Genomic DNA, 56,726 nt, shown 5'->3' with positions numbered 1-56,726 from the left:
TTGACGAGCTCCGCGCCGATCTTCTCGTACGGATCCTCGAGCTCGATTTCCTTGGCGATGGAGACACCATCGTTGGTGATGGTGGGGGCGCCCCACTTCTTCTCCAGCACGACGTTGCGGCCCTTCGGGCCCAGCGTCACCTTGACAGCGTCGGCCAGGGCGTTCAGACCCCGCTCGAGACCGCGGCGAGCCTCTTCGTCGTACGCAATTGTCTTGGCCATTGCGTTGAGATCCTCCAGATCAGGGGATTGACACGATCTGGCCAGGCGCGGTGCCCGCGACGGACGACCACATGGGGCCTCACCGTCCCGACCTAGCACTCACAGGTCAGGAGTGCCAAAGCCATTTCTAGCACTCACACCCCGGGAGTGCAAGGTTGAGGGAGGCGCTGACGTCAGGTCTCGGGGCTTCGCCCCCGAACCCCCAGCCGCAGCTAACGCACCAATCGGTCGTCTACCCGGAGGAGCAGAGCTATCAGCGCGTCTGTGCGGCGCTCTTCGGGGGTGCGGGGTTCGCCTTGTTCTTCTGTGACCAATTCCGCGTCGTTCAGGAGGAGCTCGGCCTCGATGCGCATGATGGCGCGGACGAAGGCCGGAGCGACGTCGGGGGGCAGGTCACCGTTGACGATGGTGCCGCCGTCCGGAGCGTCCTCCGTGGAGACATAGGAGAGGGCGCGCACCAGATCGATGCGCTTTTCCCCTGCAACCAGGTCGGAACCTTCGTCGTCCGCCATACCCACATGGTATCGGGCGTGGCCACTGGGACGGGTGAGGCGGGGTTTATTGCGCGTCTTCGGCCGCTGCGGGGAGCGAGGCAAGCAGCTGCGCGATATCGGCGGAGACCGTTTCCTTGTCCAGGCCCAGGCCGGACAACACGCCGCTACCGGACTCGACCTCCAGCAGCGCGAGCAGCAGGTGCTCGGTGCCGACGTAGTTGTGGCCCAGGCGAAGTGCCTCGCGGAAGGTCAGTTCCAGGACCTTCTTGGCCTGAGAATCGAAGGGGATCAAGGCCGGAAGCTTTTCGGCGGGCGCGGGCAGGGCGGCGGTGGCGACGCGGCGGACGGCGTCGGCGTTCACGCCCTTGGCCAGGACGATCTGCATCGCAAGGGAATTCGGCTCGTGCAGCAGGCCCAGGATGAGGTGTTCGGGGGTGATTTCGGCATTGCTCGCGTCGCGCGCCTCCTCCTGTGCGCCGACCACCGCGGTGCGGGCCCGCGAAGTGAATCGGGCGAAACCGGCACTCGGGTCGAGCGTCCCGGCGTCCGCAGCGTCGCCCGGATTCTTCGGGACGAAACGCTTCTGCGCGGCCTGTTTGGTGACGCCCATACTGCCGCCGATATCGGTCCAGGAGGCGCCGGAGCGGCGGGCCTGGTCGACGAAGTGGCCGATGAGGTGATCGGCCAGGTCACCGAGGTGATTCGCCAGCACCACGGCATCGGAGAGCTGGTCGAGGGCATTGTCGGGGCGGGCTTTCTTGATGCCGTCGATGAGATCGTCGAGGCGGAAAGGATTCGTCATGCGTCAACTGTAGGTTGACCATCATGCGATGGTCAACCCTTAGTTGACGAAATTTCCCGGCGATTCAGGGCCGCGCCGCCCAGCCCGCGCCACGCACGATCCGCTCCTTCACCCAGGCGGCGGTACGGCCGGTGAGTACGGTCCCCGCGAGCGAATCATCGGCGTGCACCCGCTGGAAGACCCCGTCGTGACGCCCGAGGCTGATGCACTGCGCGATATAGCGGGCATTGTTCGGCGCGGGCTCCTTACCCGCCAGGCGCGCGGTGAGAGCGGCCGCGGCGTACTTACCCGAGGGCTGAGCGGTGGCACAGGCCATCCGCATTTCCCGGCCGCCGGGACCCGGCATGACGGCACTGTCGCCCGCGACATAGATCTCCGGATGCGACCGCGAGCGCAGCTCGGCGTCGACCAGTATCCGGCCGCGCGCGTCCACCGCCAGACCGGAGCGGGCCGCGACCGCCGGAACCGCGAATCCCGTTGCCCAGAGCACTGTTTCGGCGGGCAGGTGGGTGCCGTCGACCAGCTCGAGACCGGTGGCGGTGACTGCGGCGACCTTCTCGCCGGCGTGCACGCGCACGCCCAGCCGGTCCAGGGTCTTGCGAATGTGGTTGTGCGCCTTGGGCGACAGCCAGGCACCCGGGTCCTCGGAGCTCACCAGGTGGATATCGAGATCAGGTCGGGCCTCGGCCAGTTCGGCGGCCGTCTCGATACCGGTGGAGCCGCCACCGACCACCGCCACCCGGCCGGAGAGCGCGGGCACCCGCGCCACATCCTCCGGCGTGGCGACCGGGTAGGCGTGCTCGGTGGCACCGGGAACAGCGCCGGTATCGGCCTTGCTGCCGAGGGCGTAGACGAGTGAGTCGTAGGACAGCGACCAGTCACCTTCGAGGTGCACCAGGCGCGCCGCGGGATCGATCTCGACCACACGTCCCCGGATGAATTCGATGCCCTTACGCTCCAGCAGCTCTCCCAGCTGCCAGCTCGGAATCCGCTGCCCGGTCAGGGCCTGATGCAGTCGGACACGCTCGACCAACTCGGCGCGCGTATCGATCACCGTGACGCGCGCGCCGCGGGCCCGCGCCGCCTTGCCCGCGGCGGACAGACCCGCGTATCCCGCACCCAGCACCACGATTCGATGTTCTCCGGTCATGAGAGCGACTCCTTTTCGCTTGGACGACACCCTCTAGACCGGACAGCCTCCGAATCCCTGACAATTCCGGGACGTGTGCCGCGTCACTCGCTCACGCGGTGCGCGGAGCCGCCTGGTCGGCCCGCATGAAATAGGCCAGTTTGTCCGGGTTCACGATCAGGCGGAGGGCGGCCAGCCGGTCTCCGACGATATCGGCGTCCGCGACCATGACGGTCGCGCCCTGCGCGCGGGCGACCCACGCCGGCGCGCCATTGACATCCTCGACGCCCACGGACAGGCCCGGAATATCGGTGGCGAACAGACTCACCAGGTAGCGGGCCACCTTCGCCGCACCGACCACCGGGCGGCGCGCGGCATTGATCTTGCCGCCGCCATCGGCCACCGAGACGATATCGGCGGTGAACATGGCCTCCAGCGAGGCCACATCGCCGGATCCGGCTGCCGCCAGGAACTTTTCGTAGAGCTCGTAGGCGTGTGCGGGCGCGGGGTCGAAACGCGGGCGATCATCGCGCACCCGCTGGGTGGCGCGGCGGTAGAGCTGCTGGGAATTGGCCTCGGTGAGATCGAGCATGTCGGCGATCTCGCGGTGCGCGTAACCGAACGCCTCCCGCAGCACGAAAACGGCTCGCTCGGCGGGGGTGAGACGTTCGAGCAGGGTGAGGAAGGCCAGCGAGACCAGTTCGCGCTGCTCCACCGATTCCAGCGGACCCAGTTCGGCCGCGCCGGTGGCGACCGGTTCGGGTAGCCACGGGCCGACATAGGTTTCGCGACGGGCGCGGGCCGAATCCAGCCAGCTGCGGCAGAGGTTCACCAGAATGGTGGTCAACCACGCTTCGGGGGAGCGGATTTCGGCGTGCGCGCTGCCGGCCCAGCGCAGATAGGTCTCCTGTACCGCGTCCTCGGCCTCGCTCGCCGAACCGAGCATGCGGTACGCGAGCGCGAACAGTCGCGGTCGATGCCGCTCGAATTCCACCAGTTCGCCGGCGTCCATCGGTTCACCCGTCCTCGCGTCATGCGGTCGATCGGGGACATTACGCCTGCCCGGGGACAGAACTGCGGTGAGTATCCACCCGCCGCTCGTCATCATCGAATACGGCTGCGCCACAAAGACTGATCGGTCCGGCAGCGCGTGCGGTTACTTGGCCGCGCCGATCGCGTTGGCCACCGGAGTACCGGCGTAGGTCTGGGCCAGGCACACCAGTTTGGCGGTACCCAGGGCGACATTGGGGCTGCCGTCGAATTTGGAGCCGGGGTTGGCGGACAGCACCTGCTGGATGACCTGCTTCTCGGTATCGCCGTCCAGGTCCTTGAATTCGCCGCAGGTGGTCTGCGCGCCATTGGGGGCGGTGGTCTTCTTGGCGGCGGCCGCGGTGGTGGTCGCCGGGGCACCGGCCGGGGGTTCCACGGGCGCGGCGGCCGTCGTGGCGACGGGGACGCCGGATTTGGCGGCGGCAGAGGTGGTGGTTTCCTTGCGCAGGCCGCTGGATTCGGTGGATTTGTCCGATCCGCAAGCGGTGAGGCCCAGTACCAGCGCACCCGCGGCGAGGGCGACGATCGCAGTCTGTTTCATAACCCTTTTCCGAGACCCTTTTCCGAGCCGAACACAGCATGTGAGGGGCTTGCTCACACCGGGTCCGGCCCGGCGCTCGCAGCAGAGTACCTGGGCACGGCGCGGCGGCGCACCGGGGTGCGGGACATTCCGCCCGTACGGGTAACACCGGTCCCGTATCGTCACAAACAGGCGAAATGAGACGAATCACCTGCAATCGGAGGAGATCTCATGCCCGCACCGAAAACCCCCATCGTCTTCGTGCACGGCCTGTGGATGCACAGCGACAGCTGGACCCCGTGGCTCGAATACTTCGACCGCGCGGGATTCGCGCCCATCGCCCCCGGCTGGCCCGGCGACGGACCCGATCCGGCGAGCACCCGCGCCCATCCGCAGGCATTGCGCAATCGCGGAATAGCCGAGGTCACCGACCACTACGCGAAGTACATCGCCGATCTACCCGCACCGCCGATCGTCATCGGGCACTCGTTCGGCGGGCTGATCGCGCAGCGACTGCTCGCCGAGGGTAGCGCCATCGGCTGTGTCGCCATCGCACCCGCGCAATTCAAGGGCGTCTATATTCTGCCGCCCGCCCAATTACGCAGTGCCGGACCGATTCTCGCGCAACCGTGGCTGCGGTCCAAGACCTGGTCGCACACCGCGGACAGCTATCATCGCTTCTTCGCCAATGCCGTCCCGCGCGCGGAGTCCGATCAACTGTTCGCGCAGTATGTGATTCCCGCGCCGGTGAAGCCGCTGTTCCAGGCCGCGCTGGCGAATGTGAGCCCGAAAACCGAAGCGGCCGTGGACGTGCGCGCGCCGCGCGGGCCGCTGTTGCTGATCGCGGGCACCGCCGACCGAACCGTGCCCGCTGCCATCGTGCAGTCGGAATACAAACTGCAGCAGCGGAATTCGGGTGTCACCGAACTGCGGGTGCTGGAGGGCCGAGGCCATTCCATGGCCGCCGATCACGGCTGGCACACCGTCGCCGATCTGGCGCTGGAATTCCTCACGGCACAGAAACTCGCACCGCTGGAATGAGAAGAACCCCCGGGGGATGCTGTCTCCCAGGGGTTTTCACTGAACTGCCCGTTCAGTTCAGGTGACTCTGCCAGTCCGCGGGCACCCGCTCACGGGGACCGGGCACCGTCTGACCGAGCGGATGATGGTGCGGCGCGGTCAATTCCGGGCCATCGCCGTACATATCCTCGGTCCGATAGTTGTAGAACCAGCTCTCGCCGGGCTCATAACTCTGCGCGAACGGATGTCCGCTGCTCGCGGCATGTTTGGAGGCGTGCTGCGACGGCGAACTGTCACAGCAGCCGACGTGCCCACACTGTGCGCACCGGCGCAGGTGCAGCCACCAGCCCTGGCTCGCATCGCATTCCACGCATCCGGGACCGCTCGGGGCCACGGTGGTATCGATTCCCTCGATCTGCGCCTTGTCCGACATCACTCGCCTCCTGTATCAGGGTGCCGTGCTTGCTGTTTCGATATTCTCGGGAGCCACGGCCGCCGCTGAGCCTTCCAGAGGCAGTCGCACGATGAACCGGGTATCGCCGGGTTCGGACTCCACCCGGATATCGCCGTGATGCTTGTTCACCACAATGCGGAACGAAATGTCCAAGCCCAGACCGGTGCCCTCGCCGACCGGTTTGGTGGTGAAGAACGGTTCGAAGATCCGAGTTCGGATCTCCAGTGGCACACCCGGCCCGGTATCGCCGATTTCGACTGCGGCACAGTCCCCGTCGCGATAGGTGCGAATGGTGAGCGTGCCGCGACCGGACATGGCCGAGATGGCATTGTCGATCAGATTGGTCCACACCTGGTTCAGCTCGGCGGCGAAGCATGGCACCGGCGCCAGCGCCGGGTCGTACTCCTTGACCACCCGGATGTCGTCACCGATCTTGCGACCCAACATGACCAGCGTGCTGTCCAGCAGCTCCCGGATATCGACCACCTGGAAGGGTGCGCGATCCATCTGCGAATACTGCTTGGCCGCGTTGACCAGCGTGGAGATGCGGGTGGTGGAGTCGGAGATCTCGTTCATCAGCAACTCGGTCTCGACCGTGTAGTTGAGCCAGCGGATCGCGCCCTCGAAAACCGCTCCCTCACAACCGGTGAGCGTGCCGTGCACCTTCTCCAGCCAGTCGATATCGAATCCGGCCTGGACGAAAGTGGGCGCGATATCCCAGCCGTTCGAGATGTCGTGCGCCTCCAGCCAATCGCCGAGTTCGTCCTCGCGGTCGGCGGCCTCGAGCGGGGTCAGGGTGGGCGCCTTCGCGACCTGGGCGGCGGCCTCCTCCTGCAATTGCGCCAGCGCCTCCATGGTCGCGGAGTCGAACTTGCCGCGCGCCATCATCTTCAGCTTGTGCCGCATGCCCGCGACGCGTTCACGCAGCGAGGAAGTGGCGCGCACGGCCGCGGCCGCCGGATTGTTCAGCTCGTGTGTCAAACCCGCCGAGAGCGAGCCGAGTGCCAGCAGTCGCTCGCGCTGTCCGATGCGCTCATTGGTATTGCGATTGCCGAAGAAGACGCCCTCCAGCAGATGCACCGCCATCGGGAACCATTCCTGCATCATCTTGGCGAACGTTCCGGCGTCCAGCACAAAGAATTTGGACGGTTTGGTGACATAGAAGGATCCGGTGTAGTGCTGATCCGCCTTGTCGCCCATATACGCCATCCACGCGCCCGAATAAGAGCCGTGATGATCGGTGCGGACGAGTTCGATCTCCTCACCGCCCGACATCTTGGTCAGCCGGACCTCGCCTTCCATCAGCACATAGAAGCAGGTGCCCGGCTCGCCCTCACGGAACACCAGACCGGGTTCGAAGTGTTCGACCCGGCCGTCCTTGCACAGCCAGGCCAGCTGTTCGTCGTTCAGCTTCTCGAACAGGAACAGGTCCCGCAGTTCATCGGGATCGCAGATATATGTGTGTCCCACAGCTCAACTCCTACTGTTTCGCGATCCAGCGGTGCACGAGCATGACGGCCATGGCGCCTTCGCCGACCGCCGACGCCACGCGCTTCGCCGACTCCGACCGTACGTCGCCGGCCACGAAGACGCCGGGAACACTGGTCTCCAGATGTTGCGGCGGGCGGGCAAGTTCCCAACCGACCGGCTTGTTGCCGTCCACCATCAGATCCGGACCGGCGAGCACATAACCCTTGTCGTCCCGATGCACGATGCCTTCGAGCCAATCGGTCTCCGGGGCGGCGCCGATGAAAAGGAACAACCGCTCGGCATCCACCTTTTCTTCCGCACCGGTGGTGTTGTCGCGCAATACGATCCGCTCCAGGTGATCGTCACCGTCGGCCGAGACCACCTCGGTGCGGGGATGCACCTTGATATTGGGGATCTGCTCGATCTGCTGAATCAGATAGTGCGACATGGAATCCACCAGCGACGTGGCCCGCACCAGAATGTGCACGGTGCGCGCGTGCCGGGACAGGTACACCGCCGCCTGACCCGCCGAATTCGCGCCGCCGACAATGTAGATATCGCGATCCGAACAGTCCGACGCCTCGGTCATGGCGGACCCGTAGTACACACCGCGGCCGGTGAAATCATCCACACCGGGGGCAGGGTGATGCCGGTAATTGACGCCGGTCGCGATCACCACGCTGTGCGCGGCGATCTTGGAGCCGTCGGCGAATTTCACCACGCGGGCCGAACCACACGGTTCCAGGCCGACCACCTCGCGGGTGGTGATCAGCTCGGCCCCGAATTTCACGGCCTGGCGGCGCGCGCGATCGGCCAGCTGCGCGCCGGAGAGGCCGTCCGGGAAGCCGAGATAGTTCTCGATACGTGAACTCTGGCCCGCCTGACCGCCCGTCGCCGTGCGCTCGACCAGCACCGTGCGCAAGCCCTCGGATGCGCCGTATACCGCCGCGCCCAATCCGGCCGGGCCGCCGCCGACCACGATGAGGTCGTAGAACTCGTCCGCCGGAACGGTATTCAGGCCGACCGCGCTGGCCAATTCCGAATCGGTGGGCATGATCAGCACTTCACCGGTGGGATTGATGATCACCGGGCACTGATCCTCGGTGGCATCGGCCGCGGTGAGCAGGCGCGCGCCCTCGGGTTCGTCGAATTGGTACCAGCGATAAGGCAATTGATTGCGCGCCAGGAACTCCCGCACCTCCGAGCAGCGGGCCGACCAGCGGTGCCCGACCACCTTGGTCTCGGTCACCGGCTTGTGATCGTCACCGCGCCAGGCGTCGAGCAGGGCGTCGATCACCGGATACAGCTTCTCCTCCGGCGGATCCCACGGCTTGAGCAGATAGTGGTCCAGATCGACCACATTGATCGCCTCGATGGCTGCATCGGTATCGGCGTACGCGGTCAACAGCACACGGCGCGCGTACGGGTGCAGGTCCATGGCCTGCTCCAGGAATTCGACGCCGTTCATGCTCGGCATGCGATAGTCGGCGATCAATACCGCGACCGGCTGGCCGCGCAATTTCAATTCCCGCAGTACCTCGAGCGCGTCCGTACCCGACTCCGCCCGCAGAATCCGGTAGTCCGCGCCGTACCGGCGGCGCAGATCACGAACCACGGCACGTGAGACGCCCGGGTCGTCGTCCACGCTGAGGATGGCCGGCTTGGCGGCAGCTGGTGAAGTCACCTATGAAGTATGAGCCGCGGGGGCAAGTCGAATGGGGTGCGAGTGTCCGCCTTGCGCGAACGGCTGGGCTCCGCCGCCGGGAACTCCGAGTCGTTCACCTGGTCAAATCCGATGGTGCTCAACCAGATCCAGCTCGTTCGGCGTGAGCAGCCGTTCCAATCGCTCCTCGAGTTGACCGTTGGGTCTGGATCTTTTGGGTCTGAGGGGGACCTGGGAGGTATCGCGGATCTCGTCCGACGGCAGTAGCGGAACCTCTTCGGCTGTACCGGTCTCGGCGATATCACCATCGGAGACGTTGGTCTTGCGATGCAGGAGCGAACGCAGTTTCACGGCCGATCACCTCACGTTTCGCATCGAAAGCTGGTGGCCTTGTCTGTTACTTCGTCTATCCGACATTGTGCGCCGCTCATTACATTCGGCCATACGACAACACAAGAATGTGATCTAGTTGATTTTCAGTGTTCGGTTCGATGCCCGATGTTCGATTGACCCCATATGTCCGCGCCCAACTAGGATGCCGGTACCGATCGTCACATCTCCCGGAGGCTGCGTTGCCGAACACTCTCGAAGCCAGCATCGACATCGCCGCGGCGCCCGAGCAGGTCTGGAGCGTCATCTCCGACCTCAAGCGCATGCCCGAATTCAGCCCGGCCACCGTCCGCATGCAGCCGCTCGGTAAGACCCGGACCGGCACCTGGACCGTCAATCTCAATCGCGACGGCGCGAAGTTCTACCCGACCACCTCCCGGGTGGTGCGCTTCGAACCGAATCACGCCATCGCCTTCCGGATGAACGAGAACCGCACCATCTGGAGCTTCACCCTCGAGCCCACCGAGAGCGGCACCCGGGTCATCCAGCGCCGCGATATCCCCAACGGCGTCAACCCGGTCATTCGCAAGCTCATCGACACCGTGCTGGGCGGCGAGCAGATCTTCGAGGCGAACCTCGTCACCGGCATGAACGAAACCCTCGACCGGATCAAGCGCACCGTCGAGAAGTGATGTGCGTGTTTACCCGGTGGTCCGCGCAGCTGATGCGTAGGTTCGCGTTATGCGACGACCTATAGGGATCTGCGCCGCGGCCACCGGACTCGCGCTGCTGCTGCTCACCGGCTGCGGCAGCGACAGCGACCGCTCGGTGACCGTGGTCGGCACCGGCAAGGTTTCGGGCGTACCCGATGTACTCAATGCCGATCTGGGCGCCGAGGTCACCGCGGCCGATGTCTCCACCGCGGTCGACGGGGTGAACGACAAGGCCAAGGCCATGACCGATGCCATGGTCACCGCCGGGGTCAAACGCGAGGACGTGAAGACCAGCCAGCTCTCCGTACAGCCCACCTATGGGCCGGAGGGGCGCACCGTAATCGGTTACAAGGCAAGTAATTCCGTGCATATCGCGGTGCGCGACCTGCCCAAGGCGTCGGCCATTCTGGATTCGGCGGTCAAGGCCGGTGGCAATGACACCCGTATCTCCTCGGTGTCCTTCGGGCTCGAGGACAATGCCAAACTGCTCTCGGACGCGCGGGCACGCGCCTTCGACGATGCCAAGGCGCGGGCGCAGCAGTACGCGGATCTGTCCGGGCTGAAGTTGAAGAGCGTCAAGACAATCAACGAGGGCAGCAGCGGCGGACCCACCCCGATGCTGCGCCAGGCCGCGCCCAGCGACAGCGGCTTCGCGCTGGAACCGGGCCAGCAGACGGTGACCTTCGATGTCACCGTCGTCTGGGAACTCGGCTAGCCCTACGGGTTTTCGGGGTCAGCTCTTCCAATTCGGCAGTGTCACAACCTGTGCCGCGTAGGACAGGCCCGCACCGAAGGCGATGAGCAGGGCGGTGCCGCCGGGTTTGGCATCACCCTGGCGCAGTAGCGCTTCCATGGCCAAGGGGATCGAGGCGGCCGAGGTATTGCCGGTCTCCTCGATGTCATTGGCCAGGGCGCAGTGCTCGGGCAGGTGCAGCACCCGGGCCATGATCTCGATGATCCGGCCATTGGCCTGATGCGGGACCATGGCGTCCAGCTCATCCGGGGTGAGACCGGCGCGTTCGATGGCGTCGCGGCAGACCCTCTCCAAAGAGTGTGCGGCCCAGCGGAATACGGCCGTGCCCTCCATGGCGAGGTACGGGCGGACGGCGTCGAGGCCCTTCGCGTCGATCTCGCGGAAGAACTCCATCCAGTCCTTGTCCTGGCGGATGGCGTGATGCTGGGTGCCGTCCGAACCCCATACCGTCGGGCCGATGGCGGGCTCGTCCGAGGCCCCGACCACCACCGCGCCCGCACCATCCGCGAAGAGGAAGGCGGTGCCGCGGTCGGTCGGATTGACGGTATCGGTGAGCCGCTCCACGCCGATGACCAGGACATTGCGGGCGGTACCGCCCTTGACCAGGTCCGAGGCCACCGCCAGCGCATGACAGAAGCCGGCGCAACCGGCCGAGATGTCGAAGGCGGCGACACCATTGAGGCCCAGTTCGGTGGCGATCTGTGGCGCGGCGGCCGGTGTGAGCAGCAGCCAGGTCGAGGTCGCGACAATGACGCAATCGATGGTGTTCGCATCGATCTCGGCGGCCGCGATGGCGTCGCGGGCGGCCGCGGCGCTCATGCTGATGATGGTCTCGTCCGGCCCGGCGAAACGGCGGGTGCGGATGCCGGAGCGGGTACGAATCCACTCGTCCGTGGAGTCGATCGGCCCGGCGACCTCTTCGTTCGTGACGACCCGGGCGGGGCGGTACACGCCGAGCCCGAGCATTGCGGTGTGCTCTACCCCGCTGATCGAGGCGATTCGAGCAGCCATGGTGCATCTCCTATGTACTGCGCGTCGAACATGACCTTCATCGGGTTCCCCACCCTCGCGGGACGCGAATGCCGCAGACATGAGGCCCCCTCATATTAATCGGACCAGCCTCTCATGGATGTGCGTTCACTCACAATTCGCCCTGGCGTTGGGCTACATCACCCCCGGAGGTTCGCGGCCCGTCCCGGTTCTGGACCGAGTGGAGCGGGGGAGTGGAGCGGGGGAGCGCAGCGGAGGAGCAGAGGGAGGGAAGGTTCGGGGCTCTCAGGGCCGTGAACCGGCCGGAGCGAAGCGGAGGCAAATTAAACACAGTATCGTGTGATCGCGGTCCCTGACCGCCCCCATCCGCGCATGAAAGAGGAGCTTGTGGCCCGCCGTCCCACCCCGCCCGGCACTCCCGAAACCACCGGACTCGGCCATGTCGCCGATCTGGTCCGCTCCGCCATCCCGCCGCTGCACCCGGCCGGACTGCCCTTCGTGGCCGCCCCGCTCGCGGTAGCTGTGCTGGGTTTCCGGCGCAAGTGGGTGCGGCGGACGGGATTGTTCGCGGCCGCGGCGACCGCCACCTTCTTCCGGCATCCGCATCGGGTGCCGCCGAACCGGCCCGGTGTGGTCGTCGCACCCGCCGATGGTGAAGTGGCGCTGGTCGATACGGCCGTACCGCCCGCCGAGCTGAATATGGGCGATCGGCCGCTGCCGCGCGTGAGCATCTTCCTGTCCGTGCTGGATGTGCACGTGCAGCGCATGCCGATCTCCGGCAGCATCGACGAAATCGTCTACAAGAAGGGCGAATTCCGCTCCGCGGATCTGCCCGAGGCGAGCGATGCCAATGAGCGCAACTCCATGGTGGTGCTGACCGAGAACGGGCAGCGCCTGGTTGTCGTGCAGATCGCCGGCCTGCTGGCGCGGCGCATCGTGTGCGAGCCGAAGGTGGGCGACAAGCTCTCCATCGGCGAGACCTACGGGCTCATCCGGTTCGGCTCCCGCGTGGACACCTACTTCCCGGCCGGTACCAAACTGCTGGTCGTGCCTGGGCAGCGGACCATCGGCGCGGAAACGGTGCTGGCCGAACTGGATTCATGATGGAGCAACTCGCGCCCACACCGGCGCTGCACCGCTCGGCCCGCAATCGCACCGTGCGGCTGCTGCCGAGCATGGTCACCATTCTCGGATTGTGCTCGGGACTCTCGGCGGTGAAGTTCGCCATGCAGGGCCAGTTGGCGATAGCGCTGGCGCTGGTCGGGGCCGCCGCGATCTTCGACATGCTGGACGGGCGGATCGCCCGCATGCTGGATGCCACCACCAAGATGGGCGCGGAACTCGATTCGCTCTCGGACGCGATCGCGTTCGGTGTCGCACCGGCGCTGGTGCTGTACGTGACCTTCCTGCACGCCGACAGTGTGGGCTGGATCGTCGCGCTCATGTTCGCGGTCTGCATGGTGCTGCGGCTGGCCCGCTTCAACACGCTCATGGACGATGATTCGCGGCCCGATTGGCAGCGCGAGTACTTCACCGGTGTGCCGGCGCCGGCGGGAGCGCTCATCGCACTGTTGCCGATCGCGCTGTCGGAGCAGTTCGGCGACGGCTGGTGGGTGAGCTTCCCGGCCGTATCGGCGTGGGTGGTGCTCACCGGCCTGCTGTGTGTGAGCACGCTGCCGACCCTGGCCATCAAGTCGGTCTCGGTCGCCCCGCGCAACGCACCGCTGCTGCTGGTGCTGGTGGCCCTGGCCGCCGCCCTGCTGGTCACCTACCCGCTGATTCTGATGATGGCGCTGGTCGTGCTGTACCTGGGCCACATCCCGTTCGCCGTGCATTCGGCGCGCTGGGTGGCGGCCCGCCCGGAGACCTGGCATCACAAGCCGGCCGAACGCCGCGCCCAGCGACGGGCCCAGCGCCGCAGGCCGATTCGCAGCATCTCCACCGCACGCCTGCGCCTCCGCCGCCCGGGCGGTCGGCTCTAGTCCTTCCCATCACAACGCCCATGGTTCGGCCGTCGAGGTCACGAACCATGGGCGTTCGGGTTTTCGGACCCGAGGACGGGTATCAGCGCGGGGCGATTCCAGCACAATGGGAAGGGTGCCTGATCTCGCGTTGACCGCACGACTGAATATTTCGGCTGCCGATGCCCGGAGGGGGTTGGTGCGGTTGCATCCCGAAGCGCTGGCTGCGCTCGGGTTGCGGGAGTGGGATGGGATCTCTTTGATCGGGACGCGGCGGACTGCGGCGGTGGTCGCTGTCGCGCCGGCGGGGACGCCTACCGGGGTGGCGCTGCTCGACGATGTGACGCTGTCGAATGCGGGGGTGCGGGAGGGCACGACGGTGACGGTCGCACCCGCGACCGTTTTCGGGGCGCGGCAGATTTCGGTGACCGGGTCCACGCTGGCGACCGGGTCGATTCCGGAGACCACATTGCGGCAGGCACTGTTGGGCAAGGTGGTGACGGTCGGGGATACGGTGTCGCTGCTGCCTCGTGATCTGGGGCCGGGGACGAGTACTTCGGCTGCCGCACAGGCGCTTTCGCGGGCCTTCGGGATCGCGTGGACCTCGGAGTTGCTGACCGTGACGGCGACCGATCCCTCCCCCGGGCCGGTGAGTGTGCAGCCCAATAGCGCGGTGGTGTGGGGTCCGGGGATCGCGGCGACGGATTCGCCGCGCTCGCTCATGGGTGACGTGGCGGCGCAGGCCCCGGATCGACGGGATCGGCCCGCCGATCCGGAGCGCGCGGACTCGTCCGCACCGGTGTCGGCGGTGGCGATGGCGGATCTGGCGGGCGTCCAGGCGCAGGCGGCCAAGCTGATCGAATGGCTGAATCTGGCCCTCGATGAGCCGGAACTGTTGAAAACCCTTGGGGCGTCGTCACATTTGGGTGTGCTCATCACCGGTCCGGCCGGAGTCGGCAAGGCGACCCTGGCGCGCGCGGTGGCGGGGGCCGGTCGCACGACCCAGGCGGGTACCGCGGCGGGGCCACGGCGACTGGTGGAGCTCGACGGTCCTTCGGTCGGCGCGACCGAGAGCGGCACGCGGCTGCGCGAGGTCGGGATGGCGGTCTCCGATATCTGTTCGGGAGCGGGCGGAGTCCTGCTCATTACCGATATCGATGCCCTGCTACCCACCGAGGCGGAGCCGGTGGCCACACTGATTCTCGATCAATTGCGGGCGGCGGTGGCGTGTCCGGCGGTGGCGCTGCTGGCGACGACCTCGCATCCCACCGAGGTGGATACCCGGTTGCGCGCCCCCGAGCTGTGCGATCGCGAGGTGACGCTGCCGCTGCCGACGGCGGCGGTGCGCGCGGCGCTGCTGGAGCAGCTGCTCCGCAAAGCACCCACCGAGAGCCTGAAACTGGCTGAGATCGCCTCGCGCACACCCGGTTTCGTGGTATCCGATCTGGCGGCACTGGTGCGTGAAGCGGCCTTGCGCGCGGCGTCGCGGTCGAGCCGGGAGCATTCGGAGCCCATGCTGCGGCAGCAGGATCTGGTGGGCGCGCTGGAGGTGATCCGCCCGCTGTCCCGTTCGGGCACAGAGGAATTGGCCATCGGCAGTCTCGGTCTCGACGATGTCGGTGACATGGTGGAGACCAAGCAGGCGCTCACCGAGGCGGTACTGTGGCCGCTGCGGCATCCGGATTCGTTCGCCCGGCTGGGTATCGAACCGCCGCGCGGGGTGCTGCTCTACGGTCCGCCGGGTTGCGGCAAGACGTTCCTGGTGCGCGCGCTCGCGAGTACCGGGCAATTGAGCGTGCACACCGTCAAAGGCGCGGAGCTGATGGATAAGTGGGTGGGTTCGTCCGAGCGCGCGGTGCGTGAATTGTTCCAGCGCGCACGTGATTCCGCGCCGTCGCTGATTTTCCTGGACGAGGTGGACGCATTGGCCCCGCGTCGCGGCCAGAGTAGTGATTCCGGGGTGACCGATCGGGTGGTGGCGGCGCTGCTGACCGAACTCGACGGCGTGGAGCCGCTGCGTGATGTGGTGGTGGTCGGTGCGACCAATCGCCCGGAATTGATCGATCCGGCGTTGACCCGGCCGGGTCGAATGGAGCGCCTGGTTTTCGTGCCGCCGCCGGATGCGGCCGCGCGCGCGGAAATCCTGCGCACCGCGGGGAAATCGGTGCCGCTGGCGAAAGAGGTGAATCTGCGCGAACTGGCAAAGGATTTGGCGGGTTATTCGGCGGCGGATTGTGCGGCGCTGCTGCGGGAATCGGCACTGGCGGCCATGCGCCGCAATGTGGATGCCGCGGATGTGACCGCGGCGGATGTGGCGGCCGCGCGCGCGGCGGTGCGCCCGTCGCTGGATCCGGTGCAGGTGGAGGAATTGCGGTTGTACGCGGCGCAGCGGGCGGCCTCGGGATAGCCGGTATTCGCCGGCTTCCGGCAAATTACGACTCATCGGTTTGGTAGCTGAATCAGCCCGGTGGAGAATTCAATTAGGCGAGTCGAACCGATCGGTAAGGGTTAGCACGGTATTTTCACCCAGGTGAGGCCGTATCAAGTAGCGACCGAGACGATCACCACACTGGTCGCAACGACGGTTGCTGGACTTTCGCTAGCCATGCCGATCGATTTCGGCTGGACCTCCAATACCTCCGCACTGCAATTGGATCTGATGGCATATACGCTGCCGCGCGCCATTGGCGCGGGCGTGCTGGTGGCCATGATCTCCGCGGTGCTGATCACCACGCTCGGCAGCATTGTCATTGCCTGGTCCACCGCGCTCGGCGGTCTGATCGCATTGACGGTGAACCATATCTTCGGCCATCAGACCGAACCCTCCTCCGCGCTCTCCACCCTGAATTTCATCGATTCACTCGCGGGCGGACTGGTTTTGGGCGCGCTGGGTGCGGCGGTGCTGCATCACCGGCTGCCCGCGTACGGGTGGACGCTCGGCATCGTCACCAGTGTGCTGCTCGGTGCGGTCAGCCCCATCCCACATCTGGGCGGCGCGCTGAAGAACGGACCGAGCAGCAGCGCCTGGGAAGCCATGGATATGCCGCCGCTGTGGATGCTGGAAACCGCGCTGGTGCTGGTGGCCATCGGCACGCTGATCAACCGCAATCGCACACCGGCCGAACGCCCTTCGATCGAACTGCCGCTGGCGCCGATCCTGGCGGGTGTGGTGCTGGTGCTGGTCACCGTCGCCAGTGCCGAGTGGCTGGCGCGGCACGGTGACACCTTCGCGGGTATCGGGGTGGCGGTGGTGACCACGGTGGCGACCGCGCTCATCGCGGCCATGCTGCTGCCCGGCCGCGATGGTGAATTGGTGCTGGTGACAGTGGGTTTGAGTGCTGTGGGGTCATCCGCGCTGGCGGCGGAGCTACCGGCCTGGACGATTCCGCTCGCGGTGGCGATCGCGGTTTTCGGCATGTGGTACGGCACCCGCCGGGGCGCGCCCCTGGCCTGTTTGGTGCTGGTGCTGCTGCTCGGTCTGTTCACCGCGCTCACCTCGAACTCCGATCGCGCGGTCTTGACGGTCGGCGGTACGGCGGTGCTGGCCTGGCTGGTCGGCTACGGATTGGCTTCGTCGAACCCGCGTTTCGTGCCGAACCGGGTGCTGGCCACCATGGTGATCTTCATTCCGTCGGCGGTGCTGGGCCTGCGCGATTTCGTGGCGCGCGGGCACTATGCCATGCAGGATTCCAGCAAGGCCGTGGTGTGCACGGTGGTGTCGGAGGATACGTCCGCGCCCGCGTGGATGGCATGCCTGATTGTCATCGGCTGCATCGTGGGCGTGTACGCGTTGCGCCGCAATCGTTCCGTGCCCGCGGCACCCGGCGAGACGGATGGCGATGCGGTGACCGATCCGGCCGAGTAGCCGATCAGGCGTGCGCGGCGGTTCCGACCGCGACGGGGACGGGTGCGGTCGCGAACCAGGTGCGGTAGAAGGCGATGCCGTAGCCCGCGAGCAGTCCGAGAATCATGACCCCGGCGGGCACCGGATTCTGTGCGATCTCCAGCGACAGGTATCGGTAGCCCAGCAGCAGCACCGCCACCAGCGCCGCGCCGCCCGCGACCAGCTGGAAACGGGCACGATCCCAACCGCGTTCGGGGTCACGCAGGGCGGATTCGATGGTCAGGCACAGCACCGCGCCGACCACCAGGTCCGCGCCGTAGTGGTAGCCGAAGCCGAGCGTGGCCGACAGTGTGGCGATGAGCCAGAACGCGCCGCCCCAGCGCAGCCAGGCCGGTGCAGGTGAGCCGTCGCTATCGCGGCGCGAGTGGATGAAGATCGACAGCGCCCACGCGGTGTGCAGTGAGGGCATGCAATTGCGCGGGGCGATACTGCCGAACGGAATCGCGCCGGGCGAAAGATCGATGGGCGGAACCACATTCGGCCAGTAGTTGCCGAGCGCGAAGGCGTGCCCGTCCGCACCGTAGGCGAAGATGGGCCCGACCACGGGGAAGATCACGTAGAACAGCGGGCCGACGAGACCGATCACCAGGAAGGTGCGCACCAGGTAGTGCCCGGGCCACTGCCCGGTCCCGACCACATTGCGCAGCTGCCAGATGGTGACGATCATGGCGCCGACGGGTAGCTCGATGTAGACCCAGTGCAGGATGAATTCGACTACCGGCCCGAGGGTTTCGAGTACCTGCCCCATCACCCAGGACGGATTGCCGAGCGCGCGGTCGACCAGTACGACGTGTTCGTCCAGTACCTGCGGTCCGGCCTGCATGGTGATGACGAGCCAGACCTCGGCGACCTTGCTGGAGAGTGTCAGCAGGATGCCGAGCGCGGCGGCGTGCAGGGCATTGCGTTTGTCCTTGCCCTCCCAGCCGAAATTCGCGATCAGCACGATTGCGGTGAGCACGATGACCGGACCGTTTCCCAGGGCGAGCGGTCCGCCGCCGAGGGTGCGCACCAACTGGTAGACCACGTCGATGGCGGCGGCCGCGCCGACGGCGATGAATCGGCGTCGCCAATTCAATCCGATCAGGGCGAGTCCGAGTCCGGCCCATGGCACGGTGACCGATTTGGGGGTGCCGGTGTAGTCGGCCCAGAGGCTTTCCAGGGGTCCGAGGAAGTGGTTGTGCGAGGCGTAGATCTGCAATCCGATGAGCAGCATCGGGACGGCGGTGAGCAACGCCGCGAGCTGCAGGCGCCGCGACGGCAGCCAGGAGGTCCGGCGTGCTCCACCCACCACTTCGGAACGCGGACCGTCGAGCAACACCAAGCCATAGTAAACGTCGTGTGAACGCAAGCCCCCGCGCCTGCTGAACACCGGACGCCGGTCGGGGCGGACGGCTCCCGATGGCGGCCGGGTCACCCCTGGCCAGCGGGTACGCCGTTCAACTCGGCGTAACCGAAATCACACCTCGTGGAAACGCGGCTGTGGGCCGAGTTCTACTGTGCCGGTTCCCTACTGGGCCAGTTCGGTGACGAGCGAATCGACGACGCTGATCAGGTCGCCCTGATTGGCCGCGGCCACCCGGCGCTGCCGCTGATACGAGGCCCCGCGCTTGGGGATATCGGCGACCAGGGCGAGTTCGTTCTCACAGCCCAGGCTCTTGGCGGTCGGCTCGAGACGATTCAGCAGATCCATCAGATCATCGGTGACCAGGCGCTCATTGCTGGCGGCATCGGTGATGATGATGGCGTCCAGGCCGTAACGGGCCGCACGCCACTTGTTCTCCTGCACATGCCAGGGCGGAATGGTCGGCAGTGTCTCACCGGATTCGACGCGGCGGTCCAGATCCACGATGAGGCAGTGGATGAGCGCCACAATGGCGGAGAGTTCGGCGCGGCTGGGGGTGCCGTCGCAGACGCGCACCTCGATGGTGCCCCATTTGGGGGCGGGCCGGATATCCCAGTGCATGCCGCCGACCTGTTCGAACACACCGGTTTTCATCTGGTCGTGCACGAAAGCCTCGAACTGCGTCCAGTTTTCGAATTGGAAGGGCAGTCCGGCGGTGGGCAGCTGCTGGAACATGAGGGCGCGATTGCTGGCGTATCCGGTGTCCACGCCCGCCCACATGGGTGAGGAGCTGGAGAGTGCGAGCAGGTGCGGATAGGACAGCAGCAGGGTGTTCAGGATCGGGAACACCTTCTCCGGGTGGGAGATTCCGACGTGTACGTGCACGCCCCAGATCAGCATCTGGCGGCCCCACCACTGGGTGCGCTCGATCAGTTCGTCGTAATGCGCACTGCGCGTGAGCTGTTGGGTGGACCACTGCGCGAAGGGATGGGTGCCGGCGCAGAACAGGTCGACACCGAGCGGGTCGGCGGCGCGGCGCACGGCGTCCATGGTGGCGTGCAGCTCGTCCACGACCTCGCCGACATTGTCGTGCTTACCGGAGACCAGCTCGACGGTATTGCGCAGCAGCTCCTTGGTGATCTGCGGGGTGCCGTCCCAGGCGCGCAGATCACCGCAGGCTTCGAAAACCGCTGCGGCGGTATTGGAAAGGTCACGCGTCGTCTTGTCGACGAGCGCGACCTCCCACTCCACGCCGAGCGTGGGCCGAGGCGAACTGTTGAAGTGGACCTTCGAAACGCCTGCCCCGGCCATGGTTCACCTATGGGTTATGCGACTACGCCGCAGGCCACGCGTGCGCCCGCGTCACCGGTCGCCAAGGTCTCGGCGTCCGGCCCGGCGGCGCCACCGGCCTGGGTGTAGCGACTCGGAATATTGCCGAAGTTGTCCGCACCCGCGTGGATCATCAGGGCCTTGCCCTTGAGTTCGTCCAGGGTGACGGAGTCGGTGGTCGTGACCAGCTTGGCGGTGCCGTCCTGCTTGACCTCGAGGGAGGTGAGGTCGCCGCTGGCGGGGTGCACGTTCTGGTCACCGGACTGGAAGTGGCCACCGGCGGAGAGGAAATCGCCGGCCGCGCCACCGGTGGGAGCGACGGAGTTCGGCTCGCACTTGCCGATCTGGTGTACGTGCAGGCCGTGGAAGCCGGGCTTGAGGCCGTGTACCTCGACCGTGACCTCGAGGTGCTTGTCGATCTTGCCGAAGGTGGCGGTGCCGACGGTCTGGCCGTTCGAATCCTTCAGCGTGGCGCTGACGGAATCGGTCGGCGGGTTGGTGAGCCCACCGTGCTCGGTACCTGCCGGTGCGGGAGAGCTGGTGAAGACCGGCGGGGTCGTCCCCTTGACGTCGCTCGATTCCTGGCCGCTCGAGCAGCCTGCGATACCGAGGACCGCGACCGCGAGCACCGGGGTCACAGTCCACCAGGACGGGCGACGAGTTGTGGACGGGGCCATCGGGGAACTCCTTTACGAGTCCGAGTTTACGAAAAGGTGGGTGGACATGATTACTACTCGGACAAGATGATGCCAGAGCCGTGACCCATTCCCCCGCAGGGGCTGGCCGGGTGTTCGAGAGCCGATCGGTTGCCGGCCACAAGCGGATCAGTTGCCGGTGACGATGACGATGACGCCGGGCGGACTGTCGCTGATTCCGGCGAATCGGGGCTCCGCGGTGACGCCGAGCTCGGCGGCGATGGCCAGTGCGGCCGCCTTCTCCGCGGCCGAACTGCCGTAGTACACGGTGGTTTTCGGGATTACGCCGGCACCGTAGTTGCCGGTCTCGGCAATATTCCAGCCGTCGGCGGTGAGATCGTTCGCGGTCTTGGCGGCCAGGCCCGAGACCATGCTGTTGTTGAAAACCCTTACGGGAACCGACTTGTCGACCCCGGCCGCGGGCTTGGTGGTGGTGACCGGCGGTGTGGTGGTGGTCGGCGCGGCGGCGCTGCTGCTCGGCGGGGTGCCGACCACCGGCGGCAGCGTTGATGAAAGTGCCGGGGCCACAGTGGCACTCGCCACACTTGTGGCCTGCGCGGTCGAGGCGTCGGCGTCCGAGGAGTCCGAACTCGACAGCGACATCGCGCCGATTCCGGCGAACACTATGGCCAGTGCGATCAACACCATGGCCAGCGCCCGCAGGGGCGGGCCGCCGGACGGCGAATTCGGAGTGCTCACGGCGTGGAGCCTAATCGCTGCTGCGGGTCCGGGCGGTTCACACCTGGAATCCGAGACGGCGTGCGGCCCTGGTCTTCTGGCGACTGGCACGCAGCCGGCGCAGGCGCTTCACCAGCATGGGGTCCGCGGCCAGGGCTTCGGGCTTGTCCACCACGGCATTGAGGACCTGGTAGTAGCGGGTGGCCGAGAGGTCGAACAGCTCCCGGATGGCTTCTTCCTTGGCGCCGGCGTACTTCCACCATTTGCGCTCGAAGTCGAGGATGTCGAGTTCGCGTCGCGAGAGGCCGTGTGCGCCATCGGTACCGGGCGCGGTGGTGTCGGCCGCGATGTCCGCGCTCACGGAAGGGCCGTCCTCGCTTGCGGAAATATTCCGGGCCGCTGCGCTGTCCATAGTGCTCCCTCGCCGAGTGGTCACCAGACGAATATGGTGCTGTGTCCGTCGCCCATTCAACCACGCGGCGCAGACATCGCGGCGCGTACCGTTCGGCGTGTTTCGGTGCACAAACCCCCGGCGTGTCTCTGTTAAATGCCTCCGCTTCGCTCCGGCTGTGCTGTGTTTATTCGCCTCCGCTTCGCTCCGGCTGTTCGCGGCCCTGTAACCCGGATCTTCCCTCCTTCCGCTCCTCCGCTTCGCTCCCCCGCTCCACTCAGTCCAGATCCGGGGCGGGCCGCGAACCTGGGGGTTTGGGCTCGCGGTCGGTCCTTCGAAGGTGCCCAGTAGGCTTTGTGGCATGGCTATTCTCCCGATCGTCATCGTCGGCGACCCGGTTCTGCACAACCCGACCGAGAAGGTCACGCAGACACCCGAGGAACTGGCCGAGTTGATCGCGGACATGTACGAAACGCTGGACGCCGCGCACGGTGTCGGTTTGGCCGCCAATCAGGTCGGCGTATCGCTGCGACTGTTCGTCTACGACTGCCCCGACGAGGCGCCCGACGGCAGCATGGTGCGGCGGCGCGGTGCGGTGATCAACCCGGTGCTGGAAACCTCCGAAATCCCCGAGACCATGCCTGATCCGGACGATGACGAAGAGGGCTGTCTCTCGGTTCCGGGCGAGCAGTTCCCCACCGGCCGGGCCGAGTGGGCGAGGGTCACCGGCACCGATGAGCACGGCGAACCGGTCGAACTCGAGGGTGAGGGCTTCTTCGCCCGCATGCTCCAGCACGAGACCGGTCACCTGGACGGCTTCCTGTACGTGGACGTGCTGGTCGGCCGCAATGCGCGCGGCGCGAAGAAGGCCATCAAGCGAAACGGTTGGGGCACACCGGGTTTGAGCTGGATTCCGGGTACGGTGCCGGATCCGTTCGGGCATGACGACTGACCCCCACTCGACCGATTCCGCACTACCGCCCCTCGGCCGGAGGGTGGTCGTGCGCTATCGCCTGCCCGAGGGCTATCCGCAGCAGTTCACCGATGTGATCGGTGAACTCACCGCGACCGATCCGCTGACCGTGCGCACCGCCGACGGTCAGGTGGTGTCGGTGGCCCGGGATCGGGTGGTGGCGTGGAAGGAATTGGGCGCCAGGCCCATTCGGACCAGTGAGATCCGCGCCCTGGAGGCCGCCGCGGCCGACGGCTGGCCCGGAACCCAGCGCGCCTGGATCGACGGCTGGCTGCTGCGCGCCGGGGACGGATATACCGGACGCGCCAATTCCGCTGTGCCGCTGGGCGGTTCGGACGGACCGGCACTGACCTCCACCGAGACCGTGCACAAGATCGGCGAGTGGTACACCGCGCGTGGACTTCCGCTGCGATTGCTGCTGCCGGATCGACTCGCCCTGGCGCCCGCCGGATGGCGCACCTGGAGCGAAACCCAGGTGCTCGCGGTCGATACCGCGACCATGGTGTTACCGCCCGGACCGTCCATGGTGCGCATTACCGCCGAACCGGACGGGGCGTGGCTGTCCATGCACCGGCATCGTGGCGGCGATACCGAGATCGGCTCGACCCCGACCGTGCAGGTGCTGACCGCCGTACGGGACGGCGAATTGGGTTTCGCCACACTGGGTTTGCCCGCGCCACTGGCCATCGGCCGGGCGGCGGTCACCACCGCACCGGATGGCCGGCGCTGGGTGGGGCTGACCTGTATCACGGTGGCGGCCGAGCATCGCAGGCACGGACTCGGCGCGCTGGTCTGTGCCGAATTGATCCGCTGGGGCCAGGCGCGCGGCGCGACACACGCCTATGTTCAGGTGGAGGCCGGAAATGAACCGGCGCTGGCGCTGTATCGAGAGCTCGGCTTCGTCGATCATCACCGGTACCGGTACACCGCGCCCTGATCCGCGCCCCGGATTTTCCGAAAGTCCATATTTCCGAAAGGCTTTGCTGTGCGTCTCGCGACCTGGAATGTGAATTCGATTCGCTCCCGGCAGGATCGGGTGCTGGCCTGGCTGGACCGGTCGGATATCGATGTGCTGGCCATGCAGGAAACCAAGTGCAAGGACGAGCAGTTCCCGTTCGAGGCCTTCGAGGCCGCCGGGTACGAGGTCGCACATTTCGGGTTCAGCCAGTGGAACGGGGTGGCCATCGCCTCCCGCATCGGACTCGATGATGTGGAGATCGGCTTCCCGGATCAGCCCGGCTTCGACAAGGACGCGGGCGAATCCCTGTTGAGCACGCCGGTGGTGGAGGCGCGGGCCATCGCCGCGACCTGCGGCGGGGTGCGGGTGTGGAGCCTGTACGTGCCCAACGGTCGCGCGCTGGACGATCCGCATTACACGTACAAGCTGGAATGGCTCGCGGCGCTGCGCAATGCGGGCAGCAAATGGCTCAGCGAGAATCCGAATGCGCAGATCGCGCTGGTCGGCGATTGGAATATCGCACCCACCGACCTGGATGTGTGGTCGCCGGAGTTCTTCGAGGGCAAGACGCACACCTCCGCACCCGAGCGCGATGCGTTCGAGGCCATGACCGCGGACGGCTTCACCGATGTGATGCGGCCGTTCCACCCCGGGCCGGGCGTCTACACCTACTGGGATTACACCCAGCTGCGCTTCCCCCGTAAGGAGGGCATGCGCATCGACTACATCCTGGGTTCGCCCGAGCTGTCGGCGCGCGTCACCGAGGCGAATGTGGACCGCGAGGAGCGAAAGGGTAAGGGCGCCAGCGATCATGCGCCCGTCCTAGCGGTCCTCGCGGACTAGTTCCGGCTATGCGGGGCGGGTCTTGATGGCGTCCCGGGAGATGAAGACGTCATAGCTGCCGCCGGTGGCTATGACGGCATTGCCGTAGGCCGAGCGCACGAACGGTTTGGTGTACCAGGTCTCGTTCTTCATATCCTTGAAGAAGTCGCCGTCGCCGCCATTGAGGAAGATCTGGTTCTGTTTGGTGGCGATACCGTCCAGGCGTTGCCCGTAGATCCGGGTCACCTTGTAGCCGGAGTTGAAGCCGAGCGCGTTCACCCACGGTTCCAGCTCGACGATATCGGCCTGCAGCACCCACATATCGCCCTCGACTTGATATTTCAGGTGCTGCTCGTCGTGATCCTTGTCCCCGTACAGGGTCAGGTCGACATCCATCAGATGCTCCTGCCCGGCGACGGGCGTGGTCACGATGTGCGCCGCCTTGATCTCACCGGTGAGTCCGAGGAACGTCTGTAGCAGCGTGGTGATCCAAAGGATCACCACCGCAACGAAAATCAGTGAGATCGCGCCGGCGCCCCGCCCGGCCAGGACTTTGAATCCGACCTTGCGAGCCTTGAACAGCGCGGTCACGAGTAGAGCGATCGCACCGATCGCGAGCACGGCAATCAGGACCTGAATCCAGCCGAAGGACACCGGGAAGACCATGTCGTAGTTGTACCCGGTAAGACCGACACACCACACCTGGTCATCAACCAAAAATGCGTGTCATGTCGGCGCGTCACCGAACACGCCGAGCAGACACGCTGACCGCCCCTTGAAACCAGTCCGCCCCCCGCACCTCGGTGCGGGGGGCGGGAGATCTGAGCGAGGTCAGAAGGCTGCTTCGTCCAGGTTCATGATGTCGTTGTCGATGTTCTCCACGACCGCGCGGACGCCCGTGATGAGCGGCAGCTTGTTCTTCGCGAAGAACGACGCCACGGCGATCTTGCCCGTGTAGAAGTTCCTATCCTTCTCCGCCGCACCGGCATCCAGCGCCGTCTGCGCGATGGTGGCGTGCTCCAGCAGTCGCCAGGCGATGACGAGATCGCCTACGGAGTAGAGGAATCGGACCGAACCGAGGCCGACCTTGTACAGCTCCTCGGGGTTCTGCTGCGCCGACATCAGGTAGCCGGTGAGCGCCGCCGCCATGCCCTGCACATCGGCGAGCGCGGTGCCGAGCAGTCCGCGCTCGATCTTGAACTGGTCCGGGCCGCCGTCGATGTACTTCTGAATGAGCCCGGCGACATGCGCCAGCGCCACACCCTTGTCGCGAATGATCTTGCGGAAGAAGAAGTCCTGCGCCTGAATGGCGGTGGTGCCCTCGTACAGCGAGTCGATCTTGCAGTCGCGAATGTACTGCTCGATCGGGTAGTCCTGCAGGTAGCCCGAGCCACCGAGGGTCTGCAGCGATTCGGTGAGCGTCTCGTAGGCGCGATCGGAGCCGCAGCCCTTCACCACCGGCAGCAGCAGGTCGTTGACCCGCTCCGCCAGCTCGGCGTCGATACCGTAATTGGCCTGCGCCACTTCGGCATTCTGGTACGAGGAGCAGTACATGTAGAGCGCGCGCAGGCCTTCGGCGTACGCCTTCTGGGTGGCCAGCGAGCGGCGCACATCCGGGTGGTGGGTGATGGTGACGCGCGGCGCGGCCTTGTCCGTCATCTGGGTCAGATCCGCACCCTGTACCCGCTGCTTGGCGTATTCGAGGGCGTTCAGGTATCCGGTGGACAGCGCGCCGGTGGCCTTGGTGCCCACCATCATTCGCGCGTTCTCGATGACCTTGAACATCTGCGCGATGCCATTGTGCTTATCGCCGACCAGGTAGCCCACGGCCGGGATATCGCCACCGAAGGTGATCTCACAGGTGGGCGAGGACTTGATGCCCATCTTGTGCTCGACACCGGTGACCAGGGCGCCGTTCTTCTCGCCGATGACCATGGTCTCGGGATCGAAGTGGAAGCGCGGCACGATGAACAGCGACAGTCCCTTGGTGCCCGGGCCGGCGCCCTCGGGACGGGCCAGCACCAGGTGGAAGATGTTGTCGGCGGTGTCACCGACGTCGCCGCCGGAGATGAAGCGCTTCACGCCTTCGATATGCCAGGTGCCGTCGGACTGTTCGACGGCCTTGGTGCGGCCCATGCCGACATCGGATCCGGCGTCGGGCTCGGTGAGCACCATGGTGCCGCCCCAGCGGTTCTCCCAGGCATGGGCGGCCCAGCGCTGCTGCTGCTCGGTGCCCTCGTCGAAGATCACCTTGTGCATGAGCGGGCCCATATTGAAGAAGCTGGCCGAGTTGTTCGCGGCCACGATCATTTCCTGAATGCCCCAGATAAGGGCGTTCGGTGCGGCGACGCCGCCCATCTCCTCGGACATGCCGAGGCCGGAGTATCCGGCGTCATTGACCGCGGCAACGCTCTTGCGCAGCAGGTCCGGCACGATGATGGTGTGATTCGCGGCGTCGAATTCGACCGGGGTGCGGTCACCTTCGACGAACGATTCGGCAATGGGCCCCTCGGCGAGGCGAACCACCTCGGTGAGCATGTCACGGACGGTCTCACTGTCGAGATCGCCGTAGGCGCCCTGATCGAGCAGCGCCCCGATTCCCAATACTTCGAACAAGTTGAACTCGATGTCTCGCAGGTTCGCCTTGTAATGGGACACGGGAATGGCCTCCTCGCCTAGGTCTTCTGGATCAAAGCGAAGTTTGCCGTACGGCCGTCCGGCTACGCCACCGTAGGCATGGGTGCCGCCGGTCACGTCCTTGGTTCCGCGGATATTTGACGCTTGATCAGCGGGAACCGACCGGGGAGTGCTTTCGGCCGATGCCACGGCCAGTTCCCGTTGATCTTGTTGAAGAGGTTACGCGCTGGGTCGGCCGGAGTAGTTGCCTCAGGGGGTCATCTCGTACTGCCCGGCGAGGGATCTGACCTGCTGCAAGACCGAGTCGAAGCGGGTCGGGTCGGCTATCGGGCGACGGAGCAGGTCCAGGGCTCGGGCCTGCTGGGCTTTGGTCGCGGAGGGCTTGGCGCTCAAGGCGACGGCGTGCTTGGAGAAGTCGCGGACGAAGATGTCGAAGAGTTGGTCGAGGACGTCGGTGTCGGCTCCGGCGATATCGGCCTGCTCCAGGATCAGTTGGGCGTAGGGAACCATGGTGAAGAGTTCGCCGAGGCCGAAGAGGAAGTCGACATCCTCCTGCTGGGAGCGGGTCGGGGTGGCGGCGGCCAGCAGGGTTTGCAGGCCGAGCGCCTGTTCCAGGAAGAGCACGACATTCGGGATGTGCGAGAACTTTTCGAAGACCGGCCGCCAGTCGGCGAAGCGGATGCGGCCCAGGCCGCTGCTGGGGCCCTGTCGCCAGAGGAATTCGTCATCGGCGGCATCGCGCCGGGTGGGCACGGGAGCGTAAGTGGCACTGGACAATTCGCTGCGCAGCTTGGGGACGAGGCCGCCCGCGCGCGGGGTGAGGCGCCGACTGGACCAGCTCAGCGCCTCGGAGACGGCGCGCACCGCGCCACCCGGGGCCGCGCCGGGCAGATAGCGCAGGGCGGCGAGCGCGGCGTCGGACGGATGGAACATGTAGTTGGGCATGAACTTCAGTGACAGCGCCATATTCACGTGCACGGTGCCCTCGAGGCGGGGCAGCCCGAACATGCCGACCATGGCCATCGGGAAGTACATATCGTTCTCGAAGCCGCGCGCGGCGATGACATCGGCGAGATCCTCGTAGATCTTCTGCCCGGTGCGGGTGACCGACATCTTCTCGATGGCGCTGACCAGCAGGTAGCGGCGGTCGTTTTCATTCGCGGAGCGCATGTAGTCGATGGCGCGTTCGCTGTAGAGCTTCATGCCGATCAGGCGCGCGAAGCTGTCCGCCAGTAGTGATTTCACCTGCGGGAATTCGGTTACCTTGTGCCCGAACAGGATTCGGTTCTCGGCGTGCGTGACGGCTTCGTACATGGCGTGTTCGCACGCGCCGACCGCGCCGAAGCCGAGATTGAACTTGCCGACATTGACGGTGTTCATGGCGGCGTCGAAGGCGGCGCGGCCGGTGTGCAGGATATCCGCCTCGGCGACCGGGTATTTGTCGAGATCGAATGCGGCGACGTACATCTGGGAGTCGACGACATTCTTGCGCAGCTTGTAGTTCTTGTGCCGGGAGTCGGCGGCGAAGAACAGGTAGCCCGAGTACTCCTCGTCGGTCATCTTCCGCTGGAAGTCGGCGGAGTCGATGATGGGCTTGTCGCTGCGCCGGCCGAAGACCGAAACCATCGCTGCCGCATTGCCATTGCCGATGTAGTACTTGCCGCCGGTGGCGGTGAAGCCGCCGCGCGCCTTCGGCTCCAGGATCATGTCGGTGGAGTAGACGTCCGCGCCGTGCGCCTGTTCGGAGAGACCGAAGGCGAAGATCTCACCGGAGTCCAGTGCGGCGGCCGCGCGGGCCTTGGCCTCGGGGTTCGCACTCTGCCAGATCGGCCCTAGGCCGAGGATAGTGACCTGCCAGACGTACCAGTACTGCATTCCGTAGAAGCCGAGAATCTTGCTCATCATGGCGATGCGCGCGGTATCCCAGCGCTTGTTCGGATCGCCACCGCCCCGCGCGGCCGGGGTCAGGAAGGTCGCGAAAACCCGTTCACTCTTGATGAAGTCGAGAAAATCCGAGTACCAGATCCGATCGCGGCTGTCCGCGAGCAGGCGGGTCTTGCCGTGGTTCTCGAACCAGTCGACGGTGGCGCGCAGTAGTCGCCGGGTCTCCGCGTCGAACTCCGCGAACTCGTGGGTCTTCGGGTTGAACAGGGTCTGCGTCATCTCGTCTTCCTCGGTGCCGGAGCGCGTTTCCTTCGTGAATGTAGCATTATTATTCACCTGCGTAGGAAATGATCTCGCAATCGCCCCGGAGCACGAAGTTCACATACCGGCCACCGCCCGCGACCAGCCGTTCCTATCCCCGCGCACGCTGCTATGGTCGGTGCTCATGGGCACCGAATCGGCTGTACGACCCCGCCAGCGCGCGCGGCATCTCGGGCCCGAACGCCGCCGCCCGCAGGTGCTCGACACCGCCCTGCAGATCGCCGCCGACGACGGCATCGCGGCGGTCACCATCGCCGCGATCGCCGACCGGATGAAGGTCACCCGCCCGGTCGTCTACGCCTGCTTCGCCGATCGCGTGGAGCTCATCGAGGCACTGCTGCGCCGCGAGGAGGACCTCCTGCTGGCGGGCGTCATGGCCGCCCTGCCGCGCCGCCGGGTCGAGGCCGATGAGGCCGTCTTCGTGGAGGGGTTCCGCGCCCTGCTACACACCGCCACCGCGCGACCGGACGCCTGGCGACTGCTCTACGGCAATCCCGATCCGGCGGTGGCGAGCTCCTTCGGGCGCGCCCGGGAGCTGGCGGTGCAGCGCTGTACCCGGCGATTACGGCCCACCCTCAAGGCGTGGGATACCGCGGACGCCGAGCGCAAACTCGCCGCACTGGTGGAATTGTGGGTCTCCGCGGGTGAGGGCGCGGTGCGAACGCTGCTGACCGAACCGGGTGACTGGACGCCCGATACGCTGGGCGAATTCGTCGGCGCGGCGGTGTATCGGGCGCTCAGGAACGCCTGAGCAATTCCACGGCCGCACCGGCAACGCGGTGGCTACGATGGAAAACGGACCATCAGTCAGCGGGAGGCGGGCGATGACGTTCTATCGACAGGTGGGCGATGTACCGCGCAAGCGGCACACCCAGCACCGGAACGCCGCGGGAAAGCTCTACTACGAAGAGCTGATGGGAGAAGAGGGCTTCTCCGGTGACTCCTCGCTGCTCTATCACCGCGGATTACCGCCCGCCATAGTGGATTCCAGCGTGTGGATCCTGCCCGAGCAGCGCACCTATCCGAATCATCCACTGCGACACCGGCATTTGAAGTTGCATGAGCTCTTCCCGGACGGGAAGCCCGGCGACACCGATATGGTGAACGGCCGGCGACTGGTGCTCGGCAATGCCGATGTGCGCATCTCGTATGTGGCGGCGCTGCGCGAATCACCGCTGTACCGCAATGCCATCGGCGATGAACTGGTCTATATCGAATCCGGCGGCGGGGTCGTCGAGACGGTGTTCGGGACACTGCCCGTGCATCAGGGGCATCAGGTGCTGCTACCGCGCGCCACCACCCATCGCTGGCTGCCGGACGGTCCGGAACCGTTGCGCGCCTACATAATCGAGGGCACCGGGCATATCGCCCCGCCTAAACGGTACCTGTCCAGGTACGGGCAGTTGCTGGAGCACTCGCCCTACTGTGAACGCGATCTGCACGGTCCGGCCGAACCGTTCGAGGCCACCGGCACCGATGTGGAGGTGCAGGTCAAACATCGACCGGCCGGTGAAATCGTCGGCACCAGTATGGTTTACGCCACGCACCCCTTCGATGTGGTCGGATGGGACGGCTGCCTGTACCCGTTCGCCTTCGATATCGCCGACTTCGAACCGATCACCGGCCGGATTCATCAGCCGCCGCCGGCGCATCAGGCTTTCGAGGGCAATAACTTCGTGGTCTGCAATTTCGTACCGCGCAAGGTGGACTATCACCCGCTGTCGATTCCGGTGCCCTACTACCACTCCAATGTGGACTCCGACGAGATCATGTTCTACTGCGGCGGAAACTACGAGGCGCGCAAGGGATCCGGGATCGGGCCGGGTTCGGTGTCGGTGCATCCCGGCGGATACGCGCACGGTCCGCAGCCGGGGGCGTACGAGCGCAGTATCGGCCTGGAGTTCTTCGACGAATTGGCCGTCATGGTCGATACCTTCCACCCGCTGCAACTCGGTGAGGCCGCATTGGCCTGTGAGGACCCCGGATACGCCTGGACCTGGTCGGGACGTGGTCCGTCGGAATGGATTTGAGTCGCCGTCAACGACAGGAGCAGAGGTGGGTATGAGCAGTCGAGTACGGATCGAAGTCCCCGAGGGCTCCGGATTCGGCCCGGCACATCTACCGTATTGCGTGTTCCGCCCGCTCGGCGAGGAGCCGCGGGTGGGCGCGCGCCTGGGCGATAACCTCATCGATCTGGCGGTCGCCCTGGATGATCCGATGTTCGCGCAACCCAGCCTGAACGCCTTCATGACGCAGGGGCCGCAGTGCTGGCGTGAGGTGCGGGCCCTGGTACAGGCCGCGGCGGAAGACGAATTGCCCTCTGCCGCAGTGTATTTGGTGGCATCGGTACAGCTGGACCTGCCGGTCCGGGTCGGTGACTATGTGGACTTCTACGCCAGTCTCGACCATGCCACCGCCATGGGCCGCATCTTCCGGCCGGATGGTGAAGCGCTGCTGCCGAATTGGCGGCATCTACCGGTCGGCTATCACGGTCGCGCGGGAACGGTGGTGGTCTCCGGCACCGCGATCACCCGCCCCGAGGGGCAGCGCCGAACCGACTCCGGCACACCGGATTTCGGCCTCACCCGACGCTTGGATATCGAGGCCGAGCTGGGCTTCCTGGTCGGTGCGGGCTCCGCGCTGGGCACACCCATCCGCACCGAGGACTTCGCCGAGCATGTGTTCGGGGTGGCGCTGGTCAATGATTGGTCCGCGCGCGATCTGCAAGCCTGGGAGGCGCAACCGCTCGGACCGTTCCTCGGCAAGTCCTTCGCAACCACCCTGTCGGCGTGGGTGACACCGCTGGAAGCCTTGTCGGAGGCCCGGATTCCGCTGCCCGCACAGGATCCCGAACCGCTCCCCTATCTGCGCGAGCCCGCGCCCTGGGGTTTGGATATCGATCTCGAGGTGTACTGGAACGGTCAGCGCGTCTCCACCCCGCCCTTCCGCCGGATGTACTGGTCGCCCGCGCAGATGCTGGCCCACATGACCGCCAATGGCGCGTCCACCCGCACCGGTGATCTCTTCGCCTCCGGCACCATCTCCGGTCCCGAACCGCACGAGCGCGGCTCGTTCATGGAATTGAGCTGGGGCGGAACCGAACCCATCGCGCTGGACGGGGTGCAGCGCACCTTCCTGGAGAACGGCGATGAAGTGGTCATCACCGCCACCGCACCCGCCACCGGTGGTGGACGGCTGACCCTGGGCGAGGTCAGGGGTCGCATCGCCGGTTGATAGCCGCACGGCATGACCATGACCATGGTCACTGTCCATCGCGGCGGCGAGTTCGGGAACGATACCGTTCCGAGGTCTGAGACCTCGGAGGATGCGCGTCAATGTTGACCAGTCTTGCTCGGTTCGCCATGTCGCGCCCACGCGCCGTCCTGGTAGCCGCACTATTGCTGATGATCGTTTGCGGTGGCTTCGGAGCCACCGCCAAATCGCATATGGTCGGCGGCGGCTACCTGACGCCCGAACTGGAGTCGGTGCGGGCCAATGACTTCATCGACAAGCACTTTCCGGGTGGCAACCCGAATTTCATCGTCATGGTCAGCTCCGACGGCGGCGTGAACAGTCCGCAGGCGCGGGCCGAGGCGGAGCAGATCACCGATCTGCTGAACCACGATCCGGATCTGACGGGGGTGCAGTCGTATTGGACCAGCGCCGCGACGCGGGCCGATCTCGCGACCGCGCTGCGCAGTCAGGACGGTAAGCGCGGGCTCATCATGGCCACGGTCACCGGCACCGATACGGAGGTGCAGAACCGGGCGGTCAAGCTCAGCGCGAAACTCGATGGCGATCGCGACGGCGTGCAGGTGCGGGTCGGCGGGATGGCGGGCACCTTCGCCGATATCAACCATCAGGTCGAGCAGGATCTGATTCTGGCCGAGTCCATCGCGGTGCCGGTCTCCGGACTGCTGCTGATCCTGGTCTTCGGCAGTGTGATCGCGGCCGGACTGCCATTGGTGGTGGGGCTCTTCGCGATTGCGGCGACGCTGGGCATTCTGCGGTTGATGACGGTATTCATGGAGGTGTCGATCTTCGCGCTGAATATGACCAGCGCGCTCGGCCTGGCGCTGGCCATCGACTACAGCCTGTTCATTGTCAGCCGGTATCGCGAAGAGCTCGGCAATGGCCTGGATACCCGCGCCGCGATTGCCCGGGCGGTCCAAACCGCCGGGCGCACAGTCGTATTCTCCGGTCTCACCGTGGCGCTCGCGCTGGCGGCGCTGGCGGTATTCCCGCAGCCGTTCTTCAAATCCTTCGCGTACGCGGGTGTCGCGGTGGTGGCAGCCGCGGTCGGCGCGTCACTGCTGCTGTTGCCCGCCGCGCTGATCCTGCTCGGTGATCGGGTGAACGCGTGGGATCTGCGTAAACCCTTGCGCCGCATGCTGGGTCGTGGTGAGGCGAGGCAGGTGCCGCCGGAGCAGAGCGGCTGGTACCGCTGGGTGACCACGGTCATGCGCTGGCCGCTGCCGTTCGCGCTGGTCACCACCGCCATTTTGCTGTTGCTCGGATCTCCGTTCCTCTCAGCGCATTTCGGTACACCGGACGATCGGATGATCGGCACCTTCGCCTCCAGCCGTCAGGTCGGCGACGCACTGCGGCAGGACTTCACCGCCAATATGGCCTCGAGTGCCGTGGTGGTGCTGCCCGGATTCCATGGCGCGCCCAATGAGATCGGCGGGTACGCGGCGGCGCTGTCACAGGTGCCGGGCATTCCGGCGGTCATGTCCGGCGACGGTGTCTTCGTGAAGGGCGCGAAGATGGCTCCCGGTATCGCGCAGATGACCGGACCGGACGGAGCCTACCTCTCGGTCGGCACTCGGGAGGCTCCCTTCACCGATGCGGGCAAGGAACAGCTGGCCCAATTGCGCGCGGTGCCCGCGCCCGGCACGGTGCTCTTCGGCGGGGCGGCGGCCCTCAATGAGGACACCATGGACTCGGTCATCACTCGACTTCCATTGGCGGCCGGGCTGATCGCGGTCATCACGCTGGTGCTGCTGTTCCTGTTCACCGGCAGTGTGGTGCTACCGGTGAAGGCGCTCATCTTGAACGCGCTGTCACTGACCGCGACCTTCGGCGCGATGATCTGGGTGTTCCAGAACGGGCATCTGGCGGGCGTGCTGGGTTTCACGCCGACCGGCAGCGTCGACATATTCATGCCGATCCTGATGTTCTGCCTGGCCTTCGGCATGTCGATGGATTACGAGGTCTTCCTGCTCTCCCGTATTCGCGAGGAGTGGCTGACCTCGGATCGCAGCCGCGCGGCCAATACCCGATCGGTGGCGCTGGGTGTGGCTCGCACCGGCCGAATCTTCACCGCCGCAGCGGGTTTGATGGCGGTGGTGCTGCTCGCGGTGGCCACCTCGCAGGTGACCGCCATGAAACTGTTCGGCATCGGCCTGGCGCTGGCGGTCATCGCGGACGCCACCATTATTCGCGGTCTGCTCGCGCCCGCGCTCATGCGCCTGATGAGCACCTCGAACTGGTGGGCACCCAAACCCCTTGCCGCACTGCATAAGCGGATCGGCCTGGAGGAGCAGCCCGGCGGCGAACCCGCCGAGCGGGCTCCGGCGCTCACTCCCTAGCCATGGACCGCCGCCCGGCATCGACGGCCGTGACGAAGCGGCTGAGATCCTCGGTGAGGGTCTCCACCGAATCGGGATCACCACCGTCGTCGTGATGGTGCAGCCAGTCGGCGATCAGTTCGAAGAGCCCGCCGATAATGGCCAGGCACAGGGTTAATCCCTGCCGGTCGGTGAGCGAATCCTCCAGCGGCCATTGCCGATTGAGGAACTCCGCGGCCCAGCGGCGATTACTCCGGCGCTGGGCTTCGATGGCGGGTGAGATACCGCCCGCCTCACCGAAGGTGACCTTCGCCAGGCGCGAGTCGTCGGCGATGGCGTGTACGAACGCGCCCAGAATGGCGCGCATGCGCTCGGGCCAGTCCCGTCCGGCGGTATCGGCGGCCGTCTCCGACACCCGCTGCTGGATCTGTGCGGTGATCTGTTCCAGCAGCGCGGTGTAGCAGGCCTCCTTACTGTCGAAGTGATCGTAGAAGCCTTTGGTGCCGACATAGGCCTGCTGGCAGATCTGCTCGATCGAGGTGCCCGAATAGCTTTGCCGGGCAAAGAGTTCGGTGGCGGCGGTGAGCAGTTGCCGGCGACGCTGGGCGCTGCGCTCGTTCGCGTCGAGGCCGCGGATCCGACGCCGCGCGGGGGTCCGGTCTGGCGCCGCGGCCGGTTTGCTGCGGGTCATGCCAATACATTAGCCGCAGGTGTTTCAGAAAGGCATCTTGTTGGTAATGCCGCGCTGGGTTGGCCGATCGGACCACGGGAGCGCTGAACAGACCGCGCAGGACTGTATGAATCCACGCCTCGCGGATTTCGGCTACCCGGTAATGTCGGCGGCGGTAATCAACCATTTGCCAACGGGGGCTCGCACCAGCGGGCTGAGAGGACGGCTAGCCCATTCGGGCGGAGCAGGGCCGTCGACCGTATGAACCTGACCGGGTAATGCCGGCGTAGGGAGGATTCGACATATGTCATCGAAACGTGCCACCGGGACATCCGCACCCGTCGACACCGTCACCACCGGCCCGATTCAGGGCAGCGTCAAGCACTATGAGCAGGTCGACGCCAATGGCGTGACGCTGCGCATTCCGGTGCGGCGGGTCAATCTCACCAATGGTGAGCATTTCGATCTGTACGACACCTCGGGCCCGTACACCGACGACACCGCGGCGATCGATCTGGAGGCCGGGCTACCCCGGACCCGCGACTCCTGGACCAAGCCGGACGTTCCCGGTCCGCGCACCCAGCTGGCCTGGGCGCGCGAAGGCATCATCACCCCCGAGATGCGTTTCATCGCCGCCCGCGAGGGCGTGCCGCCCGAGGTGGTGCGCGAGGAGGTCGCCGCGGGCCGCGCGGTGATTCCGGCCAATCACAATCACCCCGAGTGCGAGCCGATGATCATCGGCAAGAAGTTCCTGGTGAAGATCAATGCCAATATCGGCAATTCGGCCGTGAGCTCCTCCATCTCCGAAGAGGTCGAGAAAATGGTGTGGGCCACCCGCTGGGGCGCCGACAACATCATGGATCTGTCCACCGGCAAGAACATTCACGAAACCCGCGAGTGGATTCTGCGGAACTCCCCGGTCCCGGTCGGCACCGTGCCGATCTACCAGGCCCTGGAGAAGGTGAACGGCGATCCCACCAAGCTGACCTGGGAGATCTACCGCGACACCGTGATCGAGCAGGCCGAGCAGGGCGTGGACTACATGACCGTGCACGCGGGCGTGCTGCTGCGCTACGTGCCACTGACCGCCAAGCGCGTCACCGGGATCGTCTCGCGCGGTGGCTCCATCATGGCGGCGTGGTGTCTGGCGCATCATCAGGAATCGTTCCTGTACACCAACTTCCGCGAGCTCTGCGAGATCCTGGCCGAGTACGACATCACCTTCTCCCTCGGTGACGGCCTGCGTCCGGGCTCCATCGCGGACGCCAATGACGAGGCCCAGTTCGCCGAATTGCGCACCCTCGGCGAGCTCACCAAGATCGCCAAATCCTATGGCGTGCAGGTCATGATCGAGGGCCCCGGCCACGTGCCGATGCACAAGATCGTGGAGAACGTGCGGCTGGAAGAGGAGCTGTGCGAGGAGGCCCCGTTCTACACCCTGGGCCCCCTGGCGACCGATATCGCTCCGGCATACGACCACATCACCTCGGCCATCGGCGCGGCCATCATCGCGCAGGCGGGTACGGCGATGCTCTGCTACGTCACGCCCAAGGAACACCTGGGCCTGCCGAACCGCGATGATGTGAAGGTCGGCGTCATCACCTACAAGATCGCGGCGCACGCCGCGGATCTGGCCAAGGGTCACCCGCACGCTCAGGACCGCGATGACGCGCTCTCCAAGGCGCGCTTCGAATTCCGCTGGCACGACCAGTTCAATCTGTCGCTGGACCCCGACACCGCGCGGGAGTACCACGACGAGACCATGCCGGCCGAGCCCGCCAAGACCGCGCACTTCTGCTCCATGTGCGGGCCGAAGTTCTGCTCCATGCGCATCTCCGCCGATGTGCGCGAGTACGCGGAGAAGCAGGGCCTCACCGATGTCGCCGCCATCGAGGCGGGCATGGCCGAGAAGTCGGCCGAGTTCGCGTCCACCGGCAACCAGGTGTACCTGCCGGTCGTCTCGTAATCCGTTGCCCGCGTGCACTTGTCGCGTCGATCGGGCGATATTCGCCCGTCATACGCGGCAGGTGCACGCTCGGGACGCGGCATTCCTACTTCTTGTCGGCGGTCAAAGTACCGCCGATCGCCCAGCTGTCCGCCGGGGTCTCCTGAATCCACACCTGCACGGCCTCGGCCGGAATCTGCAGGGCGTCGACGAAGGCGTCGGTAACGCGGCGCACCAGGTCACGCTTGAGTTCGACGGTGCGGGGGCCCTGCTGGATGGTGACGATGGGCATGACTGTTCTCCTCGATATCGGATGGTGAATTCGATTGGCCGCCTCCGGTTTTCCGGTTCTTCCGGCGGCCTGAGAACAGTTCACCGCAGTGCGCGAGCCCGGCCAATGGGCAGTGCGTCAGCACAGCGATAAGCAATCCTTATCGTGCCGGTTCCACCTCGGCGAGCAGTTCCACCAGCAGATTCAGGTGCGGTGAGACGGCGTCCGCCCGCACCGCGAGCCCGATGGGCAGGGTCATGCCCGGTTCGGCGAAGGGGCGGAACACCACTCGCGGGTTGTACACCAGGCGCGCATTCGAGGCATACACAACCGTCCACATCGGTATGCCGGTGCCGACGGCCGCGAGGGTGTCCTGCAGATTGCCCGCCGCCGGAGCGGGAATCGGCTCGAAACCCGCACGCTGACAAGCGAATAGCACCAGATCCACCAACGCCGGATGATTGCGCCGCTCCGTCAGCCGCAAGGGCAGTGCCGCCAGATCGGCAATCCGCACCGCCTGTTCTCCAGCGAGCGGATGCCGAGCAGGTAGCGCCACCACGAGCGGATCATCCCAAGCTGGAAGGAAATCCAACTCCGGACTCTCCCCCGGTTCCGGTGACCGCACGAACGCGACATCCAAAGTCCCGTCCGCCACCTGCTGCACGCGCTCCCGCACCGGCACGCCGACCAGCTCGACCCGCACCTGTGGCGCACGTTCGGCAAACCCGTCCAGCACCGCGTCCAGGCGCTCCCCGAGCCCACTCACGGTCCCGATCCGAAAAACAGCGGCCCGCTCCCCTACCAGGTCCGCCACCGAGGCCCGTGCCTGATCGGCAGCCGCCAGTACGGCGCGCGCCCCCGGCAGGAACCGCAACCCCGCCTCGGTCAACGACACCCGGCGCGAAGACCGTTCCAGCAGTTGAACTTTCAGCTCCCGCTCCAACCGCTGCACCTGCTGACTTACGGCCGGTTGCGCGATATGCAGCCGCTCGGCGGCCCGCCCGAAATGCAATTCCTCGGCGACGGTGACGAAGTACCGCAGTTGCCGCAGTTCCATACCGACCGGCCCCCATATCTTTCGGTGCCGCGAGACTATTCGGGCGAGTAGAAGGTGCCCTTGCCGGGGGTGTGCGGGAAATCCGTGTCGATGGTGACCTCTACGCGGCCGGGGCCGGTGGGGAGGGTTTCGGGGACCCAGAGGGCGTCGGTGGGGCCGAAGGCGGTGCCGTCGCCGAGGGAGACGGGCGGGAAGGTGCCGGATGCGCCGGAGTCGAGGTTCTTCCAGGTGAGAGTGGCCATGACGCCGCAACCCCGGGCGAGGATGGGGATGGGCAGGAAGGTGAAATCGGCTCTGATCCAGACGGTTTGCCTGCCGTAGAAGGTGTTCTGCGGGTCGTGGAAGGCCAGGATCTGACCGAAGCAGGGGAAGGCTCCGCCGCCGAGGGTATTGGCGGGGGTGAAGGTGGTGACGGGGTCCGCTTGGGCGGGGGCGGCGACGGCCAGCAGGGCGGCCGCCGCGACGGGGACAGCGAGCAATGAGCGGAACATGCGCATCGGGACTCCTCGGGTCGAAATCAGGAAACGACTGTCGGGTACGACTTACCTTCGGTGCGGCGGCCGTAAACGCTACGCAGGACTAAGGATTAGCGCGGGCGGTTCGGCGAATCAGCGGCTACCGGGTTGCCAGCGGTGCGCGAATTCGTTCGGCGCGGGCGGTGGGCCGGGCAGGTCACCGGAACCGGTCAGGCCGTCGATGAACAGGGCCAGTACCCGGCGGCGGAGTTGGGCGGCGCGCTGCGGATCCGGGAGGGCGATAGCGGCGCACGATTCCAGTATCAGCCCGAGGTCCGCGGTGGTGACTTCCTTGCGCAGGCGGCCGGATTCGCGTGCGCGGCGGACGATTTCGTCATTGAGTTCGGCGGCGCGCAGGACCGCGGGCAGGATCGAATCGTCGGGGGTGAATGTGCCGGCCAGATGGGTGGTCAAGGAGTGGACGTCGGCGTCGACCACTCGCTCGAGGAAGCCGACGAAACCCCGCCAGCCATCCGAATCCTCCAGTGCCGCTTCGGCTTCGGTGTTGTAGCGGTGCAAGCCGTCGTAGCAGAGGGTGCGCAGCAGCTCCTCTTTGCTGGGGTACCGGCGGTAGAGGGCGCTGATGCCCACGCCGGCACGCTCGGCCACGGCGGAGATCGGCGCCTTGGGTTCGGCGAGGAAGACCTCGCGGGCGGCGGCCAGGATGAGTTCGTCATTGCGGGCGGCCTGCGCCTTGCGGCCGGGCAGACCGCGTTGAGCTGGGGCTTCGACTGACTTCGGCATGAATTGAGAATAGCACTTGAACGGACTCATCCGTTCCGCTATGGTCTGAAACAGAACGAAACATTCCGTTCCAACAAGGAGAGAATGATGAACACCATCCGCCCCTTCCGCATCGACATCCCGCAGACCCAGCTCGACGATCTGGCCGACCGGCTGCGCAAGGCGCTGTGGCCGAACGAACTCCCCGGCGTCGCCGATGCCTACGGCGTACCCAACGGCCGCATTCGCGATCTCGCCGAGTACTGGGCGCAGAGCTTCGACTGGCGCGCCCTGGAGGCGAAGCTGAACGCGTACCCGCAGTTCACCACCGAGATCGAGGGTGAGGACATCCACTTCCTGCACATTCGCTCCGAGCGCGAGGACGCCACCCCGGTCATCCTGACGCACGGCTGGCCGGGATCGATCCTGGAGTACCTGGATGTGATTGCGCCCCTGACCAATCCGGAATCCGCCGACGACCCGGCCTTCCACCTGGTGATTCCGTCACTGCCCGGTTTCGGTTTCTCCGGTCCGACCCGCAGCACCGGCTGGAGCCGCTACCGCACCGCCAGTGCCTGGGTGGAGCTCATGAATCGCTTGGGCTACCAGCGATTCGGCAGCATCGGCAATGACGGCGGCTCCATGGTCGCCCCCGAAATGGGCCGCCTCGCCCCCGATCAAGTGATCGGAGTCCATGTGACACAACTGTTCTCGTTCCCCTCCGGCGATCCGGCCGAAATGGCGGACCTGTCCGAGGAAGACATGGCGGGGCTGGCGCATCTGCAGTGGTTCTACGAGAACAAGATGTCGTTCAACACGCTGCACAGCCAGCAGCCGCAGACCATCGCCTTCGCGCTCGCGGATTCTCCGACGGGCCTATTGGCTTGGAACGCACAGCTTTTCGGCGAATCCCTGGACCATGATTTCGTCATCGGGAATGTGGCCATCTACTGGCTGACCGGCACCTCCGGCTCGGCGCTGCGCTTCTATTATGAGGACGCGCACAGCGAGCAGCCGACCGAACCGACCACCGTGCCGACCGCGCTGGCCATGTTCAAGGGCGATTTCCAGTCCATTCGCCGGTTCGCCGAGCGCGATCACAAGAACATCGTGAGCTGGCACGCCTACGACGCGAACTCGGTGCACTCGACCGGCGCGAATGACGCGGCCGGACATTACGCCGCGCATGAGGCCCCCGAGGTCCTGGTGGCTGATATCCGACAGTTCTTCGCACGGCTCTGACCGGGCGCGTGGAGCCTCTCGCATGTCGGCGAGAGGCTCGACGATGGTTCCGGCGCGCGCCCGTTGATGTACTGAAATCACCTTCACGACAACGAATTACACGAGGTGAAAGCAATGCGAATCGCAATCTTCGGAGCCACCGGAACCCTCGGCCGACAGGTCGTCACCCAGGCCCTCGCGGCCGGTCACGAGGTCACGGCGCTGACCCGCTCGGCCGCGAATATGCCTGTCACACATGAGCGTTTGCGCGTTGTGGTCGGCGATGTGCTCGATCCGGCCGCCGTCGAGCGGGTGGTGCTCGGCCAGGACGCGGTCATCATCACCCTGGGTGCGGGCCGCAAGGGCGGGGTGCGCGCCGCGGGCACCCGCACCGTTATCGAGGCCATGCAGCGCAGCGGGGTGAAGCGGCTCATCTGCCAATCCACTCTGGGCACCGGCGACAGCGCGGGCAATCTCAACTTCGTCTGGAAGTACGTCATGTTCGGCATGCTGCTGCGGCAGGCCTTCGCCGATCACGTACAGCAGGAGCAGTACGCCATTGCCAGTGATCTGGACTGGACCATCGTGCGGCCCAGCGCCTTCACCGACGGCCCGGCCACGGGGGCCTACCGCCGGAACTTCGGTCCCGCGGAACCAGGTCTGGCGCTGAAGATCTCACGCGCCGATATCGCGGCATTCCTGATCGAACAGCTCACGGACGCCACCTATGTGCGGCGCACGCCCGGCATCTCCAATTGAGTATCAGGCGTGCTCGTGCGCAGCACCCCAGTGCGGGAAGGGATCCGGGTACCGCAGCCACGCCTGCGGCCCGGCATCCAGCTCCACATCGGTGAGCAGGGCCGAATTCAACAGGTCACGCACGTGCGGGCGATCCAGCTTGATACCGATGAAGACGAGCTCCTGCCCCGGCGGCATATCCAGGGCCGACCAGTACGCGCCCGCTTCGAAGGTCAGATTCGGTCCGGCCTGCGACCAGATGGCGGCCAGATCGGGGCGGCTGGCCAGCCAGAAGAAACCCTTGCTGCGCAACAGTCTCTGCAATTGTGCCAGCGCCGCTTCGAGGCGTTCGGGATGGAACGGGCGCTCAGCGGTGAAGGTGATGCTGCTGGCCCGCGATCAGCGCCGCGTCGATATTCACCTCGCTCATGTCGTTGACCATGACCGCCACCCGGCGGCCGTCGCGATTGGCGATTATATGGTTGAGCAGGGTCGTCTTGCCCGCGCCGAGGAAGCCGGACAGCATGGTCACGGGCAGCTGGGCGGGGTGCTGGGCTGAGGTCACACGCTAATGATAACTGTTTTCATTAAAATCCCGGCCGCCAGGTTCGTGGCCCGTCCCGGTTCTGGACTGAGCGGAGGGAGGGAAGGTTCGGGACTCCCAGGGCCGCGAACCAGCCGGAGCGAAGCGGAGGCAAAATGGGCACCGTGAAACTGCTGCCGCTGACCCCGAATGGGCAGACCCCCGTCCGCGCCCTCACCATTGCGGGCACCGACTCCGGCGGCGGCGCCGGCATCCAGGCCGACTCCCGCACCATGGCCATGTGCGGCGTGCACGCGTGTGTGGCGGTCGCGGCGGTGACCGTGCAGAACACACTCGGCGTCAGCGGATTCCATGAGATTCCGCCGGAGATCGTGGCCGGTCAGGTGCGAACCGTGGTGAGCGACATAGGCATCGGAGCCGCCAAGACCGGCATGCTCGCCTCCACCGCGATCATCGAGGCGGTCGCGGCGGTCTGCGAAGAGGTCGGCATCGGGCGCAATGGCACCATCCCCCTGGTGGTCGACCCGGTCGCCGCCTCCATGCACGGCGATCCGCTACTGCACGCCTCGGCCCTGGATGCCTTGCGCGACACCCTGATTCCCCTCGCCACCGTCATCACCCCGAACCTCGACGAGGTGCGCCTGCTCACCGGCATCGAAGTGATCGACGACCTGACCGCACACAAGGCCGCCGAGGCCCTGCACGCCCTCGGCCCGCAGTGGGCCATCGTCAAGGGCGGCCACCTGCGCACCTCTTCCTTCAGCACCGACCTGCTCTTCGACGGCGAAACCTTCCACGAACTCACCGCACCCCGCATTGCCACCGGCAATGATCACGGCGGCGGCGATACCCTGGCCGCAGCCATGGCAAGCGCCCTCGCACACGGCTATTCGGTCCCCGATGCCTTCGCCTTCGCCAAGGAATGGACCCGCCGCTGCCTCGAAGCCTCCTACGACCTGGGCGCAGGCCACGGGCCGGTGTCACCGCTGTGGCGATTGCACGAAGATCCGGCTTCCAGCGCATAGCTCCACCGCGGCTCCCAGGAACCTCCCAGCTCGGCCGCAGGGGCGGCCCAGCGTGCCGGACGACCGTAGTGATCATGTCCGACACCGTGACCGCCGTCCGGACGGCGGAACCCGCAGAGTCCGTGACCGCGCCCGTAGTGGATGTGGTTGTACCCGTGTACAACGAAGAGGTCGATCTCGGGCCGTGCGTGCGCAGATTGCACGCCTTTCTCATTCTGAACTTCCCGTTCACGGCGCGAATCACCATCGCCGACAATGCCTCCACCGACAGCACGCTGCAGGTCGCGCGCATTCTTGCCGACGAATTGAGCGGGGTGCGGGTGGTGCATCTGGATCGCAAGGGGCGCGGGCGGGCGCTGCGCGAGGTTTGGCAGGGGTCGGACGCGCAGGTCGTGGCGTATATGGATGTCGATCTCTCGACCGATTTGAACGCACTGCTGCCGCTGGTCGCGCCGCTGGTCTCCGGGCATTCGGATCTGGCCATCGGGACCCGGCTGGCATCCTCGTCACGGGTGGTGCGCGGACCCAAGCGGGAGATCATCTCGCGTTGCTACAACCTGATCCTGCGCACCTCGCTGCAGGCCAAATTCTCCGATGCGCAATGCGGTTTCAAGGCCATGCGCACGCAGGTGGCGCGCTTGGTGCTGCCGCTGGTGGAGGACGGCGAATGGTTCTTCGACACCGAGCTGCTGGTGCTGGCCGAACGTATCGGGCTGCGCATTCACGAGGTGCCGGTGGATTGGATCGACGATCCGGACAGCCGGGTCGATATCGTCGATACCGCGCGCAAGGATCTGCGGGGTATCTGGCGGGTCGGGCGCGCGCTCGGGTCGGGGCGACTGCCCATCAACGAGTTGCGGGCCGCCATCGGACGCGAACCGCTGGTGGAGGGTGTACCGCTCGGCATGGTCGGACAGCTTGTGCGGTTCGGCATTGTCGGTGTCGGCTCGACCCTGGCGTATCTGCTGCTTTACGTTCTGCTGCAATCGATTACGGGTGCGCAGGTCGCCAATTTCCTGGCGTTGCTGATCACCGCGGTCGGCAATACCGCGGCCAATCGCGCGTTCACCTTCGGGGTGCGCGGGTCCGCGCAGGCGGTCTCGCATCAATTGCAGGGGCTGACCATCTTCGGTATCGGGCTGCTGCTCACCAGCGGATCGCTGTTCGCACTGCATCATTGGGCCCCGGATTCCGCGGTGCACCTCGAACTATTGGTGCTGGTGCTCGCGAATCTCATTGCCACCCTGGTGCGTTTCGTCGGATTGCGCTGGGTGTTCCGCAAGGCCGGGGCACTCGATGCGGCGGGCAACCGATGATTGCGCGCCGGGATGACGGCGGGAACCCGCCGTGCAGCGGCCACGGCGAACTGATCCGCTGGGCGTATCCGACCGTCGCCACACTCTCGAACACCGCACCGTCGAATACCACGGCAGAGGAGGTGCACGATGACCACGACATTGACTGAGCGCCAGGTGGTTCCGCCGCCCGCGCGGGCGACCGCCCGGATCTCGCGCTGGGAGTATCCGGCGCTGGCGACCCTGCTCATCGGCACCGCCATCGCCTACCTGTGGAATCTGTCGGTCAACGGCTGGGCCAATTCGTTCTATGCCGCCGCCGTGCAGGCGGGTTCGGTGTCGTGGAAGGCGTTCTTCTTCGGCGCCTCCGATGCCGCCAATTCGATCACGGTCGACAAGACGCCATTGTCGTTGTGGCCCATGGAGATTTCGGTCCGCATCTTCGGCCTGCACAGCTGGAGCATGCTGCTGCCGCAGGCGCTCATCGGTGTGGCCTCGGTGGCACTGCTGTGGGCGACGGTGCGGCGGGTGTTCGGGCCGGGTGCGGGATCGCTCGCCGGACTCGCGCTCGCAGTGACTCCCGTTGCGGCCCTGATGTTCCGGTTCAACAATCCGGATGCCCTGCTGGTGCTGCTCATGATCGCCGCGACCTGGGCCATGACCCGCGCGGTCGAGGACGGGCGCTGGCGCTGGCTGCTGTACACCGGATTGTTCATCGGGCTCGGATTCCTCACCAAGCAATTGCAGGTGCTGCTGGTGCTGCCCGCACTGGCGCTGACCTATCTGGTCGCCGGTCCGCCGAAACTCGGCAAGCGCATCGCGCAACTCTTCGCCGCTGGGGCGGCAATGCTGGCGGGCGCGGGCTGGTGGCTGCTCATCGCCGAATTCTGGCCCGCCGAGGATCGACCGTATTTCGGTGGCTCACAGCACAATTCGATTGTCGAATTGACGCTCGGTTACAACGGGCTGGGTCGACTGAACGGTGACGAGACCGGCAGTGTCGGCCCGGGCGGTGAACTCCCCGCCGGCGGCAATGGCATGTGGGGTGCCACCGGCATCACCCGCATGTTCGAACCGCAGCAGGGCGGGCAGATCGCCTGGCTCATCCCCGCCGCTCTCCTCCTGCTGGTGGCCGTACTTGTCCTGCGCGGCAGGGCTTCCCGCACCAATCGGCAGCGCGCCGGAATCATGCTCTGGGGCGGCTGGCTGCTGGTGACCGGACTGGTCTTCAGCTTCATGAAGGGCATTTTCCACCAGTACTACACGGTGGCCCTGGCCCCGGCCGTGGCGGCGCTGGCCGGTATCGGCGCGGCCATGCTGTGGCGCGAACGCGAGAAGCTCTGGGTGCGTGCGATTTTGGCGCTCACTCTCGGCTCCACGGTCGCGACGGCGTGGATGCTGTTGTCCCGCAGCGGTTCCTTCCAGCCCTGGCTGCGCTGGACCATCGCGGTCGCGGGAGTCGTTGTGACCGCGCTACTGCTGGTGCGCCTGCCCCGCCGGATCGAGCTCGCGGCCGCCACCGCCGCGGTCGTAATCGGCCTCGCCGGACCGCTCGCCTACACCGTGGACACCCTGACCACCGGTCACGAAGGCCCGATCCCCAGCGCCGGACCGAATGTGCGCGGCGGCTTCGGTTTCGGACCGGGCGGCCCACGCGGCGAAGGCGCACCGCGCATGAATGCCGATGGCGGCCGAGGCGGACCGGGTGGTGCACCCGGCAACCGAGGCGGACCGAATGCCCAGGGTGGCCGGGAGGGCGGCGGCGCGGGTAATTTCATGATGGCGAGCAAGCCGAGCGCGAAGGTCACCGCCCTGCTGTCGGCCGATGGCGACGAGTACACCTGGGTGGCCGCGGCCATCGGCTCGAACAGTGCCGCGGGTTTCCAGCTCGCCACCCAACTGCCGGTCATGCCGGTGGGCGGGTTCAACGGCAGTGATCCGTCGCCGACACCGGAGCAGTTCCAGCGCTACGTGGCCGACGGGGATATCCACTACTTCATCGGTGGTGGCGGTGGCATGGGGAGCCGTTCCGGTTCGCACAGCAGCGAGATCACCCAGTGGGTGCAGGACCATTTCACCTCACAGGAGGTGGACGGCGTGACCCTCTACGACCTGACCCAGCCCAAGAGCTGACCCGCGAAAAAGAGCGCGAACGTGGTAACAGCCGAATTCACCGGCAGCGCAAGGTGATCAGCGTTGCGGGTTCAGGGCCAGGTGCAGGGTGGCCGCCCACTGTTGTACGACCTCTTTGCGGCGCAGGGAATCGTCGGTCAGGATATCGGCCAGTCCGAGACCGCGCGCCAGGTCCAGGGTGGCCTGAACCAGGTGGTGCGCAACGGGATCGGAGTCGTCGACGCCCAGCGCCTCCACCGCCATGCGATGTGAGGCGCGGCCGAACCGGGCCTCCATGGGCATGATGAGTTCGCGCAGGGTGGGATCGGCAGCGGCATGCGTCCAAACCTGCAGTGCGGCTTTGAAGAACGGGGTGGTGTAACCCTCCACCAGCGCGGTCACCACGGCCTCGGTGCGGCCCTGCCCTTCGGCCACCTCACCGATGGCTTGGGCATCGGTCAGCGACTGCGCCATGCGGGTGTCGAACATGTAGTCCAGGGCGGCGGTGATCAGATCCTCACGAGTCGGGAAGTGATGCTGCGCCGCGCCGCGTGACACCCCGGCACGCTCGGCCACCACGGCGACCGTCGCCGCCGCCCAGCCGGTCTCGGCCAGGCAGTCGATGGTCGCCTCCAGCAGCCGCTGCCGGGTGGCCCGGCTGCGGTCCTGCTTGGGTTCGTGGGGTGTAGCCATGGGTAGCTATTCTGCCCAGCTCGGCGGCCGGCGCTGAAAGAAGGCGGTCATGCCCTCGATCACGTCGGGGGTACCGAAGAAGCTGCCGGACCGCTTGGCGAGGCCGGTGGCGGAGCGGGCCACCTCGGCCAAAGTGGCGGCCGTGGTGAGGCGCTTGCTCTCCGCCAAACCCTGCGGGGAGCTCTTGCGCAACTCGCTGATCAGGCGTTTCACCTCGGCGGCCGGATCGTCGGCGGCAATGCTGATGAGTCCGGTGCGTTCGGCCTCGGCGACGTCGAAGGTCTCGCCGGTCTGGAAGTAGCGGCCCGCCGCACGCGAGGTCAGGCGCGGCAGCAGAGTCAGCGAAATCACGAAAGGCGCGAGACCCAACCGGGCCTCGGTGAGGGCGAAACTGCTGCCGCGGCCCGCGACGGCGATATCGCAGGCGCCGACGATGCCCATACCGCCCGCGCGCACATTGCCGTCGATCCGGGCGATGACGGGCTTGGGCAGCTCCAGAATGTCGCGGAGCACCCGCACCATCCAGCCGGTGCGAATATCGGCGGCGGCCGCCGGATCGGCGTCCAGGGCCTCCTTGAGATCGGCTCCGGCGCAGAAGGTATTGCCGGTGTGGGTGAGCACCACCCCGCGCACCGCGCTATCGGCGGCCGCGTTTTCGAGACCCGCCAGCAGCTCCGTCACCAATTTCGAGGACAGGGCATTGCGATTGTGCGGGGAATCCAGGGTCAGGACGGCGAAACCGTCCTGGACCTCGTAGCGCACGAACGGTGCGTCGGGGGTGGCGTCACTCATCGAATTTCCTTACAGCTCAGTAGGACCGGGGCAGGCCGAGCGAGTGCTGTGCCACGAAATTCAGGATCATCTCGCGGCTGACCGGGGCCACCCGGGCGATGCGGGCCGCGGCGAGCATGCCCGCCAGGCCCACATCCGAGGTCAGGCCCGCACCACCGTGGGTCTGGATGGCCTGGTCGAGGGCCTTGATACTCGCCTCCGCCGCAGCGTATTTCGCCATATTCGCGGCTTCGGCGGCACCGAAGTCGTCGCCCGAGTCGTACAAGAACGCGGCCTTCTGCATCATGACCTTGGCCAGTTCCAGCTCGATCTTCACCTGCGCGAGCGGATGCGAAATGCCCTGGTGCGTACCGATCGGCGCGCCCTTCCAGACCGCGCGCTCCTTGGCGTAGGCGACGGCGCGATCAATGGCGTAGCGGCCCATACCGATTGCCATCGCGGCGCCCATGATGCGCTCGGGGTTCAGGCCCGCGAACAGCTGCGCGATGGCGGCGTCCTCCTGGCCGACCAGCGCGGTGGCGGGCAGGCGCACATCATCGAGGAACAGCGTGAACTGATTGTCCGGCTCGATAATGTCCATCTCCTGCTTCGTCTTCACGAAGCCGGGGGCATCGGTGGGGACGATGAACAGGGCGGGCTGCAGATTGCCGGTCTTGGCATTCTCGCTGCGGGCCACGATGAGCACCGCCTCGGCCTGATCGACACCGGAGATGAAGATCTTGCGGCCGTTGAGAATCCAGTCCTCACCGTCGCGGCGGGCGGTGGTGGTGATCTTGTGCGAGTTCGAGCCGGCGTCCGGCTCGGTGATACCGAAGACCATCTTGCCGGTGCCGTCGGCCAGCTTGGTCAGCCAATGCTGCTTCTGCGCCTCGGTGCCGTACTTGGTGATGATGGTGCCGCAGATGGCCGGGGAGACCACCATGAGCAGCAGGCCGCAGCCCTGCGCCGCGAGCTCCTCCTGAACCAGGGCCAGCTCGTAGATGCCCGCGCCGCCACCGCCGTACTCCTCCGGCAGGTTCACCCCGAGGAAGCCGAGTTTGCCTGCCTCGTCCCACAATTCGTCGAACGGCTCACCCTTGCGGGCCTTGGGTCCGGCGTAATCGCGGAAGTTGTACTTGGCGGCCAGCTTGGCGACGGCGTCGCGCAGTGCCTTCTGCTCGTCGGTTTCGATGAAGCTCATCGTCTACTCCTGGTTGTCTTCGGACTGGACCACGGCGAGCACGGCACCTACTTCGACCTGCTGACCCGCGGTGACATTGAGTTCGGTGAGCACACCGGCGGCGGGGGCGGCAATGGTGTGCTCCATCTTCATCGCCTCCAGCCACAGAATGGGCTGGCCCTTCTCGACTCGATCGCCCAGCTGCGCGCCCAGGCGGATGACCGCACCGGGCATCGGGGCGAGCAGTGAACCCTCGGCCACCTGATCGGCCGGATCCTCGAAACGCGGCAGGCGGCGGACGGTCACCGGGCCGAGCGGGGAATCGACCGCCACCAGATCGCCGTAGCGGGCCACCTGGAAGCGGCGGCGCACCGGGCCGCGCCCGCCCGGCACCTGCAGGGTGACGGAATCCGGTGTGGCTTCAAGCAATTCGAGTCCGGGATGGCCTTCCACGGTGAGGCCGTCGCGGGTGAGGGTGTAGCGCACCTCGTGCTTACCGGTGACGCGGCTCTCGTACGACTTGGACTGCGGCTGGGACGGCAGGTTCCGCCAGCCGCTCGGCAGGCCGGAACCGACGCGGACGGTCTTGCGATTCGCGGCGGCATCGGCGAGGGCGGCGGCGACAATCGACAGTGCCTCATCGGATTCCGATGCCAGCGGCGCGGACAGGGTATCCAGGCCGTGCGTGGCGAAGAAGGCGGTATCGGTATCACCGGCCAGGAATGCCGGATGCCGGAGAACTCGTACGAGCAGGTCACGGTTGGTGACGAGGCCGTGAATCTTGGCGCGTTGCAGTGCCGAAGCGAGCAGATGCGCTGCCTCGTCACGGGTTTCGGCGAAGGAGATGACCTTCGACAGCATGGGGTCGTAGTGCACGCCCACCACCGAACCGTCCACCACACCGGTGTCCAGGCGCACTCCCGGTTCGGTCAGCACGGTGAATTCGCCTGTGGTGCCCGGGATTTCGAGCCTGTGCACGGTGCCGCTCTGCGGCTGCCAATCGTGCGCCGGATCCTCGGCGTACAGGCGTACCTCGATGGAGTGGCCGCGCATACCCGGCTGGGTGGCGGGCAGTGCGCGCCCGGCGGCCACCTGCAATTGCAGGCGCACCAGATCCAGGCCGGTGACCTGCTCGGTGACCGGATGCTCCACCTGCAGACGGGTATTCATCTCCAGGAAGAAGAAGTCGCCCTTCTCGTCGGCCAGGAATTCGACGGTGCCCGCACCCTCGTAGCCGATGGCCGCGGTGGCCAGCTTGGCCGCCTCGAACAGCCGCGCCCGCATCCCGTCGATCTTCTCGACCAGCGGGGACGGGGCCTCCTCCACAACCTTCTGATGACGGCGCTGAATGGAGCATTCGCGCTCGCCGACCGCCCACACCGTGCCCTGGGTATCGGCCATGACCTGCACCTCGATGTGGCGGCCGGTCTCGAGGTAGCGCTCGCAGAAGACGGTCGGATCGCCGAATGCCGATTCCGCTTCGCGCCGTGCGCCTTCCAGCTGCTCTTGCAGATCAGTCAGATCGCGGACCACACGCATACCGCGACCACCGCCACCGGAGGACGCCTTGATGAGCACCGGCAGCATGTCGGCGGTGACCTCGGCCGGATCCAGCTCGGCCAGGACCGGGACACCGGCGGCATCCATCATCTTCTTGGACTCGACCTTGGAGCCCATCTGCTCGATGGCGGCGACCGGCGGGCCGATCCAGGTCAGCCCTGCGGCCTGCACAGCCTTCGCGAATTCGGCGTTCTCGGAGAGGAATCCGTAGCCGGGGTGAATGGCATCGGCACCGGCGGCCAGGGCCGCCTCGATGATCAGTTCACCGCGCAGGTAGGTCTCGCCCGGCGTATTGCCCGGTAGTCGGATAGCCGAATCCGCCTCCGCCACATGCGGTGCGGCGGCGTCGGCATCGGAATACACAGCGGTGGTGGCGATTCCCATACGACGGCAGGTGGCGAATACCCGCCGCGCGATCTCACCACGATTGGCGACCAGAACGTTCGTAATGTCCATACCGGCACTCACATTCGGAAGACGCCGAAGCCCTCGGCGCCCTTGATCGGGGCATTGTGGATGGCGGACAACGCCATTCCCAATACCGTGCGGGTGTCGCGCGGGTCGATGACGCCGTCGTCGTACAGGCGGCCCGACATGAACATGGGCAGCGATTCGGCCTCGATCTGCGCCTCGATCATGGCGCGCATACCGGCGTCGGCCTCCTCGTTGAACGGGATGCCGCGGGCCTCGTTGGCGGCCCGGCCGACAATGGAGATGACGCCCGCCAGCTGCGCACCACCCATGACGGCGGATTTCGCACTGGGCCAGGCGAATACGAAGCGCGGATCGTAGGCGCGACCGCACATGCCGTAGTGGCCCGCACCGTAGGACGCGCCCATGAGCAGCGAGATGTGCGGGACCTTGGAGTTCGAGACCGCGTTGATCATCATCGCGCCGTGCTTGATGATGCCCTTCTGCTCGTACTCCTTGCCGACCATGTAGCCGGTGGTGTTGTGCAGGAACAACAGTGGGGTATTCGACTGGTTGGCCAGCTGGATGAACTGCGTGGCCTTCTGCGCCTCCTCGGAGAACAGCACGCCACGGGCATTGGCGAGAATGCCGACCGGATAGCCGTGCAGCTCAGCCCATCCCGTCACCAGGCTCGATCCGTAGAGCGGCTTGAACTCGTCGAAGTCGGAGCCGTCCACGACGCGGGCGATGACCTCACGCGGATCGAAGGGGATCTTCAGATCGGTGGGGACGATGCCGAGCAGCTCGTCCTGGTTGTACAGCGGCTCGATGACCTCGGTGACCGGACGCGGGGCCGGACCCTTCTTCTGCCAGTTCAACCGGCGCACGATCGACCGGCCGAGCCGGATGGCGTCCTGCTCGTCCACGGCCAGGTAATCCGCCAAACCCGAAGTGCGGGCGTGCATTTCCGCGCCGCCCAGGGATTCGTCGTCGGACTCCTCACCGGTGGCCATCTTCACCAGCGGCGGGCCACCCAGGAACACCTTGGAGCGCTCCTTGATCATCACTGTGTAGTCGGACATGCCCGGGATGTACGCGCCACCGGCGGTGGAATTACCGAAAACCAGTGCGATGGACGGGATTCCGGCCGCCGACAACCGGGTCAGGTCGCGGAACATGCGCCCGCCCGGGACGAAGACCTCTTTCTGCGTCGGCAGATCCGCGCCGCCGGACTCCACCAGATTGACGACGGGGAGCCGGTTCTCCAGCGCGATATCGCTCATACGCAGGGTCTTTCGCAGCGTCCACGGATTCGAGGTGCCGCCGCGCACGGTCGGATCGGGGGCGATGATCATGCATTCGACGCCCTCGACAAGGCCGATACCCGCGATCACACTCGCGCCGACATGGAAGTCACTGCCCCAGGCCGCGAGGGGGGCCAGCTCCAGGAACGGCGAATCCTCATCCAGGAGTAATTCGATACGCTCGCGCGCGGTCAGCTTGCCGCGCTTGCGATGCCGCGCCATCTTGTCCGGGCCGCCGCCCGCGATGTTCTTGGCGTACTCGGCCCCGACCTCGTCGAGTTTGGCCGTCATCGCCTCGGCGGCGGCCTGATAGTCCGCCGATTTCGGGTCTACGGAAGTGCGCAGAATGCTCAAGACTGGAACCCCAATCGCTTTGCCGCCAGGGCGGTCAGGATCTCGTTGGTGCCGCCGCCGATGCCGAGAATGCGGACATCGCGGTACTGGCGCTCGACTTCGGACTCACGCATGTAGCCGAGTCCGCCGAAGAGCTGAACCGCCTGGTGCGCAACCCATTCCGCGGCTTCGACGGCGGTGTTCTTGGCGAAACACACCTCGGCGATCAAATCGGTCTCACCGCGCTCGGCGCGTTCGGCGATCTGCCGGGTGTAGACGCGGGCCACATCGATCCGGCGCGCCATCTCCGACAGCGTGTTCTGCACGGCCTGACGGCTGATCAGCGGGCGGCCGAAGGTCTCGCGGTCCCGGGTCCAGGCCAGGGTAAGGTCCAGGCAGCGTTGCGCGTGCCCGTACGCCTGGGTGGCCAGACCGACCCGCTCACTCACGAAAGCGTTGGCGATCTGCGCGAATCCGGAGTTCTCCGCGCCGACCAGGTTCGAAACCGGTACGCGCACATCGACATACGAGAGTTCGGCGGTATCGGACGCCAGCCAGCCCATCTTCTCCAGCTTGCGGCTGACCGTGAAACCGGGCGTGCCCTTCTCCACCACCAGCAGCGAAACACCGGCCGCGCCACCGCCTCCCGTGCGGACCGCCGTCACCACGTAGTCGGCGCGCACGCCGGAGGTGATGTAGGTCTTCGCGCCGTTCACGATGAACTCGTCGCCATCGCGCACGGCGGTGGTGGTGAGGTGACCGACATCCGACCCACCACCGGGCTCGGTAATGGCCAGTGAGCCGATCTTCTCACCCGCCAGGGTCGGCTTGGCCCAGCGCTCGATGTGCTCTGGATTACCGGAGGCGACAATGTGCGGCACCGCGATACCGCAGGTGAACAGCGAGGCGAACAGGCCGCCCGAACCGCCCGCGTAATGCAGCTCCTCACAGACGATGGCCGCCTCGATGGGCCCGCCACCCGAACCGCCCGCCGACTCCGGGAACTGGATACCCAGCAGCCCCAGCGCACCCGCCTTCTTGTGCAGTTCACGCGGGATCTCCCCCGCCCGCTCCCAGTCGTCCAGGTACGGGAGCACCTCGCGGTCGGCGAATCCGCGCACGGTGGCACGTAATTCGCGCCGCTCGGGCGTCTCCCAGGGGTTCACATAGCCGGTACTCATGGCAGCAGCTCCACGGGGATTTCGATATGGCGAGCCCGGAGCCATTCCCCGAGCCCCTTGGCCTGCGGATCGAAACGGGCCTGATAGGCCACGCCCTCCCCGAGCAGACCCTCGACAACGAAATTGACGGCGCGCAACTTCGGCAGCACATGCCGGGTGATCGGCAGCTTCGCGGTCTCCGGCAGCAGCAGGCGCAACTCGTCGACGGTGAGCGCGTGTACCAGCCAGCGCCACTGCGCATCGGTGCGCACCCAGACGCCGATATTGGCATTACCGCCCTTGTCGCCGCTGCGCGCGAGAGCGATGGTTCCCAGCGGTACCCGCCGGGTCTCGCCCGGCGGAAGTGGTTGCGGGAGTTCGGGTTCGGCTACCTCGGCGAGTTCCAGGGTCTCCGCGGCGGGCGCTATATCGACGGTGCCGCCATCTGGCAGCACCGCGATATGCGGTACTTCCTTCGCATCCACGTATCCGGGTGTGAACACTCCGTACGGTCCGCCATTGCCGGGCGGGGAGGTCAGCGAGCAGCCCGCATAACTCGCGAGCGCCAATTCCACCGCCGCACTGGAGAAGCCGCGACCGACCTGGTTCGGGTCCGGATCGCGCACCACACAGCGCAGCAGCGCGCTGGCCTGCTCCTCGGTCTCGGCGTCCGGGCGGTCCAGCCGTACCAGGGTCCACTCCATTTCGGCCGGCCGCACCGGCAGCCACGCCTGCAACTGCCGTTGCGCCAGTTCGGCTTTCGCCTCGATATCCAGTCCGGTGAGAATGAACTCGATCTGATTACGGAAGCCGCCGATGGTGTTCAGCGAAACCTTGGTCCGCGACGGCGGCGCTTCACCGGTCACACCGCTGATGAGCACCCGATCCGGGCCGTCCTGGCTCAGTTCGATGCTGTCCAGGCGCGTGGTCACATCCGGTCCGGCGTAGCGCGCGCTCTGAATCTCGTACATGAGCTGCGCCTCGACCGTATCCACGGTGACCGCGCCGCCGGTGCCGACATGCTTGGTGATCACGGTGCTGCCGTCGCGGCGCACCTCCGCGATCGGGAAGCCGGGGCGGTTCAGATCGGCGATCTCGGTGAAGAAGGCGAAATTACCGCCGGTGGCCTGGGTACCGCATTCGATGACATGCCCCGCCACCACCGCGCCCGCGAGCGCGTCGTAATCGGTTCGGCCCCAGCCGAAGTGGGCGGCGGCCGGTCCGACCACCAGGGCGGCGTCGGTGACGCGACCGGTCACCACAATGTCCGCGCCCGCGGTCAAACACTCCGCGATACCCCAGGCGCCGAGGTAGGCATTGGCGGTGAGCGGCGACCCGAGCCCGAGCTCCGCCGCCCGCGGCAGCAGATCATCACCGGTCACATGGGCGATCTTCGGTGCGAGACCGAGCTTTTCGGCCACCTCGCCGACGCGCTGCGCCAGCCCGGCCGGATTCAGCCCGCCCGCGTTGACGACAATCCGCACGCCCTGGTCCAGGGCCAGTCCGAGATTGTTCTCCAGCTGTCGCACAAAGGTTTTGGCGTAGCCGAGGCCGGCGTCCTTCATGCGATCCCGGCCCAGGATCAGCATGGTGAGTTCGGCCAGATAGTCGCCGGTGAGCACATCGAGCTGCCCGCCCTCGAGCATCTCCCGCATGGCGCTCATCCGGTCCCCGTAGAAGCCGGAGCAGTTGCCGATCCGGAGGAGCTCCGGATCCTCGCCGAGCTGACTCATTACTGGGCCTCCCTGTGCACCGCGCGGCGCAGCACCATCGCTGCGGTCCGCTCAAGGGTCACATCGGGCCGGAAAAAAATCAAGCCTGCGTGCTTGTTAATTGCGTGACCGCTTGCGACGCCTCCGATCCGACCAGGCAAAATGGTCGACGTGTCCAAAGACGTCGCCATGATCGTGCTGCTGGCCCTGGCCGGATTCCTCTTCGGTGGGGCCTACTCGACCTGGAAGACCGCACGCCCGCTCGCCATCGCACTCGGCATTGCCGGAGTGCTGGCGGTAGCGGGCGCGATTCTGTATTTGATCTAGCTACTCCGCTTCGAGGCGGAAGATGCGCAGATCCTCCGGCACACCGCTGAGCGGGGCCGCGAAGAAGCTGCGCCGATAGGGCTT

Annotated in this window: 54 protein-coding genes, 1 pseudogene and 1 riboswitch (2 of these 56 only partly in view); of the genes and pseudogenes, 21 read left to right on the top strand and 34 right to left on the bottom strand. The window is 66.3% G+C overall.

Going from position 1 to position 56,726, the window contains the following annotated elements:
* The 6 genes from groL to GFY24_RS31895 form a co-directional block, all read right to left on the bottom strand.
* Positions 1–221 carry the 5' end (the start) of a chaperonin GroEL gene (gene groL / locus GFY24_RS31920; protein WP_153808820.1) on the bottom strand. It extends 1,402 nt beyond the left edge of the window, so only the first 221 of its 1,623 coding nucleotides appear in the window; the start codon lies at positions 219–221; its stop codon lies off the left edge, out of view.
* A gap of 212 nt (positions 222–433) precedes the next feature.
* Positions 434–733, bottom strand: coding sequence for a DUF222 domain-containing protein (locus GFY24_RS31915; RefSeq protein ID WP_067574856.1), 300 nt, complete (start codon positions 731–733; stop codon positions 434–436).
* 46 nt (positions 734–779) lie between these two features.
* Positions 780–1,517: a Clp protease N-terminal domain-containing protein gene (locus GFY24_RS31910; protein WP_153808819.1), complete on the bottom strand. Its 738-nt coding sequence runs from the start codon at positions 1,515–1,517 to the stop codon at positions 780–782.
* A 64-nt stretch (positions 1,518–1,581) separates the two neighbouring features.
* Positions 1,582–2,667, bottom strand: a complete 1,086-nt coding sequence (locus GFY24_RS31905; RefSeq protein WP_153808818.1) for an NAD(P)/FAD-dependent oxidoreductase — start codon at positions 2,665–2,667, stop codon at positions 1,582–1,584.
* Positions 2,668–2,758: 91 nt separating this feature from the next.
* Positions 2,759–3,658, bottom strand: a complete 900-nt coding sequence (locus tag GFY24_RS31900) for an RNA polymerase sigma-70 factor (protein WP_153808817.1) — start codon at positions 3,656–3,658, stop codon at positions 2,759–2,761.
* A gap of 144 nt (positions 3,659–3,802) precedes the next feature.
* A complete protein-coding gene (locus GFY24_RS31895) occupies positions 3,803–4,237 on the bottom strand; it encodes a hypothetical protein (protein WP_153808816.1) in 435 nt (144 codons plus the stop codon).
* Between the two features lie 210 nt (positions 4,238–4,447).
* Here GFY24_RS31895 and GFY24_RS31890 point away from each other — a divergent pair, with 210 nt between their 5' ends.
* Positions 4,448–5,257, top strand: coding sequence for an alpha/beta hydrolase (locus GFY24_RS31890; RefSeq protein WP_153808815.1), 810 nt, complete (start codon positions 4,448–4,450; stop codon positions 5,255–5,257).
* 52 nt (positions 5,258–5,309) lie between these two features.
* Here GFY24_RS31890 and GFY24_RS31885 read toward each other — a convergent pair whose 3' ends face one another.
* From GFY24_RS31885 to GFY24_RS31870, 4 genes are all read right to left on the bottom strand, one after another.
* Positions 5,310–5,669 (bottom strand): UBP-type zinc finger domain-containing protein, encoded by a 360-nt coding sequence (locus tag GFY24_RS31885; protein WP_153808814.1) that lies wholly within the window; start codon positions 5,667–5,669, stop codon positions 5,310–5,312.
* Between the two features lie 15 nt (positions 5,670–5,684).
* Positions 5,685–7,160 carry an ATP-binding protein gene (locus GFY24_RS31880; RefSeq protein WP_309231589.1) on the bottom strand — a complete coding sequence of 492 codons (1,476 nt, stop codon included), beginning with the start codon at positions 7,158–7,160 and terminating at the stop codon, positions 5,685–5,687.
* A gap of 10 nt (positions 7,161–7,170) precedes the next feature.
* Complete coding sequence (locus GFY24_RS31875) at positions 7,171–8,844, bottom strand: FAD-dependent oxidoreductase (RefSeq protein WP_309231588.1); 1,674 nt, start codon at positions 8,842–8,844, stop codon at positions 7,171–7,173.
* A 102-nt stretch (positions 8,845–8,946) separates the two neighbouring features.
* Positions 8,947–9,174 (bottom strand): hypothetical protein, encoded by a 228-nt coding sequence (locus GFY24_RS31870; protein WP_153808813.1) that lies wholly within the window; start codon positions 9,172–9,174, stop codon positions 8,947–8,949.
* Positions 9,175–9,395: 221 nt separating this feature from the next.
* Here GFY24_RS31870 and GFY24_RS31865 point away from each other — a divergent pair, with 221 nt between their 5' ends.
* Positions 9,396–9,845: an SRPBCC family protein gene (locus tag GFY24_RS31865; protein ID WP_153808812.1), complete on the top strand. Its 450-nt coding sequence runs from the start codon at positions 9,396–9,398 to the stop codon at positions 9,843–9,845.
* 49 nt (positions 9,846–9,894) lie between these two features.
* On the top strand, positions 9,895–10,581 hold the full coding sequence (locus GFY24_RS31860; RefSeq protein ID WP_153808811.1) for an SIMPL domain-containing protein: 687 nt from the start codon (positions 9,895–9,897) through the stop codon (positions 10,579–10,581).
* Positions 10,582–10,599: 18 nt separating this feature from the next.
* On the opposite strand, the gene GFY24_RS31855 is transcribed toward GFY24_RS31860, so the two are convergent.
* Positions 10,600–11,631, bottom strand: a complete 1,032-nt coding sequence (locus GFY24_RS31855) for a beta-ketoacyl-ACP synthase III (RefSeq protein WP_153808810.1) — start codon at positions 11,629–11,631, stop codon at positions 10,600–10,602.
* A 366-nt stretch (positions 11,632–11,997) separates the two neighbouring features.
* Here GFY24_RS31855 and GFY24_RS31850 point away from each other — a divergent pair, with 366 nt between their 5' ends.
* From GFY24_RS31850 to GFY24_RS31835, 4 genes are all read left to right on the top strand, one after another.
* Positions 11,998–12,714, top strand: a complete 717-nt coding sequence (locus tag GFY24_RS31850; RefSeq protein WP_309231594.1) for a phosphatidylserine decarboxylase — start codon at positions 11,998–12,000, stop codon at positions 12,712–12,714.
* Positions 12,714–13,592 (top strand): CDP-diacylglycerol--serine O-phosphatidyltransferase, encoded by an 879-nt coding sequence (gene pssA / locus GFY24_RS31845; protein ID WP_375336129.1) that lies wholly within the window; start codon positions 12,714–12,716, stop codon positions 13,590–13,592. The genes GFY24_RS31850 and pssA overlap by 1 nt, the downstream gene beginning before the upstream one ends.
* Before the next feature lie 115 nt (positions 13,593–13,707).
* Positions 13,708–15,978: an AAA family ATPase gene (locus GFY24_RS31840; protein ID WP_309231587.1), complete on the top strand. Its 2,271-nt coding sequence runs from the start codon at positions 13,708–13,710 to the stop codon at positions 15,976–15,978.
* Positions 15,979–16,176: 198 nt separating this feature from the next.
* Positions 16,177–17,436 carry a hypothetical protein gene (locus GFY24_RS31835; RefSeq protein WP_153808806.1) on the top strand — a complete coding sequence of 420 codons (1,260 nt, stop codon included), beginning with the start codon at positions 16,177–16,179 and terminating at the stop codon, positions 17,434–17,436.
* A gap of 4 nt (positions 17,437–17,440) precedes the next feature.
* Here GFY24_RS31835 and GFY24_RS31830 read toward each other — a convergent pair whose 3' ends face one another.
* The 5 genes from GFY24_RS31830 to GFY24_RS31810 all read right to left on the bottom strand — a co-directional run bounded on the left by GFY24_RS31830 (position 17,441) and on the right by GFY24_RS31810 (position 21,931).
* Positions 17,441–18,688, bottom strand: a complete 1,248-nt coding sequence (locus tag GFY24_RS31830; RefSeq protein WP_153808843.1) for a phosphatase PAP2 family protein — start codon at positions 18,686–18,688, stop codon at positions 17,441–17,443.
* A 294-nt stretch (positions 18,689–18,982) separates the two neighbouring features.
* Positions 18,983–20,128, bottom strand: coding sequence for a glutamate--cysteine ligase (locus GFY24_RS31825; protein ID WP_153808805.1), 1,146 nt, complete (start codon positions 20,126–20,128; stop codon positions 18,983–18,985).
* Positions 20,129–20,142: 14 nt separating this feature from the next.
* Positions 20,143–20,823, bottom strand: a complete 681-nt coding sequence (locus GFY24_RS31820) for a superoxide dismutase family protein (protein WP_153808804.1) — start codon at positions 20,821–20,823, stop codon at positions 20,143–20,145.
* 147 nt (positions 20,824–20,970) lie between these two features.
* Entirely contained in the window at positions 20,971–21,540 is a 570-nt protein-coding gene (locus GFY24_RS31815) for a LytR C-terminal domain-containing protein (RefSeq protein ID WP_309231585.1), read from the bottom strand.
* 37 nt (positions 21,541–21,577) lie between these two features.
* Positions 21,578–21,931, bottom strand: a complete 354-nt coding sequence (locus GFY24_RS31810) for a DUF3263 domain-containing protein (RefSeq protein WP_153808803.1) — start codon at positions 21,929–21,931, stop codon at positions 21,578–21,580.
* Positions 21,932–22,271: 340 nt separating this feature from the next.
* Here GFY24_RS31810 and GFY24_RS31805 point away from each other — a divergent pair, with 340 nt between their 5' ends.
* From GFY24_RS31805 to GFY24_RS31795, 3 genes are read left to right on the top strand one after another with little or no spacing between them, the layout of a single operon-like run.
* A complete protein-coding gene (locus tag GFY24_RS31805; RefSeq protein WP_153808802.1) occupies positions 22,272–22,862 on the top strand; it encodes a peptide deformylase in 591 nt (196 codons plus the stop codon).
* The gene (locus GFY24_RS31800; protein ID WP_153808801.1) at positions 22,852–23,820 is read left to right on the top strand and encodes a GNAT family N-acetyltransferase; all 969 of its coding nucleotides are present in this window, start codon (positions 22,852–22,854) and stop codon (positions 23,818–23,820) included. The genes GFY24_RS31805 and GFY24_RS31800 overlap by 11 nt, the downstream gene beginning before the upstream one ends.
* A gap of 48 nt (positions 23,821–23,868) precedes the next feature.
* A complete protein-coding gene (locus GFY24_RS31795; protein WP_309231584.1) occupies positions 23,869–24,684 on the top strand; it encodes an exodeoxyribonuclease III in 816 nt (271 codons plus the stop codon).
* A gap of 6 nt (positions 24,685–24,690) precedes the next feature.
* On the opposite strand, the gene GFY24_RS31790 is transcribed toward GFY24_RS31795, so the two are convergent.
* The 3 genes from GFY24_RS31790 to GFY24_RS31780 all read right to left on the bottom strand — a co-directional run bounded on the left by GFY24_RS31790 (position 24,691) and on the right by GFY24_RS31780 (position 29,463).
* A complete protein-coding gene (locus GFY24_RS31790) occupies positions 24,691–25,329 on the bottom strand; it encodes a hypothetical protein (protein WP_153808800.1) in 639 nt (212 codons plus the stop codon).
* Positions 25,330–25,494: 165 nt separating this feature from the next.
* Positions 25,495–27,321 carry an acyl-CoA dehydrogenase gene (locus GFY24_RS31785; protein WP_309231583.1) on the bottom strand — a complete coding sequence of 609 codons (1,827 nt, stop codon included), beginning with the start codon at positions 27,319–27,321 and terminating at the stop codon, positions 25,495–25,497.
* Between the two features lie 228 nt (positions 27,322–27,549).
* Positions 27,550–29,463 carry an acyl-CoA dehydrogenase family protein gene (locus GFY24_RS31780; protein WP_153808799.1) on the bottom strand — a complete coding sequence of 638 codons (1,914 nt, stop codon included), beginning with the start codon at positions 29,461–29,463 and terminating at the stop codon, positions 27,550–27,552.
* 166 nt (positions 29,464–29,629) lie between these two features.
* Between GFY24_RS31780 and GFY24_RS31775 the strand changes: the two genes are divergently transcribed.
* The 4 genes from GFY24_RS31775 to GFY24_RS31760 all read left to right on the top strand — a co-directional run bounded on the left by GFY24_RS31775 (position 29,630) and on the right by GFY24_RS31760 (position 35,096).
* Positions 29,630–30,256, top strand: a complete 627-nt coding sequence (locus tag GFY24_RS31775; RefSeq protein WP_153808798.1) for a TetR family transcriptional regulator — start codon at positions 29,630–29,632, stop codon at positions 30,254–30,256.
* 73 nt (positions 30,257–30,329) lie between these two features.
* Positions 30,330–31,535 carry a homogentisate 1,2-dioxygenase gene (locus GFY24_RS31770; RefSeq protein WP_153808797.1) on the top strand — a complete coding sequence of 402 codons (1,206 nt, stop codon included), beginning with the start codon at positions 30,330–30,332 and terminating at the stop codon, positions 31,533–31,535.
* Between the two features lie 31 nt (positions 31,536–31,566).
* Positions 31,567–32,739 (top strand): fumarylacetoacetase, encoded by a 1,173-nt coding sequence (fahA, locus tag GFY24_RS31765; RefSeq protein WP_153808796.1) that lies wholly within the window; start codon positions 31,567–31,569, stop codon positions 32,737–32,739.
* 101 nt (positions 32,740–32,840) lie between these two features.
* Positions 32,841–35,096 (top strand): MMPL family transporter, encoded by a 2,256-nt coding sequence (locus GFY24_RS31760; RefSeq protein WP_153808795.1) that lies wholly within the window; start codon positions 32,841–32,843, stop codon positions 35,094–35,096.
* Here the strand turns inward: GFY24_RS31760 and GFY24_RS31755 are convergent.
* Positions 35,086–35,766 carry a TetR/AcrR family transcriptional regulator gene (locus tag GFY24_RS31755; protein WP_153808794.1) on the bottom strand — a complete coding sequence of 227 codons (681 nt, stop codon included), beginning with the start codon at positions 35,764–35,766 and terminating at the stop codon, positions 35,086–35,088. The genes GFY24_RS31760 and GFY24_RS31755 overlap by 11 nt on opposite strands.
* A gap of 162 nt (positions 35,767–35,928) precedes the next feature.
* Positions 35,929–36,055, top strand: a riboswitch (TPP riboswitch).
* On the opposite strand from GFY24_RS31755, the gene thiC reads away from it, so the two are divergent.
* Positions 36,050–37,711, top strand: coding sequence for a phosphomethylpyrimidine synthase ThiC (gene thiC, locus GFY24_RS31750; RefSeq protein ID WP_153808793.1), 1,662 nt, complete (start codon positions 36,050–36,052; stop codon positions 37,709–37,711). It overlaps the preceding riboswitch by 6 nt.
* Before the next feature lie 85 nt (positions 37,712–37,796).
* Here thiC and dmpI read toward each other — a convergent pair whose 3' ends face one another.
* The 4 genes from dmpI to GFY24_RS31730 form a co-directional block, all read right to left on the bottom strand.
* Complete coding sequence (dmpI, locus tag GFY24_RS31745; RefSeq protein ID WP_309231582.1) at positions 37,797–38,066, bottom strand: 4-oxalocrotonate tautomerase DmpI; 270 nt, start codon at positions 38,064–38,066, stop codon at positions 37,797–37,799.
* 55 nt (positions 38,067–38,121) lie between these two features.
* The gene (locus tag GFY24_RS31740) at positions 38,122–39,018 is read right to left on the bottom strand and encodes a LysR family transcriptional regulator (protein ID WP_153808791.1); all 897 of its coding nucleotides are present in this window, start codon (positions 39,016–39,018) and stop codon (positions 38,122–38,124) included.
* A gap of 35 nt (positions 39,019–39,053) precedes the next feature.
* A complete protein-coding gene (locus GFY24_RS31735; protein WP_153808790.1) occupies positions 39,054–39,515 on the bottom strand; it encodes a hypothetical protein in 462 nt (153 codons plus the stop codon).
* Between the two features lie 111 nt (positions 39,516–39,626).
* Entirely contained in the window at positions 39,627–40,277 is a 651-nt protein-coding gene (locus GFY24_RS31730) for a TetR/AcrR family transcriptional regulator (protein ID WP_153808789.1), read from the bottom strand.
* An 84-nt stretch (positions 40,278–40,361) separates the two neighbouring features.
* Between GFY24_RS31730 and GFY24_RS31725 the strand changes: the two genes are divergently transcribed.
* Positions 40,362–41,498: an epoxide hydrolase family protein gene (locus GFY24_RS31725; protein ID WP_153808788.1), complete on the top strand. Its 1,137-nt coding sequence runs from the start codon at positions 40,362–40,364 to the stop codon at positions 41,496–41,498.
* Positions 41,499–41,612: 114 nt separating this feature from the next.
* Complete coding sequence (locus GFY24_RS31720) at positions 41,613–42,236, top strand: NAD(P)-dependent oxidoreductase (RefSeq protein WP_153808787.1); 624 nt, start codon at positions 41,613–41,615, stop codon at positions 42,234–42,236.
* A gap of 3 nt (positions 42,237–42,239) precedes the next feature.
* Here GFY24_RS31720 and GFY24_RS43220 read toward each other — a convergent pair.
* Together GFY24_RS43220 and GFY24_RS43865 are read right to left on the bottom strand one after the other, a co-directional pair.
* A pseudogene (locus tag GFY24_RS43220) lies at positions 42,240–42,605 on the bottom strand (GTP-binding protein); the annotation flags it as partial.
* Positions 42,583–42,741, bottom strand: coding sequence for a GTP-binding protein (locus GFY24_RS43865; RefSeq protein ID WP_153808840.1), 159 nt, complete (start codon positions 42,739–42,741; stop codon positions 42,583–42,585). The gene GFY24_RS43865 and the pseudogene GFY24_RS43220, both read right to left, overlap by 23 nt.
* Positions 42,742–42,923: 182 nt before the next feature.
* Here GFY24_RS43865 and thiD point away from each other — a divergent pair, with 182 nt between their 5' ends.
* The 3 genes from thiD (at position 42,924) to GFY24_RS31695 (ending at position 47,212) form a co-directional block, all read left to right on the top strand.
* The gene (gene thiD, locus GFY24_RS31705; RefSeq protein ID WP_309231593.1) at positions 42,924–43,784 is read left to right on the top strand and encodes a bifunctional hydroxymethylpyrimidine kinase/phosphomethylpyrimidine kinase; all 861 of its coding nucleotides are present in this window, start codon (positions 42,924–42,926) and stop codon (positions 43,782–43,784) included.
* A gap of 74 nt (positions 43,785–43,858) precedes the next feature.
* Positions 43,859–45,100: a glycosyltransferase gene (locus GFY24_RS31700; RefSeq protein ID WP_153808784.1), complete on the top strand. Its 1,242-nt coding sequence runs from the start codon at positions 43,859–43,861 to the stop codon at positions 45,098–45,100.
* Between the two features lie 129 nt (positions 45,101–45,229).
* Positions 45,230–47,212: a glycosyltransferase family 39 protein gene (locus GFY24_RS31695; protein ID WP_153808783.1), complete on the top strand. Its 1,983-nt coding sequence runs from the start codon at positions 45,230–45,232 to the stop codon at positions 47,210–47,212.
* Between the two features lie 57 nt (positions 47,213–47,269).
* Here the strand turns inward: GFY24_RS31695 and GFY24_RS31690 are convergent, their stop codons facing one another.
* The 7 genes from GFY24_RS31690 to GFY24_RS31660 are packed head-to-tail and all read right to left on the bottom strand — an operon-like array spanning position 47,270 to position 56,336.
* The gene (locus GFY24_RS31690; protein WP_153808782.1) at positions 47,270–47,884 is read right to left on the bottom strand and encodes a TetR/AcrR family transcriptional regulator; all 615 of its coding nucleotides are present in this window, start codon (positions 47,882–47,884) and stop codon (positions 47,270–47,272) included.
* Between the two features lie 6 nt (positions 47,885–47,890).
* The gene (locus GFY24_RS31685; RefSeq protein ID WP_153808781.1) at positions 47,891–48,676 is read right to left on the bottom strand and encodes an enoyl-CoA hydratase family protein; all 786 of its coding nucleotides are present in this window, start codon (positions 48,674–48,676) and stop codon (positions 47,891–47,893) included.
* A gap of 16 nt (positions 48,677–48,692) precedes the next feature.
* The gene (locus GFY24_RS31680) at positions 48,693–49,856 is read right to left on the bottom strand and encodes an acyl-CoA dehydrogenase family protein (protein ID WP_153808780.1); all 1,164 of its coding nucleotides are present in this window, start codon (positions 49,854–49,856) and stop codon (positions 48,693–48,695) included.
* Positions 49,857–49,859: 3 nt separating this feature from the next.
* Positions 49,860–51,851 (bottom strand): biotin carboxylase N-terminal domain-containing protein, encoded by a 1,992-nt coding sequence (locus tag GFY24_RS31675; protein WP_153808779.1) that lies wholly within the window; start codon positions 51,849–51,851, stop codon positions 49,860–49,862.
* An 8-nt stretch (positions 51,852–51,859) separates the two neighbouring features.
* On the bottom strand, positions 51,860–53,464 hold the full coding sequence (locus tag GFY24_RS31670) for an acyl-CoA carboxylase subunit beta (protein ID WP_153808778.1): 1,605 nt from the start codon (positions 53,462–53,464) through the stop codon (positions 51,860–51,862).
* Positions 53,461–54,609 (bottom strand): acyl-CoA dehydrogenase family protein, encoded by a 1,149-nt coding sequence (locus tag GFY24_RS31665; RefSeq protein ID WP_309231592.1) that lies wholly within the window; start codon positions 54,607–54,609, stop codon positions 53,461–53,463. The genes GFY24_RS31670 and GFY24_RS31665 overlap by 4 nt, the downstream gene beginning before the upstream one ends.
* An 11-nt stretch (positions 54,610–54,620) precedes the next feature.
* The gene (locus GFY24_RS31660) at positions 54,621–56,336 is read right to left on the bottom strand and encodes an acyclic terpene utilization AtuA family protein (RefSeq protein WP_153808776.1); all 1,716 of its coding nucleotides are present in this window, start codon (positions 56,334–56,336) and stop codon (positions 54,621–54,623) included.
* A 150-nt stretch (positions 56,337–56,486) separates the two neighbouring features.
* Between GFY24_RS31660 and GFY24_RS41305 the strand changes: the two genes are divergently transcribed.
* Positions 56,487–56,642, top strand: coding sequence for a hypothetical protein (locus GFY24_RS41305; RefSeq protein ID WP_194853096.1), 156 nt, complete (start codon positions 56,487–56,489; stop codon positions 56,640–56,642).
* On the opposite strand, the gene GFY24_RS31655 is transcribed toward GFY24_RS41305, so the two are convergent.
* Positions 56,643–56,726: the 3' end of an adenylate/guanylate cyclase domain-containing protein gene (locus GFY24_RS31655; RefSeq protein WP_228566838.1), read on the bottom strand. 684 nt of this gene lie beyond the right edge of the window; 84 of the gene's 768 nt are visible here — the last part of the coding sequence; its start codon lies beyond the right edge, outside the window; it ends in the stop codon at positions 56,643–56,645.

The organism is Nocardia sp. SYP-A9097, from assembly GCF_009649815.1.
Classification (GTDB): Bacteria; Actinomycetota; Actinomycetes; order Mycobacteriales; family Mycobacteriaceae; genus Nocardia.
This window is presented reverse-complemented; position numbering and strand designations above follow the sequence as displayed.

Coding starts and splice junctions, on each gene's coding strand:
- GFY24_RS31915 (WP_067574856.1), bottom strand. CDS start 733: ATGGCGGACGACGAAGGTTCCGACCTGGTTGCAGGGGAAAAGCGCATC.
- GFY24_RS31910 (WP_153808819.1), bottom strand. CDS start 1,517: ATGACGAATCCTTTCCGCCTCGACGATCTCATCGACGGCATCAAGAAA.
- GFY24_RS31905 (WP_153808818.1), bottom strand. CDS start 2,667: ATGACCGGAGAACATCGAATCGTGGTGCTGGGTGCGGGATACGCGGGT.
- GFY24_RS31900 (WP_153808817.1), bottom strand. CDS start 3,658: ATGGACGCCGGCGAACTGGTGGAATTCGAGCGGCATCGACCGCGACTG.
- GFY24_RS31895 (WP_153808816.1), bottom strand. CDS start 4,237: ATGAAACAGACTGCGATCGTCGCCCTCGCCGCGGGTGCGCTGGTACTG.
- GFY24_RS31890 (WP_153808815.1), top strand. CDS start 4,448: ATGCCCGCACCGAAAACCCCCATCGTCTTCGTGCACGGCCTGTGGATG.
- GFY24_RS31885 (WP_153808814.1), bottom strand. CDS start 5,669: ATGTCGGACAAGGCGCAGATCGAGGGAATCGATACCACCGTGGCCCCG.
- GFY24_RS31860 (WP_153808811.1), top strand. CDS start 9,895: ATGCGACGACCTATAGGGATCTGCGCCGCGGCCACCGGACTCGCGCTG.
- GFY24_RS31855 (WP_153808810.1), bottom strand. CDS start 11,631: ATGGCTGCTCGAATCGCCTCGATCAGCGGGGTAGAGCACACCGCAATG.
- pssA (WP_375336129.1), top strand. CDS start 12,714: ATGGAGCAACTCGCGCCCACACCGGCGCTGCACCGCTCGGCCCGCAAT.
- GFY24_RS31835 (WP_153808806.1), top strand. CDS start 16,177: ATGCCGATCGATTTCGGCTGGACCTCCAATACCTCCGCACTGCAATTG.
- GFY24_RS31830 (WP_153808843.1), bottom strand. CDS start 18,688: ATGCTGCTCATCGGATTGCAGATCTACGCCTCGCACAACCACTTCCTC.
- GFY24_RS31825 (WP_153808805.1), bottom strand. CDS start 20,128: ATGGCCGGGGCAGGCGTTTCGAAGGTCCACTTCAACAGTTCGCCTCGG.
- GFY24_RS31820 (WP_153808804.1), bottom strand. CDS start 20,823: ATGGCCCCGTCCACAACTCGTCGCCCGTCCTGGTGGACTGTGACCCCG.
- GFY24_RS31810 (WP_153808803.1), bottom strand. CDS start 21,931: ATGGACAGCGCAGCGGCCCGGAATATTTCCGCAAGCGAGGACGGCCCT.
- GFY24_RS31805 (WP_153808802.1), top strand. CDS start 22,272: ATGGCTATTCTCCCGATCGTCATCGTCGGCGACCCGGTTCTGCACAAC.
- GFY24_RS31800 (WP_153808801.1), top strand. CDS start 22,852: ATGACGACTGACCCCCACTCGACCGATTCCGCACTACCGCCCCTCGGC.
- GFY24_RS31790 (WP_153808800.1), bottom strand. CDS start 25,329: ATGGTCTTCCCGGTGTCCTTCGGCTGGATTCAGGTCCTGATTGCCGTG.
- GFY24_RS31780 (WP_153808799.1), bottom strand. CDS start 29,463: ATGACGCAGACCCTGTTCAACCCGAAGACCCACGAGTTCGCGGAGTTC.
- GFY24_RS31775 (WP_153808798.1), top strand. CDS start 29,630: ATGGGCACCGAATCGGCTGTACGACCCCGCCAGCGCGCGCGGCATCTC.
- GFY24_RS31770 (WP_153808797.1), top strand. CDS start 30,330: ATGACGTTCTATCGACAGGTGGGCGATGTACCGCGCAAGCGGCACACC.
- fahA (WP_153808796.1), top strand. CDS start 31,567: ATGAGCAGTCGAGTACGGATCGAAGTCCCCGAGGGCTCCGGATTCGGC.
- GFY24_RS31760 (WP_153808795.1), top strand. CDS start 32,841: ATGTTGACCAGTCTTGCTCGGTTCGCCATGTCGCGCCCACGCGCCGTC.
- GFY24_RS31755 (WP_153808794.1), bottom strand. CDS start 35,766: ATGACCCGCAGCAAACCGGCCGCGGCGCCAGACCGGACCCCCGCGCGG.
- thiC (WP_153808793.1), top strand. CDS start 36,050: ATGTCATCGAAACGTGCCACCGGGACATCCGCACCCGTCGACACCGTC.
- GFY24_RS31740 (WP_153808791.1), bottom strand. CDS start 39,018: ATGGAACTGCGGCAACTGCGGTACTTCGTCACCGTCGCCGAGGAATTG.
- GFY24_RS31735 (WP_153808790.1), bottom strand. CDS start 39,515: ATGCGCATGTTCCGCTCATTGCTCGCTGTCCCCGTCGCGGCGGCCGCC.
- GFY24_RS31730 (WP_153808789.1), bottom strand. CDS start 40,277: ATGCCGAAGTCAGTCGAAGCCCCAGCTCAACGCGGTCTGCCCGGCCGC.
- GFY24_RS31725 (WP_153808788.1), top strand. CDS start 40,362: ATGATGAACACCATCCGCCCCTTCCGCATCGACATCCCGCAGACCCAG.
- GFY24_RS31720 (WP_153808787.1), top strand. CDS start 41,613: ATGCGAATCGCAATCTTCGGAGCCACCGGAACCCTCGGCCGACAGGTC.
- GFY24_RS43865 (WP_153808840.1), bottom strand. CDS start 42,741: ATGCTGTCCGGCTTCCTCGGCGCGGGCAAGACGACCCTGCTCAACCAT.
- GFY24_RS31700 (WP_153808784.1), top strand. CDS start 43,859: ATGTCCGACACCGTGACCGCCGTCCGGACGGCGGAACCCGCAGAGTCC.
- GFY24_RS31695 (WP_153808783.1), top strand. CDS start 45,230: ATGACCACGACATTGACTGAGCGCCAGGTGGTTCCGCCGCCCGCGCGG.
- GFY24_RS31690 (WP_153808782.1), bottom strand. CDS start 47,884: ATGGCTACACCCCACGAACCCAAGCAGGACCGCAGCCGGGCCACCCGG.
- GFY24_RS31685 (WP_153808781.1), bottom strand. CDS start 48,676: ATGAGTGACGCCACCCCCGACGCACCGTTCGTGCGCTACGAGGTCCAG.
- GFY24_RS31680 (WP_153808780.1), bottom strand. CDS start 49,856: ATGAGCTTCATCGAAACCGACGAGCAGAAGGCACTGCGCGACGCCGTC.
- GFY24_RS31675 (WP_153808779.1), bottom strand. CDS start 51,851: ATGGACATTACGAACGTTCTGGTCGCCAATCGTGGTGAGATCGCGCGG.
- GFY24_RS31660 (WP_153808776.1), bottom strand. CDS start 56,336: ATGAGTCAGCTCGGCGAGGATCCGGAGCTCCTCCGGATCGGCAACTGC.